Source organism: Bacteroides sp. CACC 737, assembly GCF_013874375.1.
Taxonomy (GTDB): Bacteria; Bacteroidota; Bacteroidia; order Bacteroidales; family Bacteroidaceae; genus Bacteroides; species Bacteroides uniformis.
In genome coordinates, this window is sequence record NZ_CP059408.1 from 1669865 (window position 1) to 1727535 (window position 57671).

A 57671-nucleotide genomic window follows, 5' to 3' on the forward strand; every position below is an offset into this window, starting at 1 on the left:
CCCTTGATACCTTTTGCGAACGCTTCGGCATTGTGTGCCGTAATTGGAGATATGACGCATGCAATTACAGCTATGACTACCGCAGCAGGCAGGAAGACTGCATAGACGGGCTAAACGGTTGGCGGTTGGCGGCCTATCTGATGAACAACCATTGGAACGACCTGTACACGCCAAAATATTTTTGGAAAGGGACGAAAGGACGAAAAAGCAGGATATTTGTAGATGCCTGTTGTCCCCTTACGGGCTATTATATAGATAACCGTATTCTTGCTCCGATTTATCAGTTCTTGAAATCCCCCACCGAAAATATCACGTTTGACAGCCTTATGAACGAATGTCTCGACAGTTTTTTCCGTGCTTGTCGGGATGATATGGAAAGCACCCGGACTTTGGAATACTTCACGGAAGAAAGCAACGCCAACGGTTGGGAATACCTTTCAGACGGAAAACTATTCAATTAATTATCAACATTTAAAACTTATCATTATGAAAACGAACAAGAAAGTACAGACGAACAGCGTACAGAAATCAGAGAAAGAAAATGCAGTAAAGGTGACCGCTTTGGCAATCATCCCGAAACCGATTACACTACTCACACCGCAGGACGTGCCCACGGCTACCGAAGTGACAGAAGCACCCGAAACGGCAACCGTTCCCACTGTTACGGAAGAAGCACCGCAGCAGGCCACGTTCAAGACACCGCTTGCAACGGCCACAGCCGAAACAGACCTTGACATCACCACCGTACACCCAAGTAGGGACAACCACCGCAAGACGTTCAATGACGCATCATTGCAGGAACTTGCGGAAAGCATTCGGGAAGTGGGAATCCTGCAGGCCATTGCAGTACGCCCACGCACGGAAGGCGGTTATGAAATCATATACGGTGAACGCCGTTACCGTGCCTCATTGCTTGCAGGAGCAAAGACCATAAAGGCAACCATATATAATAATGTGACGGACGATGAAGCGGAAGACATGTCGTTAAGCGAGAACTTGCAGCGTGAGCAGGTACACCCCACCGAAGAAGCAAAAGCGTTCAAGCGGTTGCTTGAAAAGGGCAGATATGACATGTATTCACTGACCGCCCGTTTCGGACGGAGCGAGAAATATATCTATACCCGATTGAAACTGAACGAACTCTATGCGCCTATCGGTGAACTGTTGGACAATGAAACAATCACCGTCAGCGTAGCCGAGGAGATAAGCACCTATGAGCCCGATATACAAAAGGACGTGTACGAGAAGCACCTCAAAGAGGGGAACGGTGAGGATTGGACGGGATATACATTGAACCTCTTCAAAAGGTACTTTGAAAAATACTATACCACCGACCTTGGGCAATACAAGTTCGACAAGACGGAATGCAAGACATGCGTACACAACGCAGCCAATTACAACCTTTTTGCCGAGCATAACGGGTGCGGACACTGCACCAACCGCAAATGTATGGAAGCCAAGAACGCAGCCCATGTGGCAAAAGAGACGGAGAAACTTTTGAAATCCGATCCGAAGCTGGTTGTCGCACGCCCCTACTACGGAAGCCGTAACGATATGGCACTACAGAAATTGGACAAGAAAGGGCATGAAATCAAGGAACTTGACTACAACGTATCGGCAAGGGAATTCCCCAAAGCACCCGAAGCACCGAAGAAAGAGCAGTTCACCCAAACGAAAGAGTACGAACAGGCGGTGCAGACATTTGAGCGCAGAAACGAGGAATATGCCCGAAAGCTGGAGGAACTTGACCGCATGAAGGAGGAAGGCAGGATAAAGACCTATGTAAAGGTAGGGCAGACAGAACCCGAACTCTGCTACGTGGAGATAAACAGGAAGGAAACCGCCCCCGTCACTATCGGGACATTGCAGGAAAGGGACAAGCGTTTCAAACAGCTTTCCATCGAAAAGACCGTTGCCGATACGAAAAAGATTGTCCGTGAGAACGACTATCCCGAAAGCCCGTTCACGCAGTACGAGGACGGTATGGTTTATTTCGCCATGCTTGCCCAACTTCAAAGGAGACATTTCCCGCTTTTCGGCATCAAGGACCAGCCTTTCGCATTGGACGAGAAACAGCGGATGAAAATCGTTGCCAAACTGACGGACGCACAAAAGACGGTAATCAAACGGGACTTCATCAGCCACTTCCTTTGTGAGAACGGCCACGGAGACAACAACGCATCCAAACTGTTGAGGGACTTCGCAAACATGCACTTCCCCGACCAGTACGGACTTGCCAGAGCCACCCACGAGGAAGAATATCAGAAACGGCATGAACGTTTGGAGGAAAGGATAAAGGAAATGAAGAAAGCGGAAAAGAAAGCAGCTAAGGAAGCGGAAAAACAGCAGGCAGCGGAAAAGACGGAGAAGAAAGTCACCGCCCCGAAAACGGAGAAGCCCGAAAGCGGAAAGGCAGCATAACCCCAAGCTGAAAACGTGAGGTTGTGTCAAAACGTTGGCACAACCTCTTTTATATTTTAAGTTCTGCTATATTTTCTTTTGGCTATGCTACTTTTTCCTCATGCATTTGGCAGCAAGTTGCTATATTCCAATTATATCGGGTTATAAATAGTCCCATAAACAAATATTTGGCAACTGTAATGAGCCCCTTTCCTTCTTTTATCAGTTTAGCGCACATTTTTTTGATATTAAAGGCTATAGCAAAGAAAGCAAAGTCCATTGTAACCTTGTCTTCTCCCACATGCCGGAATCTTCTGTATGCCATGTTGTATTTCATTTGTCCAAACACAGCTTCTGGTTCTATACACCTCCTGCCTCTATGCTTGATACCTTCTTCTGAGAGCAACCTTTCCCGTGCCTGCCGTTTGTATTGATTTAATCGGTGGTTGACTTCTATAATACGGTTCCCCCGAGCTTTAAAACAACTGCCACGCAAAGGGCAACCTTCGCATCTTTTTGCTTTATACCGGGCACTTTCGGTGATGTATCCGCTCGCTGTCTTGTCACGTTTGGTTCCTATACGGTTCATGTGCTGTCCCATAGGACAAACGTAATAATCCTCTTGGGCATTGTAATGGAGACTTTCGGCATGGAACGGGTTGGGAGTATAACGGGGACGCTGTTCTTTATGGAAGTAATTGTACTTGATGAAGGCTTCTATCCCATTCTCCTGCATGAACCGGTAATTTTCTTCCGAACCGTAACCGGAGTCTGCCACGCAGATATTCGGTAAACGGTTATAGCGGTACTGGAAAGAGTGGAAAAAAGGTATGAGGGTCAGTGTATCGGTAGGGTTGGGAAACAGACGGAAGTCTGTGATAAATTGGTTTTCAGTACCTATTTGCAGATTATATCCGGGTTTGGTCTGCCCGTTCTTCATGGCATCTTCTTTCATGCGCATGAATGTGGCACCAGGATCGGTCTTGGAATAGGAGTTACGTTCTCCAAGGGTATCAAGGTGATTGTCATATTCTATCAGCTTGTCACGATACCCTTCAAGTTCCCTGACCTGCTTCTTCTTTTTGCGCAGGGCTTTCTTTTCTTCCTTATCCTTTGTTGCAGGCTGGCGTTCCAGGGCTTCTTTAAGTTCATCCACTATGTCAGAGAGCCTGCAGGAAGTAAACTCCACGGATGTGTCTTTTATAGAGTTCTCCTGTGCAATGGTTTCATCCACCTGCTCCAAGAGAATACGGATTTTATCCATTAGTCTCGTACGGTTCCGTTCGACTGTCTTGCGCCAGACAAAAGTATATTTGTTGGCTTTGGATTCAATCTTGGTGCCGTCAATATACTCCACATCAAGGCTGATGAAACCTTTATCGGCAAGGACAAAAATCAACTGGGTAAATACATTATTTATTTCCTCCTTTACACGGTTACGAAAACGGTTGATCGTGATAAAATCCGGATGCTCATTACCGGCAAGCCAAATATAATGAATGTCACGAAGGAGGTGCTTCTCTATTTTACGGCAAGAATAGATATTATTCATGTAGGCGTAGATTATCACCTTAAGCATCATTTTAGGATGATAAGGACAACGGCCCGTTTCCTTATAAAGCTTCTTGAAACTCTCAAGATTGAGGTTGTCAATAACAGCATTCACGATGCGGACCGGGTCGTTCGCAGCTATGTTTTCATCAATTCTTTGTGGAAAAAGAACGGTTTGGTTGGGAATGTAAGGACGAAAATGTAACTTTGCCATAACGAAAAACTTTATGCCTAAAGATACGAAAACTTTGGGTAATAACAAAGCCCGGGCTTGAGAAAGTCTGGGCTTTGCGCATAAAAAAAGGCTGTGTCAGCATTTTGACACAACCTCATCTTTTTCACCGCCCCCCAAGAGAACAGAGGGCAGGGCCGGACGACCCCACCCACACCGCCACCGTAAAACCTTTAAAATACCGATATATGAAGTATATAAGAACAGCCCCGAATGTGGAGTATTCCACCGACAGGGATTTTTTCCTTGAAAATCAGATTGTCTGCATTGTAAGCAGGGAGGGCACGAAGTTTTGCAGCCTGATAGAGAACCGTCTGTTCATGCGTTCCCAAAGCCGCCATATCAGCAAGCGGATGCAGCTGCATATCATGTGTGAAATCCACAAGGACATCTGCCGCCTTCGCTATGGCGGCGAGTCGGTGGAATGACCTGCCACACCCCACACCTGAATACTTCCTCTTAAAGAATAAGATAATTCTTATAGTATTTTTCCACTAATACGATAATAATAGATTTATTGATAACCAGATGAATAGCTGTTTATCTTTTCAGTTATCCGTTCTGTAGTCTGTTTATCCGGTTAGCTATATAGTTATCTATCTATTCAGCTACATAGCTATTTAGCTATGTGGCTATGTACATATTCAAACGGCAGCCCACATATCCATATAATCATATATCCATTCGGCCGAATATTTGCCTGCCTATTCGGGTAACTATCTTAATAATTGCCTGAACAGCAATTCAAATACCAGACCATTTACTTATTCAAACGGATAACTGAATAACTGCCCGGCTATAAATAAACCTTAAAAGAGTATCCATAAAGTATTCCCTGGTTTCAAAGTCATTCATTGGCGGGTGTTGGCGGGAACCGCCATAATGTGCGGATAGAAAAAACTCTCTACCTTTGTTGCCGGGAGAACGCAGCCCGTTCTCGGCAGAGAACGTATGACAATCCTTCAGACCTTTAATCCGGCACAGCCGGATTTTAATATGCGCCAGCATATAGCGAGGTGTACTTTGAGGCCCTCACTTGAAGTTCAGGCCCTCAAAGTCTCGCCCGAAAGGTCTTTCGGGCGGGGCAAAGGTTCTCCCAAGTCGAACCTTTTAAAATATTCATGTCATGAAGAAAAGAATGCTGGTAAGAAACAAAGCAGGGCACAAAGTGCTCGCAGACCCACGGGTGCATCGCTACTCAGTGAGGTTGAACAGTGAGGAAAATGAAAAATTCATCACGATGTTTGAGCAATCGGGTATGAAGAACAAGGCCGAATTTATCTTTGCACGCATCTTCGGCTGAGAGTTCAAGGTAGTGAAGATTGATAAGGAAGCGCAGGAATACTATGCCCAACTCACAGCTTTCTATCAGCAATTCCGCAGGATAGGAAACAATTATAACCAATGTGTAAAGACTATCCACACTATTTACGGGGAGAAGAAATCGCTTGCGTTTCTCTATAAACTCGCCGAAGAAACACGTAAGCTGGAAGAAGTATGCAGGCAGGTTATTGAACTTACAAAACGGTACGAAAAGGAGTATCTTACTAAAAAGGAATAATGTCTATAGTGCCGAATATCATATCGGGCAGTTTCTCCTGCGGAGTGACTGCCTATAATAAAAAGGTGGATGACGGTACGGCAAAGGTCTTATGGTATCCCTAAATAGTGATCGATACTTCTGACAACGAACTGATTGAAGGTTACATATAGATTTTAGAACCTTATACAAGTCTTATGCCTGTTAATAAACAAAACGTTAATACACAAATATATATGAAAAATATCCTATGTAAATTTGGCTATATTTCAAACAATACCTATATTTGTATATGAGTTATTTGAAACTATGCAAAACAGTGTAACCAAAAGCAAGACTTTTGCTACCAAATCGTTACCTGCATCTTTTAAATGCTGTAATTAACTTCTGATTTATAGCAAATTACAACAAAATACTGTGTTTTATCATAGGGAACACTTTGTTTCCCTTAAAAGAACATTTCGTTTCATCATATAAAAACACTTTGTTTTCTGTAGCTAAAACAAAGTGTTCAGCACTGTGAACTAACGAATTATCCCTATCAGCTTCCCCAGAAGCCTATATCATAGTCTCGGCACAAAAAAAGTGGGATTCAGAGAAACCTCTGATCCCACTTCATCATAGTAAGCAACGGATAGTTATTTCTTATCTTTCATATATTCATCCGCTTTCTCCTTGGCACGTGCCACGCGCTTGGCTGTATCCGGATGAGAAGAGAACATCTTCTGGAACTTAGATTCCTTCGGTGCTTCCGCTGAAAGTTCAAGCAATTTGTTCAAAGCATTGTACATGGCATACGGATCGAGATTATTCTTGATGCAGAATTCAAAGCCATAATCATCCGCTTCTGTCTCCTGCTTCTGGGAGTATTGAGCACCTGCCAATGCCTCGGCCATGGCACCCAGTTCAGAATCACTCAATTTGGATACTGTAGAACTTGCCGCACCGGCAGCATTCTTCACAGCCGAACGGAGGTAAGCATTCTTCATCGCATCTTTGGAATCCGTATGGATGACGTGACCTATCTCATGACCAACAACTGCCATCACTTCATCATCCGTCATGATGTCCATCAGTCCGGCGCAGATGCGTACACTGCCATCACCACACGCAAAGGCATTCACATCTATTACCTCGTAAACACCGAAGTTCACCTTCAAGCCGTCCACTTCCTTGATATTTCCAGTCAGCTTCTCCAGACGCTTGCCGTAATCCGTATCGGGCTTTGTCAGCGGATTGTGTGTATCCATCCATTCCATATATTCCTTGCTCATCGCTGCAATGTCAGCATCGGACAATGAAATGGCCTTGACGGCATCTGTACCGGCTTGGACAACTTTGGTCACATTGATTTTCTTTCCACCAATTTTGAACTGCGCATAGGCAGTGGTGGTACAACTCATTCCGCATACTACAGCAGCAATGATGAAGAAGTTCTTTTTCATATACTTTACGATTTAATCTTAGCCCTATTCCGTTTCGTATTAAACAAAAAGCCGCCTAATCATTATTAAACGGCTTTCCTAATATCTGTTTGAATCAGTTTACTTGATAATATCCAGTGCCTTGAAGCATTTGGTCAACTTCTCTACAGCGTAATCCACTTGTTCTACGGTGTGGGTAGCCATCAACGCTACGCGCACCAGCGTATCTTGTGGGGCACACGCGGGCGGAATAACCGGGTTGATGAAGATACCTTCGTCAAAAGCCAGCTTCGTTACTATAAATGTCTTCTCTGTATCACGCACATAGAGAGGAATGATAGGAGATTCTGTCTCACCGATTTCGAAGCCTGCATCGCGGAACTTCTTCAAGGCATAGTTAGTGATGTCCCACAGACGTTGGATGCGTTCAGGTTCGGACTTGATGATGTGAAGCGCCTCGCGAGCTGCAGCCGTAGCAGCAGGTGTGCTACTTGCCTGGAATATATAGGAACGGGCATTGTGGCGCAGCCAATTGATTACCGCCTTGTCTCCGGCCACAAAACCGCCGATAGAAGCCAACGACTTGCTGAATGTACCCATAATCAGGTCTACATCTTCGGTAACACCGAAATGATCGCAAACGCCACGGCCTTGTTTTCCGAATACTCCCAAGCCGTGAGCTTCGTCCACGTAAATGCTGGCATTGTATTTCTTCTTCAGGCGGACAATCTCAGGCAGATTGGCCAAGTCACCTTCCATGGAAAATACTCCATCCACAACAATCAGCTTCACAGCATCCGGTTCGCATTTCTGGAGTTCTTTTTCCAAAGCCTCCATATCGTTATGCTTGTACTTCAACTGAGTGGCAAATGCAAGACGACGGCCATCTACAATGGAAGCGTGGTCACGGTCATCACAAATAATATAATCCCCACGGCCTACAACGGCAGGAATAATACCTTCGTTTACAGTAAATCCGGTAGAAAAACAGAGTGCTTCATCTTTTCCTACGAATTCAGCCAATTCCTTCTCTAGTTCAACATGTATATCGAGTGTTCCGTTCAGAAAGCGGGAACCTGCACAACCGGTGCCATATTTTTCTGTGGCAGCTATCGAGGCATCAATGATACGCTTGTCATATGTCAGTCCCATATATGCATTAGAGCCGAACATCAGAACCTTTTTACCATCCATCATTACCTCTGTATCCTGATGGCTGTTAATTGTGCGGAAATAAGGATATACGCCTTTTGCCATGAACTGTTGCGGCAGGTCGTATTTCGCAAATTTGTCTTGTAGTAAACCCATGAAATATCTTTTATATAATGAATATTTAATTCTATTAAATGCAAGTCTTAAAAAAACAGGGGGCAAAGATAGCAAAATATGTCGGTATATGTTCTATTTACATTAAAAAAACTACTTATACTTATTTTAAAAAGAATTATGTGGTTAATTTTTCAGATATTTATATTACTTTTGCCAGTTGGAAAACCTGCATAGCAACAACCTTTGCATGAACGAAAACAAGAAGAAAATAGCATTTATCATAAACCCCATATCCGGCACTCAAAGTAAGGAGCAGATACTGAAATGGCTCGATGAAAAGCTGGATAAGGAAAGGTATGCACAAGAAGTGATTTATACCGAACGGGCAGGCCATGCCGTAGAGATAGCGGCACAGAAAGCACAAGAAAACGCACATGCCGTCATCGCTATAGGAGGAGACGGTACCATCAATGAGATAGCCCGCTCACTGGTACATACAAAAACCGCTTTGGGCATCATTCCCTGCGGTTCCGGCAACGGACTTGCCCGCCACCTGCAGATTCCGATGGAGCCGAAAAAGGCCATCGACATCATCAATGACGGACTGATAGACATCATTGACTACGGAAAAATCAACGATGTGCCCTTCTTCTGTACCTGCGGCGTGGGATTCGACGCATTTGTAAGCCTGCAATTCTCCAAGGCGGGAAGGAGAGGGCCGCTCACTTATCTGGAAAAGACCCTGCTCGAAAGCCTAAAGTACCGTCCGGAAACCTATGAACTGGAAATGGACGGCAGTACCCTGCGATACAAAGCGTTCCTGATAGCCTGCGGAAACGCATCGCAGTATGGGAACAATGCGTATATTGCCCCACAAGCCACATTGAACGACGGACTGCTGGACGTCACCATACTTGAACCGTTCACCGTACTCGATGTACCGTCCCTCTCTTTCCAGCTCTTCAACAAGACCATCGACCAGAACAGCCGGATTAAGACGTTCCGCTGCCAAGCACTCCGCATTCACCGTTCTAAACCGGGAGTAGTCCACTTTGACGGCGACCCGATGATGATGGGAGAGAATGTAGATGTAAAGATTATGAAGAAAGGACTGCAGGTCATTGTCCCCCGGGATGCGGAAAAAGACACTTCGAACGTCTTGCAGCGAGCACAAGACTACATCAACGGACTGAAACAGATTAATGATGCTTTTGTGGAAGACATCGCCCATAAAAACAAAATGATACTGGATAAAGGCAAAAGGCAATTCAAGAAACTGACGAAAATGTGATGTTGTAAAAAGGCTGTATAAGGAGTTTCTGAAAATAACTTTCCCCTTTTGATGTGCCATATAATATGTTTTATGTATTTTTGCATGTTCAAAATAGTAAATAAGTAAAATCGTCAAACAGTAAATAAAAAGATGTATAGATCACACACCTGCGGAGAACTCCGTATCTCCGATGTTAACAAGCAAGTGACGCTGGCAGGTTGGGTACAGCGCAGCCGTAAGATGGGAGGCATGACTTTCATTGACCTCCGCGACCGTTACGGAATTACCCAATTAGTGTTCAACGAAGAGGTGAATGCCGAACTTTGCGAGCGTGCCAACCGCTTGGGCCGTGAATTCGTAATCCAGGTTAAAGGTACCGTCAACGAACGTTTCAGCAAAAACCAACATATCCCGACGGGAGATATTGAAATCATCGTATCGGAACTGGATGTTCTGAACTCATCGCTGACCCCTCCCTTCACCATCGAGGAAAATACGGACGGTGGCGACGATATCCGCATGAAGTACCGTTATCTGGACCTGCGCCGTGCCAACGTACGCAGCAATCTGGAGCTTCGTCATAAAATGACAATTGAAGTACGCAAATACCTGGACAGCCAGGGATTCATCGAAGTGGAAACTCCGATTCTGGTAGGCTCCACACCCGAAGGTGCACGCGATTTCGTCGTTCCTTCACGCATGAACCCGGGACAATTCTATGCCTTGCCTCAAAGCCCGCAGACACTGAAACAGTTGTTGATGGTTTCCGGTTTCGACCGTTACTTCCAGATAGCCAAATGCTTCCGTGACGAAGACCTGCGTGCCGACCGCCAGCCGGAATTCACACAGATTGACTGCGAAATGTCTTTTGTGGAGCAGGATGACGTCATCAACCTCTTCGAAGGCATGGCTAAATATCTGTTCAAGGAAATCCGTGGCGTAGAAATGAACGAGCCGTTCATGCGCATGCCATGGGCAGACGCCATGAAGTACTACGGCAGTGACAAGCCCGACCTCCGTTTCGGCATGAAGTTCGTGGAACTGATGGACATCATGAAGGGACACGGATTCCCGGTATTCGACAATGCAGCTTACATCGGCGGTATCTGCGCAGAAGGCGCTGCACACTATACACGCAAACAGCTGGATGCACTGACCGAATTCGTGAAAAGACCGCAAATCGGTGCCAAAGGTATGGTATACGCGCGTGTGGAGGCAGATGGTAACGTAAAATCAAGTGTCGACAAGTTCTATACGCAGGAAGTATTGCAGGAAATGAAGGCTGCTTTCAACGCCAAGCCGGGTGACCTGATTCTGATTCTGAGCGGTGACGATGCCATGAAGACCCGCAAGCAACTGAACGAGTTGCGCCTTGAAATGGGTAACCAACTGGGATTACGCGACAAGAACAAGTTCGTCTGCCTTTGGGTGGTTGACTTCCCGATGTTTGAGTGGAGCGATGAAGAAGGCCGCCTGATGGCTATGCACCACCCGTTCACTCATCCGAAAGACGAAGATATTCCTTTGCTGGATACAGACCCGGCAGCTGTCCGTGCAGATGCATACGATATGGTGTGCAACGGTATTGAAGTGGGTGGAGGTTCCATCCGTATCCACGATGCACAGTTGCAGGCCAAAATGTTCGAGATTCTCGGATTCACTCCGGAGAAGGCTCAGGAGCAGTTCGGCTTCCTGATGAATGCCTTCAAATACGGTGCACCTCCTCACGGTGGTCTGGCATACGGTCTGGACCGTTGGGTCAGCATCTTCGCAGGTCTCGACAGTATCCGCGACTGCATTGCATTCCCCAAAAACAACAGTGGACGCGATGTAATGCTGGATGCACCTTCAGTTATTGACCAGAAGCAGCTGGACGAACTGAATCTGATTGTTGAAGTGAAAGAGTAAAAGCAGGTACAGAGTAGGAGAGTGAAAGAGTCTGCACGCATTTTTCGTTTTGCGGTAATCGGCACGCTGAATGCCTTGATTATGGCTGTTACCGTTTGGGTAATGATGGACGAACTGGACATCAACTATATGCTCTCCAATGTAACCGCATATATACTTGCACAGATACACAACTTCATCTGGTGCAAGTACTGGATATTCCCTACAGAAAAAAAGAGCAACACTTGGCGACAAGTGCTGCTCTTTTCCATAGCTTTCGGAATGGCTTATGGAGCACAATTCCTTTTCCTCATCGGATTGGTAGAAGGACTGGACTGCAACGAGTACCTTGCCCAGTTCCTGGGATTATTCATCTACGGAAGTGTCAATTTCCTGATGAACAAACGGGTGACATTCCGTTAGTTCTCCCCCAGAAATCCCCGTCGTTATCAGTCAAGAAATCGTTTTGTCAATCCGGCATAGGCATCAATTCTGCGGTCGCGCAGGAAAGGCCACCAACGGCGTACATTCTCCGAACGTTCCAAGTCCACCTCTACAACAATATTTTCCGGTCGTTCGTTCCCTGCTTGGGCCAAGAATTCACCTTGCGGTCCGGCCACAAAACTATTTCCCCAAAACAAGATACCATTGGTCTGCATGGAAGGGTCCGGCTCGTGTCCCACGCGGTTCACTGAAACCACCGGCAAACCGTTGGCTACAGCATGTCCACGCTGGGAGATAATCCAAGCATTGAGCTGACGCGCCTTTTCATCATCCGTATCACTGCTTTCCCAACCGATAGCCGTAGGATATATCAGTATTTCAGCTCCCTTCAGTGCCATCAGACGTGCTGCTTCCGGATACCACTGGTCCCAGCATACCAATACCCCCAACTTACCCAAAGATGTCTGAATAGGTTCGAAGCCTATATCACCGGGAGTAAAATAGAATTTCTCATAATAGGCGGGATCATCAGGAATATGCATCTTCCGGTATTTCCCGGCAATGCTGCCGTCACGTTCAAAAACAACCGCTGTGTTATGATACAATCCGGGAGCGCGTTTCTCGAACAGAGAAGTGACCAGTACAATATCGTTGGCAGCAGCCAATTCGGAATAGAACCCCGTAGAAGGACCGGGAATCGGTTCTGCCAAGTCGAACAACTGCGTGTTTTCCGTCTGACAGAAATACAGAGAGTTATGCAGTTCCTGCAAAACGACCAATTGGGCTCCATGCGCCGCACATGCCTCTATGCTTTTGGCCAAATTCATTAAATTAGTCCTGAGGTCCTTGGTATTGGCCTGCTGGATAATACCTACTTTTATTTTCTTTGTCATCTTATTCTATAATTTATTGTTTTACTATGTAATCAACATTACTTCAACACCCCTACTGGATATTGCATGGTAACACAATGCAAAGAACCGTATTGCTTAATCAAAGCACAGCAATCTATCCCGATAATTTCATAACCGGGAAAAGCCTCCTGCAACACTTTCCCCGCACGGGCATCATTCTCCGGCTGGCGATAGGTGGGGTAAAGCACTGCATCATTCAGAATCAAGAAATTAGCGTAAGTGGCAGGAAGCCGTTCCCCTTCCTCTTCTATCTTATCGGCCATGGGCAGAGCCAGCAAACGGTAAGGTTCCCCCTTTAACGTACGGAAAGTCTTTAGTTGCTCCTCCATGCGATGCAGTTCTTCGTAATGCTCATCATCCGCATCCTTGCATTGCACATAGGCTATCGTGTCGGCAGGGCAGAAACGGGCCAGCGTGTCTATATGGCTGTCTGTATCGTCACCTGCCAAATAACCGTGATCCAGCCAAAGGACACGTTGCAAGTGAAAGACGGAACGAAGATATTCCTCAATTTCCACTCGGTTCATCTGCCCGTTACGGTTAGGAGAAAGCAGGCATTCAGAAGTGGTAAGCAGCGTACCCATACCGTCACTTTCGATAGAACCGCCTTCAAGGACAAACCCCAAGCGATTTACATACTTTCCTTTCATCACTTCCGCCTCCACAGCACGACGCGTAATCAAATTATCCTTATCGGATGCAAACTTCAATCCCCATCCGTTGAACTTAAAGTCGAGCAGAGATACACCGTCAGCATCCAATAGGGTGATGGCTCCATGGTCGCGTGCCCAAGTATCATTCGTTTCGCACTTCAGGAAACGGACATTTTCCATATTCACCCTGCCGAAAATCTGTTTCTTCACCTCATCCGGTTCCGGAGTTACAATCAGCAATGACTCCCTCGCGGCTATTTCGCGGGCAATGGCTACAAAACATTCCTGCACTTCGTCCAACATATAGGCCCAGTCTGTATCTGCATGGGGCCATGTAAGCTGTATGCCGCTTTGCAAAGCCCATTCGGCAGGCAAGTGGGGAGCACGTGTCTCTACCTGAAAAATCATATTCTTGCCAAAACGCACCTGACAGTCCTTCTCTGCGGCACCCCCCAACGGAAGTCCTACAAAATATCCCATATTATTTATCTTTTCTAATTCGTTACTTTTTAAGTTAGCAGAGAGAGGGAGAATAAACCTTAGGTTTAGAATTGCCAAACCTCTACTTCAGACTTCTAAACCTCTACTCTATGATTACAAACCTCTACTCGTCAATTATCACTTATCTTCCTTCGGTTTCCGGTCGAAGAACGGATTCTTGGAGGATGCACTCACCGGAATGGCAAAAACAGTCTTGCATCCTTTCAGCCAATCCAAACGCTGGGCGGCAAGTCCGGCAGAAAACATGACACGGGTATCCACCCTCAAATCGGCAGCCATGGCACAAGCCGAGCCTATGGCTATCCCTACATCCACCGTATTCAAGGCACAAGGCACTCCCTCCGGACGGCCGGCACAAGTGGGAAAACCGCAGTGTCCGCAATTCAAACCTTGCGCCTGCTCGCGCGTACCTATTATAATTACACATTCAGCCTGCAAAATGTTGTCCGCATCACGGAGAAAGAACTTCATACCATGCTCTTCAACCATAGCGACCATCTTTTCAGACAGCTTCTTAATGTCTTCACCCGTAACCAGCGCAGCTTCAATCACATCAATACCTTTTCCTTTCGGTGCCGTGCGCGCAGCAGTCAGCATTTGCCTTGCCACATCAAGCACATGTTCGTGGCGGCAATCCCGTTCATTCTGTATCATAGTCTTTCTTTCCTGAATTAATTAGTGCGTCAAAGATAGCACAAATATTTTTTTGCACTATCTTTGCGATACAGAAAGATTAAAGGAACACCATGCTGCAAATAGAAAATGCCAGTATCGCCTACGGCAACGATATACTTTTCTCGGGTTTCAACCTGCAATTGGAAAGGGGAGAGATAGCCAGTATCTCCGGCCCTTCGGGATGCGGAAAGTCGTCACTGCTGAATGCCATACTCGGGTTTATCCCGTTAAAAGAAGGACGTATCGTATTAGACGGCATTCCGCTGGATAAAGGAAACGTCGACGTTGTCCGTAAGCAGACTGCATGGATTCCACAAGAACTGGCATTGCCGCTGGAGTGGGTAAAGGACATGGTACAGTTGCCCTTCGGTCTAAAGGCAAACCGGGGCACGCCTTTTTCTGAAACCCGCTTATTTGCATGTTTCGAGGATTTGGGTCTGGAGCGGGAGTTATATTACAAACGGGTAAACGAAATATCCGGAGGCCAACGCCAACGGATGATGATAGCCGTAGCCTCAATGATTGGCAAGCCACTGACCATTGTCGATGAGCCGACTTCCGCTCTCGACTCCGGTTCCGCGGAAAAAGTACTTTCTTTCTTCCGCAGGCAGACAGAAAAGGGAAATACCATACTGACCGTATCCCATGACAAAAGATTTGCCGACGGATGCGACCGACATATAATCATGAAATAACATACACACTATTGGGAACCATAGATATATCATACCTCAGCCTGGGCATCGGATTATTGCTATTATTAATACCGTTGTTTTACATATGGAAGTTCAAGACCGGACTGTTGCGCGCTACTGTGATAGGTACGGCACGCATGATTGTCCAGTTGTTCTTCATCGGCATATACTTGAACTACCTCTTCTTATGGGATAACCCGTGGATAAACTTTCTATGGGTAATTGTCATGATATTCGTAGCATCGCAGACGGCATTGGCACGAACGCAATTGAAGAGGAAGATTCTGTTCCTGCCCATATCCGCAGGTTTCTTATGCAGTGTAGTATGTGTAGGCTTGTACTTTATCGGAATAGTACTGAGAGTGGAAAACGTATTCAGCGCCCGGTATTTCATCCCTATTTTCGGCATACTGATGGGCAACATGCTATCCAGTAACGTCATAGCCCTCAATACCTATTATAGCGGATTGAAACGAGAACAACAGCTTTACCGATATCTTCTCGGCAATGGTGCTACAAGAGCAGAAGCACAGGCACCTTTCATCCGCCAAGCCATCATCAAATCCTTCAGTCCGCTGATTGCCAATATATCCGTGATGGGGCTGGTTGCTTTTCCGGGAACCATGATTGGCCAGATATTGGGTGGCAGCAGCCCGAATGTAGCCATCAAATATCAGATGATGATTATGGTCATCACCTTTACCGCCTCCATGCTGTCACTGATGATTACAATCTCTCTGGCTTCCTGCAAGTCGTTCGACGCCTACGGCAAGCTACTGCCGGTGATGGTGGAGAAGAAGGGAAAAAAGGAGCAAAAATAACCACATCATACCCGCAAAGAGTTCAATTGCATATAAATATACAGTCTACAAGACTTTTTTAAACTGGAATTCTTTTTAATCCACTGCTTTTTACTATATTTGCAACCAAATTTTCTGTTCACAATGAAAATTAAGGAATTAGTAAGCGCCCTTGAACGGTTCGCGCCTCTGCCATTGCAAGACGGATTTGATAATGCCGGCCTGCAAATCGGATTGACAGATGCGGAAGCAACAGGGGCTTTGTTGTGTCTTGACGTTACTGAAGCCGTACTGGATGAAGCCATTGCATTGGGATATAATGTGGTTATATCACATCACCCTCTCATTTTCAAAGGGTATAAGTCCATCACGGGCAGGGATTATGTGGAACGTTGTATCTTGAAAGCCATCAAGAATGACATCGTTGTTTATGCTGCGCACACTAACCTTGATAATGCGCCGGGAGGAGTGAACTTCAAGATTGCCGAGAAAATCGGTTTGAAGAATGTCCGTATTCTGGAAGCCAAAGAAAATGCGCTGGTGAAGCTGACCGCATTTGTACCGACCGCCCAAGCGGAAGACGTGAGAAAAGCCTTGTTCGACGCCGGATGCGGCAATATCGGCAACTATGATTCGTGCAGTTATAATCTGGAAGGCGAGGGGACATTCCGAGCCCGAAAAGGCGCCAATCCATACTGTGGAGCGATAGGGGAGCTGCATACCGAGCGTGAAGTACGTATTGAGACAATCATACCCGCCTACAAAAAAGCGGAGGCTGTCAAGGCACTGCTTGCGGCACACCCGTATGAAGAACCGGCCTATGATATTTATCCCTTGCAAAACTCATGGGTACAAGCCGGAGCTGGTGTCATTGGCGAACTGGAAGTACCGGAGACAGAACTTGAATTCCTGAAACGGATAAAGAAAACCTTCGAAGTAGGGTGTCTCAGACATAACAAACTCCTCGGACGGGAAATACAGACTGTTGCATTATGTGGCGGCGCCGGCGCTTTCCTAATGCCGCTTGCCATCCGCAACCGTGCAGATGTCTTTATCACCGGCGAGATAAAATACCATGACTATTTCGGACATGATACCGATATATTATTGGCTGAAATAGGGCATTATGAAAGTGAGCAATATACGAAAGAAATATTTTATACAATAATCCGGGATTTGTTTCCTCATTTTGAGGTCCAGATGACCAAGGTAAATACAAACCCCATAAAATACATGTAAGTAAAATGGCTAAAGAAGCAAAAAAAGATCCTCAGGAATTAACCGTAGAACAGAAGTTGAAAGCTTTGTTCCAATTGCAGACAATGCTGTCCAAAATCGATGAAATCAAGACGTTGAGAGGTGAACTTCCACTGGAAGTACAAGACTTGGAAGACGAAATAGCCGGTCTGAGTACCCGTATAGACAGAATCAAGGCAGAAGTATCCGAGTTGAAATCCTCCATCGCAGGAAAGAAAGTTGAAATTGAAACCGCAAAGGCTTCTGTAGCTAAATATAAAGACCAGCAGGACAACGTACGCAACAACCGCGAATATGACTTCTTGAGCAAGGAAATCGAATTCCAGACATTGGAAATCGAACTCTGCGAAAAGCGTATCAAGGAATTTGCCGCACAAGAGGAAGAAAAATCTCAGGAAGTAGCAGAAAGCACTGCTGCGCTGGAAGAAAGACAAAAAGACCTCGACGTAAAGAAGAGCGAACTGGACGAAATCATCTCCGAGACTAAGCAAGAGGAAGAGAAGCTGAGAGACAAGGCCAAAGAACTGGAAACAAAGATTGAACCCCGTCTGCTTCAGTCCTTCAAACGTATCCGTAAGAATTCACGCAATGGACTGGGTATCGTATACGTACAGCGTGATGCTTGCGGTGGTTGCTTCAACAAGATTCCGCCTCAGAGACAATTGGACATCCGCTCACGCAAGAAAATCATCGTTTGCGAATATTGCGGCCGTATCATGATTGACCCCGAATTGGCAGGCATAACTCCCGAACAGAAAGTGGAAGTTGTAAAGGAAAAGCCAGTAAGAGCCAAAAGAAAAATCGTACATATCGGCTCAGATAATTAAAAATAGAACATTTTTATATATAAAACGGCAATAGTCAAGACCTCTATTGCCGTTTTTTTGTTAAATAAGCTCATAAAGCTCTATAGTTAAAGAAAAAAGGTGTAGTTTTGCTCATCAAAAAATTAATAGAATTAAATAAAAAAGCATGAGACTAAACAAATTATTCATACTTTATTCACTTTTAGGAATATTGATGGCATCGTGCATAAAAGATGAAGCACCGAATGCTGAAGCTGATATAACAGGTATTTCTTTTGAAGATAATATTCTGGCAAGTACACATTTCAACTTGAACCCATCTTATGATGATAATCTACAAGCATATCCTATATCGGTAAAAGTAAAAGAAGGGACTCCTTTGAATAGACTATCCCCACTTTTTGAGTTGACACCGGGTGCTACCATTAGTCCGGAAAGTGGGAGTGAACATGATTTCTCCAACGGAAAAAGAGTGAAATATACTGTAACTTCCGAGAACAAGGCTTGGCAGCGAGTATATTCCATTGGTGTACGCGAGCAATCAATATCAGACATCCCAAACGAATTCCATTTTGAAGATGTAAGACTTATCAAAGGTCTTCTATCAGTAGATGAAAAAAAATACTATTATCAGGAATTTTATGAGGAACAAGATGGATTGGAACTGACATGGGCCAGTGGAAATGAAGGATTCAACTGGGCAGCCAGCAAATCACTGACTGAAGATTATCCCACTGTGCAATATGCCGAAGGTAAAGAAGGAAAGTGCGTTAAATTAGAGACTCGGCTCACCGGTTCACTAGGAGCATTGGTAAAAATGCCGATAGCTGCAGGCAACTTATTTATTGGTGAGTTCGATATGACAAATGCGTTATCCAAACCATTGGAAGCTACACGTTTTGGTATTCCTTTCTGCTACAAACCTGCCCGCTTGAAAGGTTGGTACAAGTATAAGACCGGTGAACGGTTTTATGAAAACGGCAAATACACTGATCGTAAAGACATGATGAACATTTACGCCATTTTTTATGAAGGAAAAAATTATGATGAGCAAGGAAACGCCACTGAAATCACGTTAGATGGTAATTTGCCAAACCAAGATTACGAACATTCAAATATGGTGGCTTTGGCTTTAATGCCTAATCCGCACGAAACTGATAAATGGGAATATTTTGATATACCTTTTGATTATCAAAGGTATGGCAAAACGATTGACAATGCCAAATTAGCAAAGGGAGAATATAAAATCAGTATCATTTTCGCTTCCAGTAAAGACGGTGCAACTTTTGAAGGTGCTCCCGGAAGTACGCTCTTAGTGGACGAAGTAGAACTGACTTACGAATAAAAAACATATAGAATCGGACTACAACATGATAAAGAAAATAGTAGCATTCATCGCATTGGTAGGTTGCATGCAAACTGCCTTATACGCGCAGGAGAATCAGAACCGTACACTTATAAACGCTGCTCTTCACGGATGGGAATATGAGATAAGGGCCGGTGTCAGCATCGGTGGTACTTCTCCGCTTCCATTGCCCGTAGAAATACGGAGCATTGATGCTTACAATCCTACCTTAGCCCTTATGCTGGAAGGAAATACCATCAAGTGGTTGGGAAAAACAAAGAAATGGGGGGTAATAACCGGTGTAAGACTGGAAACCAAAAATATGATTACCAAAGCGACAGTAAAGAACTATGGCATGGAAATCATAGGAAATGACGGTAACCGCTTGAAAGGCAATTGGACGGGAGGAGTGAAAACCAAAGTACGCAATGCCTACATTACCGTCCCCGTGCTTGGAGCATATAAAATCAACTCACGATTGCGTGCCAAAGCAGGTGTATATGTGTCATACTTGATGGATGAGGAATTCTCCGGATACGTATACGAAGGCTATCTGCGTGAAGGTAATCCTACCGGTAAGAGAGTGAACTTCTCCGACGGTGCCATTGCCACTTACGACTTTTCGGATGACTTGCGCAAGTTTGCCTGGGGCGTGCAAGCTGGTGTAGACTGGCGTGCCTTCAAACATCTGAGTGTATTTGCCGACCTTACATGGGGATTGAATGATATTTTCAAGAAAGATTTCAATACCATTACCTTTGCCATGTATCCCATCTACTTGAATGTAGGATTCGGGTATGCTTTCTGATAACACTCAGTACACCTGATAAGATACTCATAAACAAATAAAGGTTTAGGTTGTTATCAATCCCATAAAAAGATAACCACCTAAACCTTTATTTATGAATATAAAAGCTTGGAGCACTGCGTTGCTCATATTATGCCTATGTCCTGCGGCTATAGCACAGAAAGCCAACCGCTATCTTGAGAAGCCACTCCCACAAGGCTGGGGAAGGGACGTCTCCCATGCCATTCCCGGAGATGACAATCTGTTCAGCGAACAGATACCACCCATTGACGACAAGTGGTGGAAAGCATTCGATGACCCGATGCTGGATTCACTGATTACGGTAGCCTCCACTCAAAACTATTCCGTACTTTCTGCCATGGACCGTATGGATATGGCCAAAGCCAACCTGCGGATAGAACGCGGCGGCTTTTTCCCTTCCATCTCATTGGACGGAGGATGGGCGCGGCAGCAAAGCAGCGGCAATGTCAACGCACTTCCGCAATCCATTACCGGTGCATACAGCGCCTCGCTCAACGCCAGTTGGGAGCTGGACGTATTCGGAAGTATCCGCCAACGGGTAAAGGCGCAGCGGGAAACCTTCATGGCAAGCAAGGAGGAATACACCTCCGTCATGGTATCCCTCTGTGCCCAGATAGCTTCCGCCTACATCGGACTCCGCGAACTGCAGCAAGAACTAAGTGTAGTGACCCACAATTGCCATACCCAGGCAGCCGTACTCAACATCACCGAAGTACGCTACAAAACCGGACTGGTATCCAAGCTGGATGTCTCGCAAGCCAAATCCGTGTTTTACAGTACCAAAGCCTCCATCCCGCAACTGGAGGCAGGCATCAACCAATACATCACAACGCTCGCAATCTTACTCGGTACTTATCCCCAACATATCCGCCCCATACTGGAAAAACCGGGTAAACTGCCCGACTACATGGAACCTATAGGCATCGGCATTCCTGCCGACCTGCTGCTTCGCCGCCCCGATATACGGCAAGCCGAACGCCAAGTCAACGCACAAGCGGCAATGCTTGGCGCATCCCAAAGAGACTGGCTGCCGCAAGTGTTCCTGAAAGGTTCCATCGGCTATTCCTCCCATGACTTGAAGGACTTGACTAAACGGAACAGTATGACATTTGAAATTGCTCCAAGCATCAGCTGGACCTTATTCAGCGGTACCAAACTGGTGAACGCCACCCGTCTGGCACGTGCCCAGCTCGATGAATCCATTCACCAGTTCAACCAGACAGTGCTTACCGCCGTGCAGGAAACGGATAATGCCATGAACTCCTACCGCAACTCCATCCAACAGATTGTTGCCATGCGCGAAGTATGCAACCAGGGAGAAGAAACTCTGAAACTCTCCCTCGATTTGTACAAACAAGGGCTTACTCCCTTCCAGAACGTACTGGACGCACTACGCTCACTCCTGACATACGAAAATCAACTGGTGCAGGCACAAGGCAGCTCCTTGCTGCATCTGATAGCCTTATACCAGGCATTGGGAGGCGGATATGAAATGAATCAGAAATAAGAATATAAACTAAACCGAACCGTATATGAAAAATCAAATGTACATCACCCTGCTCATCCTCCCATTGCTGGCAACGGGATGCGGGGGAAAGAAAGAAACGGCACAAACGATGCCCGTTCCCGAGATAAGCGTGGCCCGTCCGACAGTGCAGAACATTACGCTGACGAAAGAATATCCGGGCTACCTGACTTCTGAAAAGACCGTAGACCTGGTAGGCAGGGTCAGCGGAACCTTACAAACCATCGCTTACGCTCCCGGCAGCCGGGTACGCCAGGGACAAGTACTTTTTGTCATCGAACCGACAGTCTATCAAGACAATGTGCGGCAGGCAGAAGCAGAACTCAACACTGCCCGCGCCAACCTGGAATACGCCCAAAACAACTACACACGTATGCAGGAAGCCGTGAAAAGCGATGCTGTAAGCCGTATACAAGTGCTACAAGCACAATCCAACGTGGCAACTTCGCAGGCTGCAGTGAGCAATGCGGAAGCAGCCCTGAACACAGCACGCACCAATCTGAGCTACTGCACCGTCCGTGCTCCCTTCGACGGCACCGTAAGCCGTAACCTGGTGGATGCCGGAGGCTATGTAGGCGGCAGCGTGCAGCCCGTCACATTGGCAACCATCTACAAAGACGACCATTTGTACACCTACTTCAATGTGGCAGACAACCAATGGCTCTCCATGCTGATGCAGCAGGGAGACAGTATCCCCCGGCAAGTGAGTGTCAGCCTGGGTAAAGACGGACTCCTCACTTATCCCGCACAGCTGGACTATCTTTCGCCCAACGTAGACTTGAACACCGGAACTTTGAACATCCGCGCCCGTCTCGACAACCCTAAAGGACTGTTGAAAAGCGGCCTCTACGTCAGCATCACCTTGCCCTACGGAGAGCAACAGCAGGCCATCCTGCTGCCGGATGCCTCCATCGGCACCGACCAGTTGGGGAAATACATATACGTAGTCAACGATTCGAATATAGTGCGCTACCGCCATATAGAAACCGGACAACTGATAGGGGACAGCCTGCGCCAGATAAGGGCAGGCATCACTCCCCGGGAGCGCTACGTCACCAAAGCACTGATGAAGGTAAGGGATGGAATGAAAATACATCCTATTGACAACTAATATGAATTGATTAATACCAAAGCCTATGTTTTCAAAATTCTTCATAGACCGTCCTATCTTTGCTACCGTATTGGCGCTGCTCATCGTCGTAGCAGGACTGGTCACACTGGGCATCCTGCCCATTGCCCAATATCCGGACATCACACCACCCACCGTGCAAGTCAGTGCCGTATATCCCGGAGCCAATGCGCAGACGGTGGCACAAACCGTCGGCATCCCCATCGAGCAGCAAGTCAACGGAGTGGACGGAATGCTTTACATGTCCTCCAACTCCAGCTCATCGGGCGCTTACTCTCTTACCATTACTTTTGCCGTAGGCACAGACATTGATATGGCTACCGTGCAGGTCCAGAACCGGGTAAGCGTGGCCCAGTCGTCACTACCTACTCCCGTTGTGGTGCAAGGCGTCACTGTACAGAAACAGTCATCGAACATCGTGATGTTCCTCACGATGACGTCGGACAGCAAAGACTACGACGGACTTTACCTCAGCAACTATGCCAAGCTGAATCTCGTAGACCAGTTAACACGCGTGCCCGGTGTAGGCGCCGTCAATGTGATGGGAGCAGGGGACTACTCCATGCGTATCTGGCTCGACCCTGCCGCCATGCGCATCCGCTATCTTTCGCCGGCCGATGTATACCAAGCTATCCAATCACAGAATGTGGAGGTCAGCGCAGGTAACGTAGGGCAACCCATCGGCACAGACAATAAAAATGCCTATCAATACAGCCTGACCGTAAAAGGGCGCCTTACCTCACCCGAAGAGTTCGGCAACATTATCCTGCGTACCGAAACCGGAGGGAAGATACTCCGTCTGCGCGACGTGGCGCATATCGACCTGGGCTCGGCCTCTTACAGCGTAGTATCCCAACTGGACGGGAAACCCACCGCTGCCATCGCTATCTATCAGCAACCTGGCAGCAACTCGCTGGACGTTTCCAAAGGAGTAAAGGCAAAAATGCAGGAACTCTCGCAAAATTTCCCTGCAGGCATACAATACAATGTAACCCTGGACACTACGGATGTCATTCATGCTTCCATAGACGAAGTGATGGTGACGTTCCTTGAAACAACCCTGCTGGTAGTTCTCGTCATCTTCCTGTTCCTGCAGAACTGGCGGGCGGTCGTCATTCCCTGCATCACTATTCCGGTATCACTCATCGGCACACTGGCCGTCATGTCCTTGTTCGGCTTCTCCATCAATACGCTGACACTATTCGGACTGATACTTGCCGTGGCCATCGTGGTGGATGATGCCATTGTGGTGGTGGAGAACTCCACGCGTCTGCTGGACACGGGGCGCTACACCTCCCGCCAGGCTGTGACCGAAGCGATGGGAGAGATTACCGGACCTATTGTCGGGGTAGTGCTGGTGCTGCTTGCCGTATTTATCCCGACAACGCTCGTCAGTGGCATTTCGGGGCAACTGTACAAACAGTTCGCCCTGACCATTGCAGCCAGCACCGTACTAAGCGGATTCAACTCACTGACCCTTACTCCGGCGCTCTGTGCCTTGATGCTGCAACCTACCCGGCCTTCCAAGAATCCCTTGTATCGAGGATTCAATCGTCTGTACGACAAGACACAAGGAGTCTACGACCGGATAGTGGAGTATCTGCTCCGGCGTCCCGGCGCTTCCATCGTTTCGTATGCGGTGTTCACACTGATTGCCGTCCTGCTGTTTGTCAAATGGCCGTCCACGTTTGTTCCGGAAGAAGATGACGGCTATTTCCTCGCAGTCGTACAACTTCCCCCTGCATCGAGTCTGGAGCGTACCCAAGCCGTAGGGAAACAAATAAATAAGATTCTCGATTCTTACCCCGAAGTAAAGGACTACATCGGCATATCCGGCTTCTCCGTGATGGGAGGAGGGGAACAGAGCAATGCGGCCACCTACTTCATCGTACTGCAGAACTGGAATGAACGCAAGGGAAAGGAACATACGGCTGAAGCCGTAGTGCAACGCTTCAATATGGAAGTGTATGGCATCCAGGAAGCAGAGATATTTGCCATGGTTCCGCCTGCCATCCCCGGGCTGGGAGCCACCGGAGGCCTGCAACTCCAATTGGAAGACCGCCACAACCTCGGTGCCACCGAGATGCAACGTGCCGTAGAGACCTTGATGGAGCACTACCACAATTATCCGGCATTGGCATCGGTCAGCAGCCAGTACCAAGCCAATGTCCCGCAATATTTCCTGAATATCGACCGCGACAAGGTGCAACTGATGGGCATTCCGCTGAACAGCGTATTCACTGCCCTGGGCTACTATATGGGAGAGGCCTACGTCAATGATTATGTGCAGTTCGGCCACATCTACCAAGTGAAGCTGGGAGCAGGTGACCATGCCCAGCGTGTCATCGACGATGTCCTGAAACTGAGCGTTCCCAATGCATCGGGCGAAATGGTACCTTTCTCCTCCTTCACCCGAGTGGAAGAACAGCTTGGCATGGACCAGATAAACCGCTACAACATGTACTCCACAGCAGCCGTGACTTGCAATGTGGCTCCGGGCAGCAGTTCGGGAGAGGGTATCCGGCAAATGGAAAGTCTAATCAAGGAGCATCTTGGAGACGAGTTCGGATATGAATGGACTTCGGTGGCCTATCAGGAGACACAGGCGGGAACCACTACAACCGTCGTATTCGTCATGGCACTGTTGGTTGCCTTCCTTGTGCTTGCCGCACAATACGAAAGCTGGACCAGTCCGGTAGCTGCCGTAATGGGACTTCCGGTGGCGCTGCTCGGTGCCATGCTGGGATGCTATGTCATGGGAACTCCGGTCAGCATCTACACACAAATCGGTATCATCCTACTGGTTGCCTTGTCTGCCAAAAACGGTATTCTGATTGTGGAGTTTGCACGTGACTTCCGTGCACAAGGCAATTCAATCCGTGATGCGGCATTTCAGGCAGGGCATATCCGTCTGCGGCCTATTCTGATGACATCGCTTGCATTTGTATTCGGGGTTATGCCGCTGCTTTTTGCAACCGGAGCAGGGGCGGGAAGCCGTGTAGCACTGGGAGCTGCCGTAGTATTTGGTATGGCGCTGAACACATTGCTCGCCACAGTCTATATCCCGAATTTCTACGAATTGATGCAGAAGTTGCAGGAGAAGTTCAGTAAGAAACAATAGGGAGGATGAGCTACAAGTTATGGATTATGGGTTATAAGCTATCACACTTATAACCCATAATCCATAACTCATTTTAGCAACTTGCTGCTAAAAGTTGTATCTTTGCGTGCGAATTGCCTCTTAAAGAAATTGAAGTTATGAAAGCATATTTCATCGCCATACTTACCTTATTCACTTGTATAGCTACCGTCGTCCGGACGCAGCAAATGTCTGAACTTGAAAACCGGATTGACAGTCTTCTCAATGGCAAGAAAGCCACCGTTGGTATAGCCGTATGGACAGACAAAGGAGACATGCTCCGGTATAACGACCATGTACACTTCCCCTTGCTCAGTGTATTCAAATTCCATGTGGCACTGGCCGTACTGGACAAGATGGATAAGCAAAGCATCAGCCTGGACAGCATTGTTTCCATAAAGGCATCCCAAATGCTGCCCAATACCTACAGCCCCCTGCGGAAGAAGTTTCCCGACCAGGATTTCACGATTACGCTTAGGGAGCTGATGCAATACAGCATTTCCCAAAGCGACAACAATGCCTGCGACATCTTGATAGAATATGCAGGAGGTATCAAACATATCAATGACTATATCCGCCGGTTGGGTATAGACTCCTTCAACCTCTCGGAAACAGAAGACGACATGCACTCCAGCTTCGAGGCTGTATACCGCAACTGGAGTACTCCTTCCGCTATGGCCCAGCTACTGAGAACGGCCGATGAAAAAGAGTTGTTCTCCAACAAGGAACTGAAAGACTTCTTGTGGCAGACCATGATAGATACTGAAACCGGCGCCAACAAATTGAAAGGTATGTTGCCAGCCCAAACCGTGGTAGGACACAAGACCGGTTCTTCCGACCGCAATGCCGACGGTATGAAAACTGCAGATAATGATGCCGGGCTCGTTATTCTTCCCGACGGTCGGAAATACTACATTGCCACCTTCATCATGGACTCATACGAGACGGATGAGGACAATGCAGACATCATCGCCCGCATATCACGCATGGTATATGATGCGATGAGATGAGAAAGGCAAGAAGGCTATCGGTAGCTCCTCCTATAAATCTTGATACTCAGGTATATCCTGCAGAAAAGTATAGCTGTTATGCTCGTAATCTATGCGGCAACAATAATGCTGAAGCCCGTTGCTGACAATCAGATAATCCACTTTCAGCACCATGTTGTAGCGGGTAATCTGGTCGAAAACCTTTTGGGTGATTTCTATTTCGGGCGCCTTGTATTCCACAATCATCCGGGCGGTGAGGTCACGCCGATAAAGCACCGTATCACAGCGTTTCTTTGTACCATTCAGCTGTACCTGCACTTCATTTGCCATAAGCGCCTGAGGATACCCCTTGTGAGCAAGAAGAAAGTGGACGAAGTGCTGCCGCACCCATTCTTCGGGCGTCAAAGCAACATAACGACGACGGATTACATCGAAAATAACATTTTTTCCATTCCTTGCGGCAATTTTAGCATCGAATGCTGGTAGGTTTAACGATAACATTTACTACATTTGTAAGTTAAATAATGGTTCCCGTCTTTCGGGAACACAAATTTAATGAAATCTTATGAAAACAAAAGAAGAAATCGTAGCCAATTGGCTGCCCCGTTACACAAAGCGTAACCTGGAGGATTTTGGAGAGTACATTCTGTTAACCAACTTCAACAAGTATGTAGAGATTTTCGCAAAAAAGTTCAATGTTCCCATTCTCGGTAAAGATGCCAATATGACATCTGCCAGCGCAGAAGGAATGACCATCATTAATTTCGGTATGGGAAGCCCTAATGCCGCCATTATCATGGACTTGCTGAGCGCCATCAAGCCCAAGGCATGTCTGTTCCTAGGCAAGTGTGGCGGCATAGACAAGAAAAATAGAATAGGGGACCTCATCCTCCCCATAGCCGCCATCCGCGGCGAAGGTACTTCCAACGACTACTTCCCGCCCGAAGTCCCGTCACTCCCGGCATTTATGCTGCAACGCGCCGTTTCTTCCGCCATCCGCGACTATGCCCGCGACTACTGGACCGGTACCGTATACACCACCAACCGCCGCATTTGGGAACATGACGAGGGGTTCAAGGAATATCTGAAGAAAACCCGTGCCATGGCTGTCGATATGGAAACGGCAACCTTATTCAGTTGTGGTTTTGCCAATCATATTCCTACGGGAGCCCTTCTGCTGGTTTCGGACCAACCGATGATTCCGGAAGGTGTAAAAACCGACAAGAGCGACAACATGGTTACCCAGAACTATGTAAATGAGCATGTTGAAATCGGAATTGCATCCCTGCGCATGATTATTGATGAGAAGAAAACCGTAAAACACTTGAAGTTCGACTGGTAATCCTCTTTACGGGACATACCCTCGTAACACATACTTTATATGGCAAAACAAGAAACGACCTGTGATGATATTCTAAAAGAGTTGAGAGCCAAACAATACCGCCCCGTCTACTATCTCATGGGCGAGGAATCGTATTACATAGACCTCATCTCCGACTATATTGTAGACAATGTTCTCACTGACACCGAAAAGGAATTTAACCTGACCGTAGTCTACGGTGCAGATGTGGATATAGCCACTGTCATCAATGCGGCCAAGCGCTATCCGATGATGTCCGAACGCCAGGTCGTAGTCGTAAAGGAAGCGCAGGCCATCCGCAACATGGAAGAGCTTTCATACTACCTGCAAAAGCCGTTGAACTCCACCATTCTTGTTCTATGCCACAAACATGGGGTGCTGGACAGAAGAAAAAAGCTGGTGGCCGAAATAGAGAAGGTGGGGGTTCTATTTGAATCCAAGAAGGTAAAGGATGCCCAGTTACCGGCATTCATCACCTCATACATGAAGCGCAAAGGTGTAGATTTGGATCCCAAAGCTACCTCCATGCTTGCCGATTTCGTAGGTACGGACCTCAGCCGCCTTACGGGAGAACTGGAAAAACTGATTATAACTCTTCCAAAAGGTCAGACACGCGTCACCCCCGAACAGATAGAACGCAACATCGGAATCAGCAAAGATTATAATAACTTTGAACTTCGCAGTGCCATCGTAGAAAAAGACATACTAAAGGCCAATAAAATAATAAAATATTTTGAAGAAAATCCGAAAACGAATCCTATCCAGATGACTTTATCTTTACTTTTCGGCTTCTTCTCCAACTTAATGTTGGCTTACTATGCGCCCGAAAAGACGGAGCAGGGTATTGCCAGTTTCATAGGATTAAAGACTCCCTGGCAGTCGCGCGAATACTTAAGTGCCATGCGTCGTTACAGCGGAGTAAAGACCATGCAGATAATCGGGGAGATTCGATATGCAGATGCCAAATCCAAAGGAGTAGGAAATTCCTCCCTAAGCGATGGAGATATCCTCCGGGAATTGGTCTTTAAGATTCTACATTAACTTCCATACAGTATACTTTTCCATAAAAGGGAAAAAGCATAAAACAGACTGATTTGATATCATTATGTCATTTTTAGGGGGATTTATCCCCCTTTTTTCTATTTTACTCCTTAGCATAGACTATAAAATAGAAGATAATACTCATATTTACAGCAAATTACGTCCATTTATAAGCTCTGAGAATCGCGTTTTTATAACGAATCGACCAATTATACAGAAATAAAGCAAGGATTTAAGTCTTGAAGACTAGAAAATAAATAAAGCATCTTATTCTCTTATTTATGTCACATTTTTTCTCCTTTAGTAAAAAAGAAGAGATGGAGCAATTCAGCTTTAAATCGTCATATAAGAAATCTGCTACACTTTTCAAGAGTACAATAGTTGTAATACACAACTAGGATAATTGACTATTGTGAATTCAACACATTACATATATATCTATATGACGAGTGTATTATAACACATGTAATATTACATCTAAAAAAACAAATGTAATAAGCGACATTCAACATCGTAAACTATTAGTTTACAAAAATGATAGAGTAGGGGTTAACCCATGTAGTTACAAGCAATAAATAGATGTATATAAATTATATACAATGATTAATCAAATTATTAGATTATATTTTATATAAAATAAACGACAAACAAATGTAATATAGTATTTATTATCAGAAATCACCAATATAACACACTAATAATTAGATAAATATACCATTTTATTAAACTTAAAATAAATACCTATTTTACCCATGATTTGTATTATAGCATTTGTAATGATGAATATTGTAATAATAACATTTCATTTGTAAATCATAAAATATCACATTTTTAATTTGCTTTTGTGATGTCATTTTTTTACTTTTGTAATCCAATAAATAGCATGTACAATTGTAATAACACATAAACCATGAGTATAAAAGATAGGTTCAAAATGGTTATGGACCGGGAGAAACTGACAGCAGGAGCTTTTGCCGAGAGTATTGGCGTGGCCCAAGCCACCATTTCCCACATCTTGGGTCCGCGTAACAAATATCCAAGTACGGAAGTTATTCTCCGATTACATCAACGCTACAATGATATAAACTTGGAGTGGCTGCTTACCGGAAAAGGTAATATGAGTAATAATCCGGATTCACCCGAAAACGATGGATTCGACTATCCTTTATTCGCTGAGAATCCGGAAAACCTGACCAAAGGGCCGGATGAAACTGAAAATCGCAAGGAAATTGCATTAGAAACATCTCTAAAAGCACCTAAAGAGATTGTAAGACAAGAGATTATCTACAAAGAAAGACCTCCCAGAAAAATCACTGAAATAAGAATTTTCTTTGATGACAATACCTACGAGACTTTCAAACCGGAAAATTAAGGAATGAGAATGGAAATAGACTAACGCCCCGGCATAAAAAAGAAACGGGTTCGTTTTATTCTGCACTCGGTTTACACTATCTTTGCACCCGAAAGAAAAACATCCCTCTTTATAGATATGAAAAAGTATATTTTAGATCTGACAGTGACAGAGAACCTCCGCTTGCATGCCAACTATGTGTTGTTGAAGCTGACTTCTCCGTCCCCACTTCCGGAAATGCTTCCGGGACAATTTGCAGAGATTCGTGTGGACGGTTCGCCTGCCACTTTTTTGCGCCGCCCCATCTCCATCAATTATGTAGATAGACAACGGAACGAAGTATGGTTCTTAATCCAACTCGTAGGTGACGGAACCAAGCGATTAGGCGAAGCAAAAGCAGGCGACATAATCAATGTAGTGCTTCCGCTGGGAAACTGCTTCACAATGCCTGAAAAGCCCTCAGACAAGCTCTTATTGGTAGGTGGAGGTGTAGGTACAGCTCCTATGTTATATTTAGGCGAACAGCTCGCCAAGAGAGGCTGCAAGCCAACCTTCCTGCTGGGTGCCAGAAGTGACAAAGATTTGCTTCAATTGGAACAGTTTGCCGCCTATGGCGAGGTGTATACCACCACCGAAGATGGCAGCCACGGAGAGAAGGGATACGTAACGCAACACTCCATATTAAATAAGGTGTGCTTTGAGCAGATATATACTTGCGGCCCCAAACCGATGATGATGGCAGTAGCAAAGTATGCCAAAAGTAAAGGCATCAGTTGCGAAGTATCTCTGGAGAATATGATGGCGTGTGGCATAGGCGCTTGTCTATGCTGTGTGGAAAATACCACGGAAGGCCATTTGTGTGTATGTAAAGAAGGTCCGGTTTTTAATATAAACAAACTATTATGGCAGATTTAAATGTAAATATCGGTGAATTACAAATGAATAATCCGGTGATGACTGCGTCCGGAACATTCGGATATGGTGAAGAATTCGCCGATTTCATCGAACTATCGCGAATAGGTGGTATAATTGTAAAGGGAACTACCCTTCACAAACGTGAAGGCAATCCATATCCGCGCATGGCAGAGACTCCTTCGGGAATGTTAAACGCTGTGGGACTGCAAAATAAGGGTGTACATTACTTTGTTGAACACATCTATCCCCGCATCAAGGACATTCAGACCAACATGATTGTAAATGTTTCGGGTTCTGCCATCGAAGACTATGCCGAAACAGCCGCAATCATTAATGAACTTGACAAAATTCCTGCCATAGAGTTGAACATCTCTTGCCCCAATGTGAAGCAAGGAGGAATGGCATTCGGTGTTACCGCCAAAGGAGCAGAAGAAGTGGTGAAAGCCGTGCGCTCAGTTTACAAAAAGACACTTATCGTAAAGCTCTCACCGAACGTTACCGACATCACCGAAATAGCCCGCGCAGCCGAAAATGGCGGTGCAGACAGCGTTTCCCTTATCAATACCCTGCTAGGAATGGCTATAGACGCGGAACGCAGGCGTCCGATACTCTCCACTGTAACCGGTGGTATGTCTGGTGCAGCTGTGAAACCCATTGCCTTACGTATGGTATGGCAAGTGGCCAAGGCGGTAAAAATCCCCGTCATAGGCTTGGGAGGTATCATGAACTGGAAAGATGCTGTGGAATTCATGCTTGCAGGTGCCTCCGCCATCCAGATTGGTACGGCAAACTTCATTGATCCGGCGGTTACGGTGAAAGTGGTAGAAGGAATAAATGACTATCTCGACAGACACGGTTATCAGTCTGTAAAGGACATTATCGGTGCACTTGAGGTATAAAGAATAACAAGAGATTGCCATTCGCAATATATATTCACAAAAAAGGACATTCATTGACGAATGTCCTTTTTCTTTTTATTTACATCAGTAAACTTACTCTCCCAACAAATCTGGGCGCAGTCTACGGGTTCTTTCTAATGACTGTTGCAGCTCCCATTCCTTAATCTTGGCCTCGTGTCCAGAAAGTAAAATATCCGGAACCTTCCATCCATTGTAATCAGCGGGACGCGTATAGACCGGTGCAGCCAGCAGATTGTCCTGAAAGGAATCTGAAAGTGCAGACTGCTCATCGGAAATCACTCCCGGAATGATACGGACGATGGCATCTGCCATGACAGCAGCCGCCAGTTCTCCGCCAGTCAACACATAGTCACCGATACTGATTTCCTTGGTGATGAGATGCTCGCGAATCCGGTAATCTATCCCTTTGAAATGCCCGCAGAGAATGATGAGATTCTGGGCAAGGGAAAGAGTATTTGCCATCGGCTGATTGAACTGCTCACCATCGGGGGTGGTAAAGATAACCTCGTCGTAATCCCGCTCAGCCTTCAAAGCGTTGATACACCGCTCTATCGGCTCTATTTTCATGACCATTCCGGCAAAGCCACCAAACGGATAATCGTCTACACGACGGTACTTATCTTCCGTATAATCACGAAGATTATGGATATGTATCTCTGCAAGCCCTTTATTTTGAGCACGTTTCATGATGGAGCAGTTGAAGAATCCCTCAATCATCTCCGGTAAAACTGTGATAATGTCAATGCGCATATAACTTTATTTTAGCTATTTCAAGCTGCAAAAGTACAAATATTCGGGGAGAAACCCGTATTTTTGCGTTCAAACAATCCGAAAACCCTATGACTGTAAAAGAAAAAATAGACCAGCTCCGTGCGGAATTACACCAGCACAACTACAATTATTATGTGCTGAATGCTCCTGAAATATCCGACAAGGAGTTTGACGACCTGATGCGCGAGCTACAAGATTTAGAGAAAGAACATCCTGAATACCAAGATGATAATTCGCCCACGATGCGTGTAGGAAGTGATTTAAATAAGAACTTCACACAAGTGGCACACAAATATCCCATGCTTTCATTGGGAAACACCTATTCCGAAAACGAAGTGACCGACTTTTACGAACGGGTAAAAAAAGCGTTGAACGAGGAGTTTGAAATCTGCTGCGAGCTGAAGTATGACGGTACTTCCATCTCGCTGACTTACGAGGATGGCAAACTGGTGCGTGCCGTCACCCGTGGCGACGGCGAAAAGGGCGATGATGTGACGGACAATGTAAAGACAATCCGGACGATTCCGCTGGTCCTCCACGGGAATTATCCTAAGTCATTCGAAATCAGAGGGGAAATCCTGATGCCCTGGGTGATTTTCGAAGAACTGAACCGGGAAAAGGAAGCACGTGAGGAACCGCTTTTCGCCAATCCGCGCAACGCTGCTTCCGGTACCTTGAAGTTGCAGAATTCCGCCATCGTAGCATCCAGAAAGCTGGATGCTTATCTCTACTATCTATTGGGAGAAGAATTGCCCTGCGACGGCCATTACGAAAACCTGCAAGCTGCCGCCAGCTGGGGATTTAAAACATCAGAGCACGCCAGAAAAGCCCACAGCCTGGAGGAAGTCTTCGAGTACATCAATTATTGGAACACGGAGCGTAAGAACCTTCCGGTGGCTACTGATGGTATTGTACTAAAAGTCAACAGCTTGAGGCAGCAGAAGAATTTAGGATTCACAGCCAAGTCTCCCCGATGGGCCATCGCATATAAATTCCAGGCAGAACGGGCACTAACACGATTGAACAAGGTTACCTACCAGGTAGGACGCACCGGTGCAGTGACTCCGGTCGCCAACCTGGACCCCGTACAACTATCCGGCACCATTGTGAAACGTGCCTCCCTGCACAATGCAGATATTATCGAGGGGTTGGATCTGCATATAGGCGACATGGTGTATGTGGAAAAAGGCGGTGAAATCATCCCCAAAATAACCGGTGTCGATAAGGATGCCCGCAGTATGCTTATCGGTGAAAAAGTGAAATTCATCACCCATTGTCCCGAATGCGGCAGCAAACTGATACGTTTTGAAGGAGAAGCAGCCCACTATTGCCCCAATGAAACCGCTTGCCCTCCGCAGATTAAAGGGAAGATAGAGCATTTCATCAGCCGCAAAGCCATGAATATAGACGGACTGGGACCTGAAACTGTAGATATGTTCTACCGATTGGGACTGATAAAAGATACTGCAGATTTATACCGGCTCAAAACCGACGACATCAAGAACCTGGAACGGATGGGCGAAAAATCGGCAGAAAACATAGTCAACGGTATTGCGGCAAGTAAAGAAGTGCCATTCGAAAGAGTGCTCTTTGCACTGGGCATACGCTTCGTGGGAGAAACGGTTGCCAAGAAAATAGCCAAGTCCTTTATGGACATCGAAGAGCTGGAAAACGCAGACCTCGAAAAGCTGAAAAACATCGATGAAATCGGTGAAAAAATAGCGCAGAGCATTATAACTTACTTCTCCAATCCTACCAACAGAGAGCTGGTGGAACGGCTGAAATCGAACGGTCTGCAACTCCACCGGACAGAAGAAGACCTCAGCGGATACACCGACAAACTGGCGGGCCAGTCCATCGTCATCAGCGGCGTATTCACCCACCACTCACGGGACGAATACAAAGAGATGATTGAAAAGAACGGTGGAAAAAACGTCGGAAGTATCTCCTCCAAAACCAGCTTTATCCTGGCCGGAGAAAATATGGGACCTGCCAAACTGGAGAAAGCGCAGAAACTGGGAGTAAAGATTATGAGCGAAGATGAGTTTTTGGCATTGCTATCCTAACAAATTTCCACAAAAAGCTTTTTTATGGCTTATATTTGTAGGGTAAATCGAAAAAATTCGTACTTTTGCGAGTCATTTAATTAGAGATTACTTTATAATACTCATGATACAGACAAGATTGAAAGGAATGGGGGTAGCGCTGATTACTCCATTTAAAGAGGATGAAAGCGTTGATTACGATGCGTTGATGCGTTTGGTAGACTATCAACTTCAAAACAATACCGACTTTTTATGTGTGCTCGGCACCACAGCAGAAACTCCGACTCTGACTGAAGAAGAGAAAAAGAAAATCAAGAAAATGGTCATCGAGCGAGTGAACGGAAGAATTCCTATCCTGCTGGGCGTAGGTGGAAACAACACCCGGGCCATAGTGGAAACACTGAAAAATGACGATTTCACCGGAGTAGATGCCATTCTATCCGTCGTTCCATATTACAACAAGCCATCGCAAGAAGGTATATATCAGCATTATAAGGCCATTTCTGAAGCAACGGATTTACCGATTGTGCTTTATAATGTCCCCGGTCGTACCGGCGTGAACATGAAGGCGGAAACAACCCTGCGCATTGCACGTGATTTCAAGAATGTGATAGCCGTCAAAGAAGCTTCGGGCGACATCACGCAGATGGACGACATCATCAAAAACAAACCGGCCAATTTCGACGTTATTTCGGGCGATGACGGCATCACCTTCCCTCTGATTACTTTGGGGGCCGTCGGCATCATCTCGGTCATTGGAAACGCGTTCCCGCGTGAGTTCAGCCGTATGGTACGTCTGGCACTGCAAGGGGACTATGCCAATGCATTGACCATTCACCACAAATTTGCCGAATTATTCAAGCTTCTGTTTGTAGACGGCAACCCTGCCGGAGTAAAAGCCATGCTGAACGCAATGGGAATGATTGAGAACAAGCTCCGCCTGCCATTGGTACCGACCAGAATCACCACCTTCGAAGCCATGCGCAAGATTCTGGATGAATTGAACATCAAATGCTAAGGTCTTATACCGCCCCTATAGGATATTAATTTCCAGTATACAACATATTAATATCAGCTATGCAAGGAGTTAATTTTGTGGAAACACGGAATTAACTCCTTCTTTTTTTCCTATGTGACTATATTTATCAGTACAATAATCCCAAAACAGTCTACTGATTACGTTATAAAGCAAAAAGACATCTGGTTAAATCGAGAAAAAGACGTCTCTAGCTCAATCAAGACAAGACTATTATTTCAGCTAATCTATTAGTTCACAATACTGAACACTTTGTTTCAGCAGAGAAAAACACTTTGTTTTTATATGATGGAACAAAGTGTTCTGTCAAGGGAAACAAAGTGTTCTCCATAATGAAACAAAGTGTTTAGTTAAGGGAAACAGTTTGTTTTACTTAGCAAAACACGCGCCAGTGCCATACAAGGGGAGATAGCTGTAAAAACAAAGGATCTCCGCAAGTTTTCTTGCGGAGATCCTTTGTGATCGCGACAGGATTCAAACCTGTAACCGGCTGATCCGTAGTCAGCTACTCTATTCAGTTGAGCTACGCGACCCTTAAAAAAAATTATGAAAACTTGTGACCGCGACAGGATTCAAACCTGTAACCGGCTGATCCGTAGTCAGCTACTCTATTCAGTTGAGCTACGCGGCCTCTTTGTTTAACGGGTGCAAAGATACGTACTTTTTCCGAATTAGCAAACAATATACAAACTTTTTTTGAAGAAATTTATTCGACAAAGCGATAATTAAACAACTGCCAGCCGATTGTCATCCCCACATTCCACTCCCTTCTCGGTGAGCTATAATGATTTACATAAGCAGAGATGGCTCCGAAGGGCAAATGACAAATAACAGAAACTTCTCCCATATACTCAAAGCGGGAGAATGCTTTTCCATAATACGCTTTATTCAATGCATTCTTTTTTATCGGAAAAATCGGCGTAAAGCCATAAAATTCTGTCCGAAACTGGAACATATCATTCAAAACATATATCGGTTTGATGCCGGCAGCCACATATTGGTTGGCACGAAAAGCTTCATTGTACATCAGTTTACTATGTGGAGTCGGTGCAAATTCTCCTGCCTGCATCATAGTTGCCGTATAATTCTCAGAAAAATTTTTCGACGAATACAGTGCTTCTGCCATCCATCCCAAGGTGAACTTCGGTCCCATTGTGTGATATGCCTCCTTCATATAAGAAATTTGCAACCATGATTGCCGTTCTTGCGGGGAAGGACTGTACCCTTCTTGCGGATTCCCAGGTTCAAATCTTTCCCTCCCGGTAAAGACCTGGGCTATCAGCTTCTCCAAATAACCTTTTGTCGCGTATTGCCGCGTATTTAGGGTACTCCCATAGAAACCGATGGAACCTCCCAAAAGTTTGTATGTACTTCTGTCCGAACGGTCCTTATCGAAATCTATTACGCTGGATTGAAAATAGTTATCTTCCAGTTGGCCATACCCCAGACTGAACTCCGCACGCTTATTAGCCAGAAACGGCAAGGCAACCATCAACTTCACAAAGCGCTCATCTTTTGAATTGAATGAAGGCTTGTCATTCTTGGAAAACAACTTATCCTTCTTGTAGTAATCGAAGGTACTGATTGAAGCAATAAAACGAAAGGATGTAGGTATGCGGGTAGGCAAATCAATCTTACCCATCAACTGTGCATTATTATAAATCTTACCCAACTGACCGTCAAAAGTTATTTCCTTGGAATAATAATTCAAGTTCTGATATCCTACCCCCAAATAGATTTGGTTTGAGCTCGTAGTAGAGACACTGCCCCCCAGACGCACGGAAAAATTATCCTCCATCTTCACCTTCAAATGCAGCTGATATAAATCGGCTTCCGAATCATACACTGCGTGAGGAACTATTTCCGAAATCATATTATCTGCCAGCAAACGAAAATACCCGCGCTTCAAGTCTTCATAAGTAAAAACTTCATGCTCCTCATCATGGAATTCTTTTTTGATGTAGGCTTGCTGTTGGGCATTCGCCCCTTCAATAATAATATCCCGGAAACGGAATTGAGGTAGGTTACTCCGGAAAACAAGGCGCCTCAAACGCACATTATCAGCATTCACCCTACGGTGAACACGGCTTTTGATGGAATCCATCATATTAAGAGTACGGTTGTAGCCTATATCGTGCAATTCCTGCAGACGGTCAAAATCCAGCAGGTTGACATCATCGTACTTGAAGGTCATGACTATACCCAATGAGTCCGGAATGGAATAATCGGTCTTCTGCATAATCATATTCTCCAATTGGCTCATCAGGTCATTCTCCTTCGGCTTACCGGGATTTGCCGCCACCACACTGCCAATAATGACATCCGGATGAAAATCTTCCCGCATCACATCCGTAGGGAAATTATTATAAATACCGCCATCATAAGCAAGTGTACTGTCTATTTCTATCGGTTTAAAGACAAATGGAAAGCTCATGGAAGCACGTACCGCATCCCCCAAATCCCCTTTACCCAATACCAATGGCTTTTTATTGTACACATCGGATGCTATACAGCGAAAGGGGACAAACAGTTTGTTGAAATTACCGCCACATGCAGCCGTAGCGCGTGCAAACAATTCCACAAATACCAGATTCATCTGTATGGGGTTGACCATGCTTGTGGGAAGTATCTGAGGCTTTATATGCAGCGAGTCTCTAAAAGCGAAACGGATATTGAAAAATTCCGGTGAAGGACGATTCTTTTTAAAATAATACTCGTATTTGGGCTCCACTTTACCCGAATACCAACGCTTAAAGTCGGGAGAGCGCAAGAGCGCCTCCATATCGTCCGGAGAATACCCCATAGCATACAGCGAACCGATGATAGCTCCCATAGAGGTTCCGGTTATATAATCAATGGGGATATTATTCTCTTCCAAAGCCCGGATAATGCCAATATGAGTCATGCCTTTTGCTCCACCGCCACTCAATACAAGCCCCACTTTCTGAGCTTGTAAAACAAAGGTACATAGAAGAAACGACAAAAACAATAAAACTCTTTTCATAACTATGCGATTCCGAGTAAGATAAATGTTCATTGCCCCAAATATAAACAATAGTTTCTAAAAATGCCGTATTCAACGGAGAAAATCACTTTATAATTGGTGAAAATGAATAAAAAAGGGTATTGCGACTCTGAAGAATCACAATACCCTTGCATATATTAAATGCAAATTTAAAGGGACTTATTTTATCAGGTCAATGCTTCTCTTGACAAAGTTGTTCAAAGCTTCACCTTTCAACATACCATTCTGCAACAGTGCCAAATCTATCAGCTGACGGACAACCTTATTCTTGGCTGCATAATCGGCAAAGACACCTTCTTTCTGCGTTTTCAGTTCATTCCACTTCTTATCCAGCTCACTTACCTTATCTTTTTCGGCAGTCGGTATATCCTCATCTTTCTTTCCTTCCTGCTTCTTTTTCAACTCATTACGTTGCTTGTTCACTTCATCCATCTCTGCCTGAACTGGAGCAACGGCAGCAGCACATTCCTTGTCCTCATCTGCCAGCACTTCCTTCACCAGCTTATGGTCTGAATTCAATACTAGGTTAAACATATCCGGCATTTCGCCATAGAAGCTCATTCCAGCCTGAATATTGGCCATTTCCTTCATACGGCGCATGTACTCGCTCTGAGTTATCATGATAGGAGTGGCGTTTTCGCCCAAAGCCTGCGCCGTGATGTTGAACTCCGTCTTATCCATCTTGGGCAACTGGCTCTTGAAGATGGAAGAAAGAACTTCCTGCTTACCGGCTTCCAACGCTTCATTCTTCTTGTCTTCCTTGACAATCAGATTATCAATAATATCGCTGTCTACACGAGTGAAGCGAACCTTTTCGAACTTCTGTTCCAACATGCTCACCACCGCAATGTCCAGCTGTCCATCCATCAACAGCACATTGTATCCTTTATTCGTAGCGGCCTCTATGTAGCTGTATTGTTCATCTTTATTGTTGGCATACAGATAAATCAGATTTCCATCCTTATCCGTCTGGTTATCTTTAATCAACGTCTTATACTCTTCGAAAGTATAATATTTGCTGTCTGTATCGGTGAAAAGGGCAAAATCCTTGGCTCTATCATAGAAATCTTCCTGCGTAAGCATTCCGTAGTTGATGAAGATTTTCAAGTCATTCCACTTTTCCTCAAACTGTTTACGGTCATTCTTGAAGATAGACTGCAAACGGTCTGACACCTTCTTCGTGATATATGTAGAAATCTTCTTCACGTTGGCATCGCTCTGCAGATAAGAACGGGAAACGTTCAATGGAATGTCCGGTGAATCGAGCACACCATGCAGCAGGGTCAAGAAATCAGGAACAATACCTTCCACCGAATCCGTTACATATACCTGGTTACAGTAGAGCTGAATCTTATTCTTGTTCAACTCAATGTTGCTTTTCACTTTAGGGAAGTACAGAATACCGGTAAGGTGGAACGGATAATCCACATTCAGATGAATCCAGAATAAAGGTTCGTCGGACATAGGATAAAGGTCACGGTAGAACTTCTTATAATCTTCATCTTTCAATTCGCTGGGTTTCAGCGTCCACAACGGGTTGGAATCATTGATGATATTATCCTCGGCAGTTTCAACCTGCTTGCCGTCTTTCCATTCTTTCTTCTTGCCGAATGCAACCGGAATAGGGAGGAAACTGCAATACTTCTTCAACAAAGAGGAGATGCGTGCTTCTTCAAGGAATTCCTTGCAGTCATCGTCTATGTAAAGAACGATATCCGTACCACGTTCTGCCTTATCAGTGTCTTCAATCGTAAACTCCGGACTGCCATCGCATGTCCACTTTACAGCCTGGGTGCCTTCCCGATAGGATTTAGTGATGATTTCGACTTTCTTGGCAACCATAAAAGCCGAATAGAAACCCAATCCGAAATGGCCGATGATGGCGTTGGCATCGTTTTTATATTTCTCAAGGAAGTCATTGGCGCCAGAGAAAGCTATCTGGTTAATATACTTGTCTATTTCTTCAGCCGTAAGACCTATACCATGGTCGGACACCGTAATGGTATCTTTTCCCAGCGAAACATGTACGGTTAAATCGCCAACTTCACCCTTGAACTCACCGATAGAGGAGAGCGTTCTCAGCTTCTGTGTAGCATCAACCGCATTAGAAACCAACTCACGGAGAAAAATTTCATGATCACTATACAAGAACTTTTTAATGACGGGGAAGATATTCTCAGTAGTTACCCCAATATTACCTTTTTGCATACTACATTTATATTTTTTAGATTTATATTTTTAATTATTCCGGCAGATATAGCACAAAAAAAATGCCAGCCCATAAGGACTGACATTTTGACGGTTTTTATAAAGAACAGCTTATGCCTTCTTGATGCTCAACTCGTCTTTTTCTTTGTCTACTGATACGTTTACCGTATCACCCGGCTGTAACTCCGCCGCCACTATCAGCTCAGAAAGTCCATCCTCCAAGTGGTTCTGAATAGCACGCTTCAATGGACGCGCACCAAACTGTACATCGTACCCTTTCGAAGCAAGGAATGTCTTTGCATCATCCTCCACAACCAGCTTGTAACCAATTGCTTCAACCCGTTCGTACAAGCCTTTCAGCTCAATGTCCACAATCTTTGTGATGGCCTCCAAGGAGAGCTGGTCGAAAGTAATGATTTCATCCAAACGATTCAAGAATTCGGGAGCAAAGGTCTTGTTCAGAGCCTTTTGTATCACGCTGCGCGAATGTTCATTGCCATCCGTGCGGTTTTGCGCCGTAAAACCTACGCCACGGCCAAATTCCTTCAACTGTCGCGTACCGATATTGGAGGTCATAATGATAACCGTATTCTTGAAATCAATGGTTCTGCCATAATTGTCAGTCAAACGACCTTCATCCAGTACCTGAAGCAAGATGTTGAACACATCCGGATGAGCTTTCTCAATCTCATCCAGCAAGACAATGGAATACGGCTTGCGACGAACCTTTTCGGTCAACTGGCCGCCTTCCTCATAGCCCACATATCCCGGAGCGGCACCAATCATACGAGATACGGTGTATTTCTCCATATACTCGCTCATATCGATACGTATCAAGGCATCGGCAGAGCCAAACATATATTTTGCCAATTGCTTTGCCAAATGCGTCTTACCCACACCAGTAGGGCCAAGGAACATAAAGGTTCCGATGGGATGGTTCGGGTCTTTCAACCCTACACGGCTACGCAAGATTGCTTTGGTAAGTTTCTCTATCGCAGCATCTTGAGCTATCACCTTCGCCTGTAGTTCTTCCTTCATTCCGGCCAGTTTAAGTCCTTCTGCCTGCGCCATGCGCTGTACGGGTACACCGGACATCATCGAAATAACATTGGCTATTTCCTCTTCGCCTACCGTTTGGCGGTCATCCTTCAAACGGGCTTCCCACTCGACCTTCATCTCCTCCAAGCGGACAGAAAGTTCCTTCTCACGGTCACGGTAGCTAGCAGCCAGCTCAAAATTCTGTGATTTTACAGCTTCAGCCTTCAAGCCACGTGCCTCTTCAATCAGCTTTTCCTGCTCCTCAATTTCTTTCGGAACATTAATATTCGTCAAATGCACACGCGACCCCGCCTCGTCCAAAGCATCAATAGCTTTATCCGGGAAGTTGCGGTCGGTTATATAGCGTGCTGACAACTTGACACATGCTTCCAAGGCTTCATCCGTGTAGCTCACGTTATGATGGTCTTCATACTTCTCCTTGATATTCTTCAATATCTGAAGCGTTTCTTCAGCTGTGGTAGGCTCTACAATCACCTTTTGGAAACGACGTTCCAAAGCACCGTCTTTCTCAATATTCTTTCTGTATTCATCGAGAGTGGTAGCTCCAATACACTGGATTTCACCACGCGCTAAAGCCGGTTTCAGCATATTGGCAGCATCCATGGAACCGGCAGCAGCACCGGCACCTACAATCGTATGGATTTCATCGATGAAAAGGATGACATTCGGATTTTTCTGCAACTCGTTGATAATAGAGCGGATACGTTCCTCAAACTGACCACGATATTTTGTTCCCGCCACCACAGAGGCCATATCAAGCATCACCACGCGCTTTTCAAACAAAATGCGCGAAACTTTCTTTTGCACAATACGCAATGCCAAACCCTCTACAATGGCAGATTTTCCGACTCCTGGTTCACCGATAAGCACCGGATTGTTCTTCTTGCGGCGGCTCAAGATTTGCGCCAGACGTTCAATCTCGCGTTCGCGACCCACAACCGGGTCCAGCTTGCCTTCTTCGGCAGCCCGGGTCATGTCTACGCCGAAATTGTCCAGCACGGGGGTATCATTGGACGGCTTTCTAGATGCAGTCTGTGCAGCCGAAGCCGAACCAGCCCCTCCAGTACGGGAGGAGCGAGACATACTCATGTCTTCTTCATCCTCTTCATCATCCTCAGCGAATCCCATTCCCGCATTCGGATTGGTCGATTTCATCGAAAGCTGTTCAAATACAGCCTGATAATCCACCCGGTGTTCTTCCAAAACAGTTGCAGCAAGATTGTCTCCGTCTTTCAAGATAGCCAGCAATACATGTTCCGTATCGGCAGTTGCACTTTTCAGCAAACGCGCTTCAAGCATACACATCTTCAATATCTTAGCCGTCATCGGGGACAAGGGCACTTCAGCGTCCGGCAAGAGAGTATCGTCCTCGGCATCTTTCAGGAAACCCTCCAGGCGACTTTTTACTCGTTTTAAATCTATATCAAGTTTCAACAATATTTCAATAGCTTTTCCTCCGCCATCACGCAACATGCCGAGCAGAAGGTGTTCCGGACCAATATAACGATTTCTCAATCGATTGGCTTCTTCCTTGCTATAAGTAATTATGTCTGAAACTCTTTGTGAAAATTGATTGTTCATATTTTATAATTCTCCTCAATTAAAAAGGTTATCCACGACAAAGATACGCATTTATTAATTCAACGTATCATATTTAACTGATTTAATAGTATACAAATCCCGTGCCACAAATTTCAAATCTGTTTTTCCATTTTATACCTTATATATTAATGGCAACTTGGGGAGGAAAGGAGGGAGTACTTCTATATTTATGCCGCAGGCAACAAAGTTTATGGAGGAAAACTTTTGTATATCGTAAAAAAGCAGTACTTTAGCGTGGTTTTTCACGAACCCGAAAATGTATAATTAATAATCTTTTTAAATGCTTGAACAAGACAGAATTATAAAGATTAACATCGAGGAGGAAATGAAGTCATCGTACATTGACTACTCTATGTCGGTCATTGTCTCACGTGCCCTTCCGGATGTTAGAGATGGTTTTAAACCCGTTCACCGAAGAATTCTTTTCGGAATGATGGGATTGGGAAATACCTCCGACAAACCTTATAAAAAATCAGCCAGAGTTGTAGGTGAAGTATTAGGTAAATATCACCCTCATGGCGACTCGTCCGTTTACGGAGCTCTTGTACGTATGGCTCAGCCTTGGGCAATGCGTTACATGTTGGTAGACGGACAAGGTAACTACGGTTCAGTAGACGGTGACAGCGCTGCTGCCATGCGTTATACCGAGTGTCGTTTGCGAAAAATTGGTGAAGACATGATGACAGACCTTGAAAAAGAGACTGTTGACATGCAGAACAATTTCGATGACTCTCTGCAAGAGCCTACCGTCATGCCGGCCCGTATTCCAAATCTTTTGGTAAATGGTGCATCTGGTATTGCTGTAGGTATGGCTACCAATATGCCGACTCATAATCTATCTGAGGTTATTGACGCTTGTATTGCATACATCGAAAATAATGACATCGATATAGAAGAGTTGATGACGTATGTTAAAGCTCCCGACTTCCCGACCGGAGGCTATATATACGGTATGAACGGTGTTCGCGAAGCCTATCTCACAGGACGCGGACGTGTCATAATGCGTGCTAGAGCCGAAATTGAGACTGGTTCGACGCACGATAAAATCGTTGTGACAGAAATTCCTTATGGCGTCAACAAAGCTGAATTGATTAAGAATATAGCCGATTTGGCCAACGAAAAGAAAATTGAAGGTATTGCCAATGCTAATGACGAATCCGACCGTGAAGGTATGCGTATCGTTATTGATGTAAAACGTGATGCAAATGCCAGCGTTGTACTCAACAAGCTCTACAAGATGACAATGCTGCAGACATCTTTTGGTGTGAACAATGTTGCATTGGTACATGGCCGTCCACGTCTGTTGAATCTAAAAGATTTGATAAAATACTTCGTTGAGCACAGACACGACGTAGTCATCCGCCGTACTCAGTACGATTTGCGCAAGGCCAAAGAACGTGCACATATTCTGGAAGGATTAATCATTGCATCTGATAATATCGACGAAGTAATTAAGATTATCCGTGCTGCTAAAACACCGAATGATGCGATATCTGGTTTGATGGAGCGATTCCAACTCAGTGAAATTCAGTCACGTGCTATTGTTGAAATGCGTTTGCGCCAGCTCACAGGCCTGATGCAAGACCAACTGCACGCCGAATATGAGGAAATTCAGAAGCAGATTGCTTATTTGGAAGAGATTCTTGTCAATGACGAACTCTGCCGCAAAGTCATTAAAGATGAACTGATTGAAGTAAAAGAGAAGTATGGTGACGAACGTCGCTCAGAAATCGTCTACTCATCAGAAGAATTCAATCCGGAAGACTTCTATGCAGATGATGAAATGATTATCACCATCTCACACATGGGATACATCAAGCGTACACCGCTGAGCGAATTCCGTGCGCAAAACCGTGGTGGGGTAGGCTCCAAAGGTACCGAAACCCGCGATGCAGACTTTGTAGAGCATATTTATCCTGCAACCATGCATAATACCATGATGTTCTTTACACAGAAAGGTAAATGTTACTGGCTGAAGGTATACGAAATCCCTGAAGGTACTAAGAATTCGAAAGGTCGCGCCATCCAGAATTTGTTGAATATCGACTCTGACGATGCTGTAAACGCCTATTTGCGCGTGAAGAACCTGAACGACCAAGAGTTTATCAACAGCCATTATGTATTGTTCTGTACCAAAAATGGTGTCATTAAGAAAACATTGCTTGAGCAGTATTCACGCCCTCGCCAAAATGGTGTAAATGCTATCACTATCCGTGAAGACGACCGTGTAATCGAAGTGCGTATGACAAACGGCGACAATGAAATCATCATTGCCAACCGTAACGGACGTGCCATTCGTTTCCATGAAAGTGCTGTGCGTGTTATGGGACGTACTGCCACCGGTGTACGTGGCATGACATTGGATGAGGACGGTCAAGACGAAGTAGTAGGTATGATATGCATCAAAGATCCTGAGGCGGAAACAATTATGGTTGTATCGGAACAAGGATATGGCAAACGTTCGGATATTGAAGATTATCGCAAAACCAATCGTGGAGGTAAAGGTGTGAAAACAATGAATATCACCGATAAAACGGGTAAATTAGTAACGATCAAGTCTGTTACAGATGAAAATGACTTGATGATTATTAATAAATCCGGTATTACCATCCGTCTGAAAGTTGCCGATGTTCGTATCATGGGACGTGCTACACAAGGTGTACGCCTAATCAACCTTGAGAAACGTAATGACGAAATTGGCTCTGTATGTAAAGTCACTTCAGAAAATGAAGAGGAACTTATAGAGGAGGGGGAAGAAAATACCCTTGAAAGCCCTCAGAACGAGGTAAACAGTGAAAATGAAGAATAGACATAATATTAATTTAAATTTTCTACAATCATGAAAAGAGTATTATTTTCAATGGTTTTACTACTTGCCGCAAGTTTTACTTTCGCCCAAGAAAAGAACGTAAAAGAGGCTAAAAGTATTGCTAACGGAGTAAATCCTGACTTTGCCAAAGCAGAGGAACTGATAAATCAAGCTTTAACTAATCCCGAAACAAAGGACAATGCCGAAACGTGGGATGTAGCAGGTCTTATCCAAAGAAAAAGAAGTGAGAAAGAAATGGAAAATGCCTATCTGAGAAAACCTTATGACACTCTTCAGGTATATAATAGTGCATTAAACATGTGTAAATTCTACTTCAAATGTGACGAATTAGCACAAATTCCCAATGAAAAGGGCAAAATCAAGAATAAATATAGAAAATCTAATTCTGCTACAATTTTAGCAGAACGCGGTAATCTGATCAATGGCGGCATCCAATTCTTTAATTTGGCCTCACAAAAAGAAGGCGATGCAGCCAAGGAAGACAATAAAAAAGCGTTGAATTTCTTTGCAACCTACATTGATATTGCTATCAACCCGATGTTTGAAAAGGAAAATCTGTTACAAACAGATACTGTATTACCTCAAATAGCATATTATGCAAGTTTAGCAGCTGCTAAGATGGAAGATTATCCTAGTATTTTGAAGTATGCTCCTTATGCACAAGACGATAAAGAAGTTGGGAAATACGCTATGGAATTTATCTCTACTGCATTGAAAGCCGAAGGTGATACTGTTAAATGGATTGCTTCTTTGAAAGAAGGTATCCAGAAATATCCTGAACATTCATTCTTCTTCGGTCATTTGATTGATTATTATAGCAATAACAACAAATATGACGAGGCTATGCAGTTTGCTGATGATATGTTGGCTAAAGATCCTAACAATACATTCTATTTGTATGTAAAAGGCTACCTTTATCACAATATGAAGGACTATGATAAAGCTATTGAATTCTATAAGAAAACTATAGAAGTAGATCCTAATTATGCAGAAGCATACTCTAATTTAGGTTTAATTTACTGCTTACAAGCACAAGATTTCTCAGAAAAAGCAACTACAGATATTAATGATCCTAAGTATAAAGAAGACCAAGCTACTCTGAAGACTTTCTATGAAAAGGCAAAACCTTATTATGAAAAGGCAAGAGAACTGAAACCTGATCAAAAAGATTTATGGTTAAATGGTCTATATAGAGTGTATTATAATTTGCAGATGGGCCCTGAATTCGAAGAAATTGAAAAGTTGATGTAATACTTTCTTTCAGAATAATAAAAGCCTAATTAATAATTTAATTAGGCTTTTATTATTCTGAAAGAAAGTAAAGAATATTATTTCTTAAGTGAGAGAGAAGAAGAACTAAAATTAGATTAAATCATCCCGGCATTATATTAAACATAATCCTGATATTGATCAAACCATATATATCCAATTCAACACCTACGTATTCGGTCTTCCGTAAATTACCAACAATGGTGTATCAGAATGGAAAATCATCTTTCTGGCAATACCAGGATTAAATAAGCGCGAAAATATATTTCTTTTATAAGAAGTTAATGTCATAATATCAATATGATTACTCTTGATATAACTGTCTAAACTACTAAGCAGATTATCATTCTTTACCACATCATAGTGTATTTCCAATTGTGGATATTGTTTTTGAAAATATTCCTTAATACCAGCCAGTTTTATTTCATTCCATGTATTCTGAACATCAGAAAGATGTATCAGAGACACTGAAAACTTAAATGATTTCAGATTATTTATTAGCGAATCAAAAGCTATTAAATCACGTTGATCAAAATTAGTAATAAATGCAATACGCTTAGCCTCAGAAAATTGCTTGAATGGAGTATTTTCAGGAATGGCCAATACCGGTACACGGCTACGTTCAATCACTTCAGCTGTTACACTGCCAATCAAATCAATATCCTTCTGATTTCTACCACGAGTTCCCATTATGATAATGCGTGGCCGATATTCCTTGGTATAGCGGAGTACCTCTTCTTCAGGAATACCTTCACGCAAAACACAAGTATATTTAATATCTGGAAACTCGCCGGAAGCTACCTTCTCTTTTACTTTATCAGATAATTCATTCAAATCAGCATGAACTTTTTGTAAGATACTCCTTACATTCTCCTCATCACTTAGCTGATAGTTAAATACATCTCCGTATGGCAAAGAAGTTGCATATATAGGAGTAAAATAAACATGTAGCAAAACAACTTCTGCACCTATATTCTGAGCGAAATTGAAACCGAACTCGCAAGTCTTCAAAGAATAATTGGAAAAATCCACTGGAATTAGCACTTTATTACTAATCTTCTCCAGTTTAGGTGACTTCCCCCCCACTACCTCTTCAGATAACCATGCAGAACTTTCAGTAATTTTCAGAGCATGGGGTAAGTCACTCTCCTTAATACGCACACGTACACCAGAAGAAACAACTGGTTGTATCTGGTTTACATTGTGGATATAAGTCTCAATACCTTCATTTTCAAGAACATTCTTCAATATTTGAGCTTTCGCGTACGTTAAGATTGCCAAAGTAACTAATTTATCTTCCATATATCATTGATTTTGAGATTAAAACAAATAAGAAATCCCAATTGTTGTCAGCAATTGGGATTCTTCTAACTTTCTCTTCTTAAGCTCGAACAGCTTCTTCAGTCTTACCTGCCATTTCATCTAAAATTTTTAAAGCTCGCTCTAAAACAGTAGTATCATCAATCATAACCAATCCACCATCTGGTCCAGGTTCCAAGTGAATCCCAACACTTTTCCCCTCCTTAAAATTGTGTCCACCGAAAAAATTTCTTACAGTGTCAACATTCAGTCCAAGTTCATCGGCTATTCTATGCATACTACCACTAGGCAATGAGTCTTTAATCTTACGTAATTCATTAAATGTTATTGTTCTCATATTCATAAATTTAATGGTTAATACTCTGTATTTTTTATTATCACGCTATAAACTTAAGGAAAAAAAAGGATAAAACAAACTATTTCTTTATCTTTTTTCAAAAAGAATATTGCCTCTCCAAAAAATAATCATTTTTTAAGTATACACATTACTGTCCCATTAAAATCTAAAAGAGTTCTTTGAAATATTTGAAATTTAGTTAGTTACAGCTATTCTCCGAGCGAACGGACTTGAATTTGTAGCTTTGCATCAGATTAATCCGATGGCATATGTTCCAAGACAAATACGTTTTCGCTCAATTGGCTTCATTTCTGAATCGAAGTAAGTTTAACCGCATAGTCACCAAGTATGATGGCGATAAATATGTGAAGCACTTCACCTGCTGGAATCAACTACTTGCTTTGATATTTGGCCAACTTTCTAATCGTGAAAGTCTGCGAGATTTGATAGTTGCTCTTGAAGCTCATCATTCCAAATGTTATCATTTAGGAATGGGTAAAAATGTATCAAAGTCATCGCTGGCAAGAGCAAATCAAGATAGAGACTATCACATCTTTGAAGAATATGTTTACTACCTAGTTAGCGAAGCACGACAAAAGTGTGCTAATCATATTTTCAAACTTGGCGGTAACGTTTATGCTTTCGATTCGACAACTATTGACCTGTGCCTTTCAGTCTTTTGGTGGGCAAAATTCCGCAAAAAGAAAGGTGGTACTAAAGTGCATACATTATATGATGTGGAAACACAGATTCCTGCATTCTTTCATATCACGGAAGCATCCGTACACGATTCTAAAGTCATGATTGAAATTCCTTATGAACCAAGCTCTTATTACATCTTTGACCGCGGTTATAGCAACTTCAAAATGCTGTATAAAATTCATCAAATTGAAGCCTACTTTGTTGTCAGAGCAAAAAAGAATCTCGGGTACAAATCCATCCAATGGAAACGTAGGCTGCCTAAGAATGTGCTTTCAGACGCGAGTGTACTTCTGACAGGATTCTATCCTAAACAATATTACCAGAGCCACTTAGGCTGGTTAAATATTGGGATGAAGAACAAGAACGAGAATTTATATTCATAACCAATGCGATGCATATATCTGCGCTTCAAGTTGCTGAACTTTATAAAAATCGCTGGCAGGTAGAGCTGTTTTTCAAATGGCTCAAGCAGCACCTTAAAATCAAAAGATTTTGGGGAACTACAGAGAATGCTGTTCGAATACAGATATATGCTGCTATATGCGCTTACTGTTTGGTGGCAATCATTCAACACGATATGCAACTGGACAGAAGTACATATGAAGTGTTACAAATACTGAGCATCTCATTGACTGATAAGACTTATCTGAGAGACCTCTTTAATAAAACTAAATTTCAAAATGACAAAGAACGATTCGGACCAAATGGGCCAAGTTTGTTTAATTTTTAATTCGTCCCAATTTTAATGGGACACTAATGAAGTATACAGAATTATAAATACGAAGAAAAAGCTCCTAAAAACATACAGAAACAGCTCGTATAAAGCAGAATTATCGGGCTTATACGAGCTGTTTTTAGAATATAGGGAAAATTTAAATACCTTCTATGGCGGAAGCTGGAACCCACCCTACTTTACCGTCTTCCAAACGAATTTCTTTCCATTCACGCATAGAGTTGTCTTTCATTTCAACTTTACGTCCCTCATGAAGAATGAACAGACTTGTACCACTTTCACTGGGAGTACTACGCACTGTGACACTAGGTGCTAACACTATAGCTTCACTACGTTCCATCAGTTCGCCTTTCTGCTGAGCAGCAAACACATTACTCAATATAACAAGAGCCAGGAATACTATTCCTGCAATAAATCCCACTTTCTTCCCCATAATCTGTTTTGAAAAGAAAAAGAGATAGAATGAAACGAGTAATAGTACAAAGAACACAATCCCCAACTTAGCCCATGCATCTACGCTAAGACAATTAATCAACGATTTAGTCCAAGATACAAAGAAAACCTCAGGAACTGGGATTACCTTATCGATTGTCTTAGAACGTGCTATTTCCAAATTTGCACGAATATCAGCATTACCAGGTTCCAACAACAAGGCACGCTCATAATTCAATATAGCTTTTGCTATATCATCTGCCTTATAATAACTGTTGCCAAGATTATAATAGACCTCTGCAGCCTCTCCCTTCTTTAACAGATTCTCATATATTTGAATGGCAGAAGCATAATCATTCCGTATATAGGCGCTGTCACCTTCAGCCTTTGTCACATTGCTTTCTTGTCTTGCAGCAGAGAATTCCGCATGTGAACCGACGGATGTAGAGTCACTACCAGTCTGTAATGTATCTACAGATGCAGGATTCTGCCCATAGGCAGTAATTGCCATCACTAGACTAAGAGTAAAAAACAATATTCTATTCATTACCATTTCCTCCTGATTAATGTTTTATCGAGTTTTCCATTTTGCTGATAACTTCCAAAGAAGCTGAATATACCTTATCCATAGCCTGGTTATCATCACCCGGAGCAAAGCGGGCAAACTCACAGTTGTTCAATGCATCGAGGAATTCCTTTATCAACGCATCATTCACACCATAATTACGAAGTTCCTCTTCGATATTATCCTTAGACAAACGGGATACCGGAATGTTCAGTTTATCACTGATATACCCCCAAAGAGCCTTCAAAACCTCATCATAAAATGCGTCTTTCTTATTCTCGGCCAATAATTTACCAGCTTGTTTCATACGTTTCACCGCCACTTTATTGGCTTTCTTAGTACGCATCTTTGCTACATTTGCATTGGCTGCTATTTGCTTACGATAGATGATAAAGAATGTAATGAATGCAATACCCGGTATCAAATAAAGCAACCAATACGTCAACGAACCGAAGAAGAAATCACCTTTGGGAGACAAAGTGACATTATTCTGCTTGATAAAACGAATATCCTCGTTTAATACTTTCAAGTCTTCCTTGCTTGTAAAGTTTGCAATGGTCTGAGCTGCATTACCTGCTCCCTTTTCCACATGCAATTCATACTCTTCCGTAGTCAGCGTTTTATACGAACGGGAATTAATATCAAAATAACTGAACTTTACGGCAGGAATCTTATAAGTTCCCGCATTACGGGGAATTGCCAGATACTCAATGACCTTACTACCGGAGAGGCCCGAATTTGTCAGACGGAATTTATTGTCCACCTTCGGATCATATACCTCAAAATCCTCGGGGAATTTGACTTCCGGATTAGAAAGCAACTTCAGATTGCCGGTACCAGAGATGACAAGTTTGACAGTAACGGCATCATTGGTCTTGACATTTGTACTATTGATAGAAGAAGTTATATTGAACTCTCCCACTCCTCCAGAAAAATCAGCTGGCTTACCTACTGGCAAGGGTTTTACGTCAATCGTCAATTGCGGAGTCAAAATTGTCTTTTTAACTTCTACGTAATTGCTTCCTCCATTGAAAAATGCCTCGAACGGATCAGCAACTTGTGTAGCCTTTGCAATGGAAGCGTCAAAGCGTGCAGCATCAATCGTCAACTTACCGGCTTGTTGTGGGAACAACACAAACTGACGATAGATTGTAGACTGATAATTTCTACCTTTATAATGCTCCAATCCCCATCTTCTGTCATTAGGAAGTTCCACTTCCTGAGAATGGAATCCTTTGAAGTCGGGCAACTTCACATTGTCAAACATACGCAAGTCCACCAAGGTATATATCTTATATGTCAATAGGAATGCTTCTTGTTCATACACCGTCGTCTTACTGGCAGTAGCTGTAATAAACAAATCACTATTCGATACAGATGTCCCGGAAGAAGCGCGGCTGGCAGTGCCACTGCTCTGTCCGCCACCATTTCCTGAGGATGCTCCATTGGTAGCCTGATCTGCCGGAAGAACCCTTACTCGTACAGAATTAGAAACCATTTGGTTACCATCAGCAGTGATAGTGGCTCCTGGAATGGTAAAATCACCTTCTGCAGTCGCCATTAAAATATAAGTGAATGTAATACTGCTGGTTGAAGTCGTCTGCCCATTAATCATCTGCACGCTACTCTGTTGCGAGCGGCTGGGCCCCATCAACACATCAAATCCCTTCATAGAAGGAGCACGAAAATCCCTTACCTTTTGTGTAGTCACCGTATACGACAGTCTGAACTGGTCTCCTACCGCCACAGCGTCAGGAGCAGACGCAGTAAACGATACCTTGCCATCGGCAAAGGCATTCATACTGGCTGCAATCAGTGCTATCCATAAGAAAACTATTTTTCTCATATATTATTCCTATTATGTTTGTTACCAATCTTTTTCCAGACGACCTCCTTGAAGTACCTGCTGCTTTTTCACTTTATCCTGCACATCCTTCTCGTCTTGCATGACAGAGTTCAACAGCTGTTCGGCATTTTCCTTAGACATCTCATTATCTTTCTTTTCCGGCTGAGAAGGTTGTTGTTGTTGCTGGTCTTGATTCTGTTGCTGGTCTTTCTGCTGATCCTGCTGTTTATCCTGCTCCTTCTGTTGGTCCTGTTTATCCTGATCTTGATTCTGATCCTGGTTCTGCTGCTGGTCTTGCAACTGTTTCTGTGCCAAAGCAAGGTTATAGCGCGTTTCATCATCTTTCGGATTATTGCGTAACGACTCCTTATAGGCTTCTACCGCCTTTGCATAATCCTTCTGAGAATGAAAGATGACTCCCATATTATGATAAATCTGTGCCAAGTTCGATTTGTCCTTTTCTATCTTGGTAGCTCCCACATATTGCTCCATCGCTTCCTGCAGCTTGTTCTGCTGGGTCAATGTATTTCCCAAGTTGAACATGGAAACCGTTGACTTCGGGTTTACCTCCAAAGCCTTCCGATAGTTCACTTCTGCATCCACATATACGCTATCCTTAAAAAAACGGTTTCCCTTACGGATATAATCGCGTTCCGCCTTCTGTGCAGAAGCTGAAGCTGCCACTAACAGCAGCAAAACTATTCCAATATATTTTTTCTGTAACATACGCATCATTTCTTATTAGAGAATAAATGAATGTTGCGGAACAGAGGATTCTTGCGCTCCAATATCAACATCTCAGCCAGTAACAACAGCAGAATAATCCATGCCACTGCCTGAAACTGTTCATTGAATTCCGTGTACACCTGTGTTTCCACATCTGCCTTTGCCATCTTATTGATTTCCTGACTAATCGCTTTCTGTGCACCATTGGTATTGTCTACGCGCACATAAATACCATTTCCCGCCTGAGCAATTTCCTGACACATCTGCTCATTCAAGCGAGTAACGATTACATTACCTTCACGGTCACGACGATAATCATTAGTACCCTCTATTGGAATGGGGGCACCCTCGGGCATACCTACCCCTAATACATTGACCTGGATACCTTTCTCTGCAGCAACCTTAGCAGCTTCTACGGCACCACCTTCATGGTTTTCACCGTCGGTGATGACAATAACAGTACGTCCCACCCCTTCTTGAGGTGTAAAACTCCGGGCAGCCAGATTTATTGCAGCTCCAATTGCCGTACCCTGCTTGGAAATCAGCGAAGGGTCGATGGACTCCAAAAACATCTTGGCGGAAATATAATCACTCGTAATAGGCAACTGGGTAAATGCGTCACCCGCAAAAACAATCATACCGACCTTGTCATTCTGCATCTTATCTACCAACTGTGCCACCAGCCGTTTTGCCTTCTGCAAGCGGCTTGGCTGTACGTCTTGTGCCAGCATGGAATTGGATATATCCAACGCAATCATCACTTCCACTCCCTGACGTTTTACCGTCTCCAGTTTGGAACCAAACTGCGGACGTGCCAACAGTACCGTGAACAACCCGATAGCCGCAAAAACCAACCAAAACTTCACATCCGGACGGTATTTGGAAACATCCGGCATTAGCTGTGCCATCAGTATAGGGTCACCAAACTTACGAATGGCTTTCCTCCTCCGATAATTGGAGTACAAGTAGAAGGCCGCCAATAAAGGCAGCAACAGCAACAAGTACAAATATGCAGGTTCTTCAAATCGAAACATCTTTTTATTTACAATTTAGCAATTTACAATTTACAATTTGGCTACGCAATGACTGATACACTAAAAGACATTCTCCTTTTTACGGTATCTTCTTCAATATAGAGTTGCGTAACAGTACCTCCAGTAATACGCACAAGAAAGCAGCCAACGCAAACCAGCGGTACTCTTCCTGGCGCTTGCTGTATTCTTTTACATTCAATTTTGTTTTCTCCAGCTTGTCTATCTCCTCATACACTTCCTTCAACTTCGAGTTGCTGGTGGCACGGAAATAGTTACCTTCCGTTGTTCCAGCAATCTGTGTCAAAGTCTTTTCATCAATTTCGACGGGCATATTGACATATTGCACTGTTCCACCTACCGGATAAGGATAAGGAGCCATACCATTGGTTCCTACCCCAATAGTATAAACGCGAATGCCAAAGCTCTTGGCTATTTCAGCAGCTGTCAAAGGAGAAATATCACCTTTATTATTGACACCGTCCGTCAGCAGAATAATGACTTTCGACTTTGCCTTGCTATCCTTCAAACGGGTAACGGCATTGGCAATCCCCATACCGATTGCCGTTCCGTCTTCAATCAGCCCGCACTTCATATCTTTAAGCAAGTTCAACAATACGGCATGGTCTACTGTCAATGGACATTGCGTAAAGCTTTCTCCAGCAAACAAAGTTATACCTATATTATCATTCGGACGTCCGTTAATAAACTCTGCCGCTACATCCTTCGCCGCTTCCAACCGGTTAGGTTTCAGGTCTTCGGCCAGCATACTGGTAGAAACGTCCATGGCAAGCATGATATCAATACCCTCAATCTCACTGTTCTGCCAGCTATCGGTGGTTTGCGGACGTGCCAAAACAAGAATAATCAGTATCAAGGCAATTATCCGCAATACAAACGGTACATGCAGCAAGTAGTTCTTATAGCTTTTAGGGGTATGGGCATACACACGGGCATCCGAAATCTGAAGCGTAGCTTCACTATTCTTCCGCTTCATAATATACCATACTATATAAGGTATAAGCAACAGCAGCAAAAATAAATATTCAATATTGGCAAAAACCATATTTATGTACGATTTAACGATTTACAATTCAGCTTCGCTCCAAACATCCCTCATTTTTCACTCATGTATATCCGATTGAAGTCACTTTTTCAGTATTAAGCAAAATAATTATACAACTCCAATCCAATATATATCAAGGAACTGACAAGGGCTACAGCCAACACTACAATACCCGCTCCCAGCAAAATCTTGGTACGCAAAGAA

44 protein-coding genes, 2 tRNA genes and 2 pseudogenes (2 of these 48 running past the window's edge) are annotated in these 57671 nt (G+C 44.3%); 27 read left to right on the plus strand and 21 right to left on the minus strand.

The genetic code is table 11. The annotated features are described in order from the left end of the window. Both H1A11_RS07245 and H1A11_RS07250 read left to right on the plus strand, forming a co-directional pair. Positions 1 to 461 carry the 3' portion of a hypothetical protein gene (locus H1A11_RS07245; RefSeq protein WP_181757957.1) on the plus strand. It extends 130 nt beyond the left edge of the window, so 461 of the gene's 591 nt are visible here — the last part of the coding sequence; its start codon lies off the left edge, out of view; its stop codon occupies positions 459 to 461. 25 nt (positions 462 to 486) lie between these two features. Next, entirely contained in the window at positions 487 to 2421 is a 1935-nt protein-coding gene (locus H1A11_RS07250) for a ParB/RepB/Spo0J family partition protein (RefSeq protein WP_181757958.1), read from the plus strand. Positions 2422 to 2503: 82 nt separating this feature from the next. Here H1A11_RS07250 and H1A11_RS07255 read toward each other — a convergent pair whose 3' ends face one another. After that, positions 2504 to 4165: an IS1182 family transposase gene (locus H1A11_RS07255; RefSeq protein ID WP_061411457.1), complete on the minus strand. Its 1662-nt coding sequence runs from the start codon at positions 4163 to 4165 to the stop codon at positions 2504 to 2506. Between the two features lie 206 nt (positions 4166 to 4371). Between H1A11_RS07255 and H1A11_RS07260 the strand changes: the two genes are divergently transcribed. Together H1A11_RS07260 and mobA are read left to right on the plus strand one after the other, a co-directional pair. Next, positions 4372 to 4611 carry a hypothetical protein gene (locus H1A11_RS07260; protein ID WP_181757959.1) on the plus strand — a complete coding sequence of 80 codons (240 nt, stop codon included), beginning with the start codon at positions 4372 to 4374 and terminating at the stop codon, positions 4609 to 4611. A gap of 710 nt (positions 4612 to 5321) precedes the next feature. Further along, positions 5322 to 5744: pseudogene (mobA, locus tag H1A11_RS19080) on the plus strand (conjugal transfer protein MobA). Between the two features lie 617 nt (positions 5745 to 6361). Here the strand turns inward: mobA and H1A11_RS07275 are convergent. Both H1A11_RS07275 and H1A11_RS07280 read right to left on the minus strand, forming a co-directional pair. Then, on the minus strand, positions 6362 to 7168 hold the full coding sequence (locus H1A11_RS07275) for a M48 family metallopeptidase (protein WP_022402411.1): 807 nt from the start codon (positions 7166 to 7168) through the stop codon (positions 6362 to 6364). Positions 7169 to 7267: 99 nt separating this feature from the next. After that, positions 7268 to 8455, minus strand: coding sequence for an aminotransferase class I/II-fold pyridoxal phosphate-dependent enzyme (locus H1A11_RS07280; RefSeq protein WP_022402410.1), 1188 nt, complete (start codon positions 8453 to 8455; stop codon positions 7268 to 7270). Between the two features lie 208 nt (positions 8456 to 8663). Between H1A11_RS07280 and H1A11_RS07285 the strand changes: the two genes are divergently transcribed. The 3 genes from H1A11_RS07285 (at position 8664) to H1A11_RS07295 (ending at position 11999) form a co-directional block, all read left to right on the plus strand. Continuing rightward, entirely contained in the window at positions 8664 to 9707 is a 1044-nt protein-coding gene (locus tag H1A11_RS07285; protein WP_117599712.1) for a diacylglycerol kinase family protein, read from the plus strand. Between the two features lie 132 nt (positions 9708 to 9839). Then, positions 9840 to 11597 carry an aspartate--tRNA ligase gene (aspS, locus tag H1A11_RS07290; protein ID WP_117599713.1) on the plus strand — a complete coding sequence of 586 codons (1758 nt, stop codon included), beginning with the start codon at positions 9840 to 9842 and terminating at the stop codon, positions 11595 to 11597. Between the two features lie 21 nt (positions 11598 to 11618). Next, positions 11619 to 11999, plus strand: coding sequence for a GtrA family protein (locus H1A11_RS07295; RefSeq protein WP_005827823.1), 381 nt, complete (start codon positions 11619 to 11621; stop codon positions 11997 to 11999). Positions 12000 to 12025: 26 nt separating this feature from the next. Here H1A11_RS07295 and H1A11_RS07300 read toward each other — a convergent pair whose 3' ends face one another. The 3 genes from H1A11_RS07300 to H1A11_RS07310 all read right to left on the minus strand — a co-directional run bounded on the left by H1A11_RS07300 (position 12026) and on the right by H1A11_RS07310 (position 14742). Then, positions 12026 to 12913 carry a carbon-nitrogen hydrolase gene (locus tag H1A11_RS07300; protein ID WP_117599714.1) on the minus strand — a complete coding sequence of 296 codons (888 nt, stop codon included), beginning with the start codon at positions 12911 to 12913 and terminating at the stop codon, positions 12026 to 12028. A 38-nt stretch (positions 12914 to 12951) separates the two neighbouring features. Beyond that, positions 12952 to 14067 (minus strand): agmatine deiminase family protein, encoded by a 1116-nt coding sequence (locus tag H1A11_RS07305; RefSeq protein ID WP_181757961.1) that lies wholly within the window; start codon positions 14065 to 14067, stop codon positions 12952 to 12954. 138 nt (positions 14068 to 14205) lie between these two features. After that, on the minus strand, positions 14206 to 14742 hold the full coding sequence (locus tag H1A11_RS07310) for a ferredoxin domain-containing protein (RefSeq protein WP_117599716.1): 537 nt from the start codon (positions 14740 to 14742) through the stop codon (positions 14206 to 14208). 92 nt (positions 14743 to 14834) lie between these two features. Here H1A11_RS07310 and H1A11_RS07315 point away from each other — a divergent pair, with 92 nt between their 5' ends. From H1A11_RS07315 to H1A11_RS07360, 10 genes are all read left to right on the plus strand, one after another. Next, positions 14835 to 15458: an ATP-binding cassette domain-containing protein gene (locus H1A11_RS07315; protein WP_117599717.1), complete on the plus strand. Its 624-nt coding sequence runs from the start codon at positions 14835 to 14837 to the stop codon at positions 15456 to 15458. A gap of 11 nt (positions 15459 to 15469) precedes the next feature. Further along, on the plus strand, positions 15470 to 16279 hold the full coding sequence (locus H1A11_RS07320) for an ABC transporter permease (RefSeq protein WP_117599751.1): 810 nt from the start codon (positions 15470 to 15472) through the stop codon (positions 16277 to 16279). Between the two features lie 123 nt (positions 16280 to 16402). Next, the gene (locus H1A11_RS07325; RefSeq protein ID WP_117599718.1) at positions 16403 to 17497 is read left to right on the plus strand and encodes a Nif3-like dinuclear metal center hexameric protein; all 1095 of its coding nucleotides are present in this window, start codon (positions 16403 to 16405) and stop codon (positions 17495 to 17497) included. Between the two features lie 5 nt (positions 17498 to 17502). Next, positions 17503 to 18342, plus strand: a complete 840-nt coding sequence (locus H1A11_RS07330) for a zinc ribbon domain-containing protein (protein WP_025836049.1) — start codon at positions 17503 to 17505, stop codon at positions 18340 to 18342. 145 nt (positions 18343 to 18487) lie between these two features. Next, positions 18488 to 19666, plus strand: coding sequence for a PCMD domain-containing protein (locus H1A11_RS07335; RefSeq protein ID WP_117599719.1), 1179 nt, complete (start codon positions 18488 to 18490; stop codon positions 19664 to 19666). Positions 19667 to 19691: 25 nt separating this feature from the next. Beyond that, positions 19692 to 20474 (plus strand): porin family protein, encoded by a 783-nt coding sequence (locus H1A11_RS07340; protein ID WP_117599720.1) that lies wholly within the window; start codon positions 19692 to 19694, stop codon positions 20472 to 20474. A gap of 94 nt (positions 20475 to 20568) precedes the next feature. Beyond that, complete coding sequence (locus H1A11_RS07345) at positions 20569 to 22002, plus strand: efflux transporter outer membrane subunit (RefSeq protein WP_117599721.1); 1434 nt, start codon at positions 20569 to 20571, stop codon at positions 22000 to 22002. Positions 22003 to 22027: 25 nt separating this feature from the next. Beyond that, complete coding sequence (locus H1A11_RS07350) at positions 22028 to 23131, plus strand: efflux RND transporter periplasmic adaptor subunit (RefSeq protein ID WP_117599722.1); 1104 nt, start codon at positions 22028 to 22030, stop codon at positions 23129 to 23131. A gap of 25 nt (positions 23132 to 23156) precedes the next feature. Continuing rightward, positions 23157 to 26270, plus strand: a complete 3114-nt coding sequence (locus H1A11_RS07355) for an efflux RND transporter permease subunit (RefSeq protein ID WP_117599723.1) — start codon at positions 23157 to 23159, stop codon at positions 26268 to 26270. 137 nt (positions 26271 to 26407) lie between these two features. Continuing rightward, positions 26408 to 27298 (plus strand): CblA family class A beta-lactamase, encoded by an 891-nt coding sequence (locus H1A11_RS07360; RefSeq protein WP_117964564.1) that lies wholly within the window; start codon positions 26408 to 26410, stop codon positions 27296 to 27298. Between the two features lie 30 nt (positions 27299 to 27328). On the opposite strand, the gene H1A11_RS07365 is transcribed toward H1A11_RS07360, so the two are convergent. Further along, positions 27329 to 27778, minus strand: coding sequence for a type I restriction enzyme HsdR N-terminal domain-containing protein (locus H1A11_RS07365; protein ID WP_117601662.1), 450 nt, complete (start codon positions 27776 to 27778; stop codon positions 27329 to 27331). A gap of 64 nt (positions 27779 to 27842) precedes the next feature. On the opposite strand from H1A11_RS07365, the gene H1A11_RS07370 reads away from it, so the two are divergent. The 5 genes from H1A11_RS07370 to H1A11_RS07390 all read left to right on the plus strand — a co-directional run bounded on the left by H1A11_RS07370 (position 27843) and on the right by H1A11_RS07390 (position 32843). Then, the gene (locus tag H1A11_RS07370; RefSeq protein WP_174646825.1) at positions 27843 to 28619 is read left to right on the plus strand and encodes an AMP nucleosidase; all 777 of its coding nucleotides are present in this window, start codon (positions 27843 to 27845) and stop codon (positions 28617 to 28619) included. 39 nt (positions 28620 to 28658) lie between these two features. Continuing rightward, positions 28659 to 29678, plus strand: a complete 1020-nt coding sequence (gene holA / locus H1A11_RS07375) for a DNA polymerase III subunit delta (protein WP_117601664.1) — start codon at positions 28659 to 28661, stop codon at positions 29676 to 29678. 910 nt (positions 29679 to 30588) lie between these two features. Continuing rightward, complete coding sequence (locus tag H1A11_RS07380) at positions 30589 to 31050, plus strand: helix-turn-helix domain-containing protein (RefSeq protein ID WP_117601665.1); 462 nt, start codon at positions 30589 to 30591, stop codon at positions 31048 to 31050. A 117-nt stretch (positions 31051 to 31167) separates the two neighbouring features. Further along, positions 31168 to 31944: a dihydroorotate dehydrogenase electron transfer subunit gene (locus tag H1A11_RS07385; RefSeq protein ID WP_117601666.1), complete on the plus strand. Its 777-nt coding sequence runs from the start codon at positions 31168 to 31170 to the stop codon at positions 31942 to 31944. Next, on the plus strand, positions 31932 to 32843 hold the full coding sequence (locus H1A11_RS07390; RefSeq protein WP_117601667.1) for a dihydroorotate dehydrogenase: 912 nt from the start codon (positions 31932 to 31934) through the stop codon (positions 32841 to 32843). Before H1A11_RS07385 ends, H1A11_RS07390 begins: the two co-directional genes overlap by 13 nt. A 93-nt stretch (positions 32844 to 32936) precedes the next feature. Here H1A11_RS07390 and trmD read toward each other — a convergent pair whose 3' ends face one another. Further along, a complete protein-coding gene (trmD, locus tag H1A11_RS07395) occupies positions 32937 to 33614 on the minus strand; it encodes a tRNA (guanosine(37)-N1)-methyltransferase TrmD (protein WP_005837186.1) in 678 nt (225 codons plus the stop codon). Positions 33615 to 33703: 89 nt separating this feature from the next. Here trmD and ligA point away from each other — a divergent pair, with 89 nt between their 5' ends. Next, entirely contained in the window at positions 33704 to 35701 is a 1998-nt protein-coding gene (gene ligA, locus H1A11_RS07400; RefSeq protein ID WP_174646826.1) for an NAD-dependent DNA ligase LigA, read from the plus strand. 103 nt (positions 35702 to 35804) lie between these two features. Beyond that, the gene (gene dapA / locus H1A11_RS07405) at positions 35805 to 36698 is read left to right on the plus strand and encodes a 4-hydroxy-tetrahydrodipicolinate synthase (protein WP_087332404.1); all 894 of its coding nucleotides are present in this window, start codon (positions 35805 to 35807) and stop codon (positions 36696 to 36698) included. A gap of 477 nt (positions 36699 to 37175) precedes the next feature. Here dapA and H1A11_RS07410 read toward each other — a convergent pair. The 5 genes from H1A11_RS07410 to H1A11_RS07430 all read right to left on the minus strand — a co-directional run bounded on the left by H1A11_RS07410 (position 37176) and on the right by H1A11_RS07430 (position 44589). Continuing rightward, positions 37176 to 37249 (minus strand) — tRNA-Arg (locus H1A11_RS07410). Between the two features lie 24 nt (positions 37250 to 37273). Continuing rightward, positions 37274 to 37347 (minus strand) — tRNA-Arg (locus H1A11_RS07415). 75 nt (positions 37348 to 37422) lie between these two features. Beyond that, positions 37423 to 39720, minus strand: a complete 2298-nt coding sequence (locus H1A11_RS07420) for a patatin-like phospholipase family protein (RefSeq protein WP_117601669.1) — start codon at positions 39718 to 39720, stop codon at positions 37423 to 37425. A 180-nt stretch (positions 39721 to 39900) separates the two neighbouring features. Continuing rightward, positions 39901 to 41949: a molecular chaperone HtpG gene (gene htpG, locus H1A11_RS07425; RefSeq protein ID WP_138345456.1), complete on the minus strand. Its 2049-nt coding sequence runs from the start codon at positions 41947 to 41949 to the stop codon at positions 39901 to 39903. Positions 41950 to 42060: 111 nt separating this feature from the next. After that, positions 42061 to 44589, minus strand: coding sequence for an ATP-dependent Clp protease ATP-binding subunit (locus H1A11_RS07430; protein WP_138345458.1), 2529 nt, complete (start codon positions 44587 to 44589; stop codon positions 42061 to 42063). A 301-nt stretch (positions 44590 to 44890) separates the two neighbouring features. Between H1A11_RS07430 and gyrA the strand changes: the two genes are divergently transcribed. Together gyrA and H1A11_RS07440 are read left to right on the plus strand one after the other, a co-directional pair. Next, the gene (gene gyrA / locus H1A11_RS07435; RefSeq protein WP_117964560.1) at positions 44891 to 47419 is read left to right on the plus strand and encodes a DNA gyrase subunit A; all 2529 of its coding nucleotides are present in this window, start codon (positions 44891 to 44893) and stop codon (positions 47417 to 47419) included. A gap of 30 nt (positions 47420 to 47449) precedes the next feature. Further along, positions 47450 to 48691 carry a M48 family metallopeptidase gene (locus H1A11_RS07440; RefSeq protein ID WP_181757962.1) on the plus strand — a complete coding sequence of 414 codons (1242 nt, stop codon included), beginning with the start codon at positions 47450 to 47452 and terminating at the stop codon, positions 48689 to 48691. A gap of 186 nt (positions 48692 to 48877) precedes the next feature. Here H1A11_RS07440 and H1A11_RS07445 read toward each other — a convergent pair whose 3' ends face one another. Both H1A11_RS07445 and H1A11_RS07450 read right to left on the minus strand, forming a co-directional pair. After that, entirely contained in the window at positions 48878 to 50011 is a 1134-nt protein-coding gene (locus H1A11_RS07445; RefSeq protein WP_181757963.1) for a universal stress protein, read from the minus strand. 79 nt (positions 50012 to 50090) lie between these two features. Continuing rightward, positions 50091 to 50366: a DNA-binding protein gene (locus H1A11_RS07450; protein WP_085929906.1), complete on the minus strand. Its 276-nt coding sequence runs from the start codon at positions 50364 to 50366 to the stop codon at positions 50091 to 50093. 269 nt (positions 50367 to 50635) lie between these two features. On the opposite strand from H1A11_RS07450, the pseudogene H1A11_RS07460 reads away from it, so the two are divergent. Beyond that, positions 50636 to 51798, plus strand: a pseudogene (locus H1A11_RS07460) (IS4 family transposase). A 142-nt stretch (positions 51799 to 51940) separates the two neighbouring features. Here the strand turns inward: H1A11_RS07460 and H1A11_RS07465 are convergent. The 6 genes from H1A11_RS07465 to H1A11_RS07490 all read right to left on the minus strand — a co-directional run. Next, on the minus strand, positions 51941 to 52786 hold the full coding sequence (locus tag H1A11_RS07465) for a tetratricopeptide repeat protein (RefSeq protein WP_181757964.1): 846 nt from the start codon (positions 52784 to 52786) through the stop codon (positions 51941 to 51943). Positions 52787 to 52796: 10 nt separating this feature from the next. Continuing rightward, on the minus strand, positions 52797 to 54644 hold the full coding sequence (locus H1A11_RS07470; RefSeq protein ID WP_117600863.1) for a BatD family protein: 1848 nt from the start codon (positions 54642 to 54644) through the stop codon (positions 52797 to 52799). A 21-nt stretch (positions 54645 to 54665) separates the two neighbouring features. Further along, the gene (locus H1A11_RS07475; protein WP_117600864.1) at positions 54666 to 55379 is read right to left on the minus strand and encodes a tetratricopeptide repeat protein; all 714 of its coding nucleotides are present in this window, start codon (positions 55377 to 55379) and stop codon (positions 54666 to 54668) included. Next, positions 55376 to 56404, minus strand: a complete 1029-nt coding sequence (locus tag H1A11_RS07480) for a VWA domain-containing protein (protein WP_117600865.1) — start codon at positions 56402 to 56404, stop codon at positions 55376 to 55378. Before H1A11_RS07480 ends, H1A11_RS07475 begins: the two co-directional genes overlap by 4 nt. 79 nt (positions 56405 to 56483) lie before the next feature. Then, positions 56484 to 57467, minus strand: coding sequence for a VWA domain-containing protein (locus tag H1A11_RS07485; protein WP_005827750.1), 984 nt, complete (start codon positions 57465 to 57467; stop codon positions 56484 to 56486). Between the two features lie 95 nt (positions 57468 to 57562). Beyond that, positions 57563 to 57671, minus strand: partial view of a hypothetical protein gene (locus tag H1A11_RS07490; protein ID WP_181757965.1) — the final stretch only. Its footprint extends 971 nt past the window's final position; 109 of the gene's 1080 nt are visible here — the last part of the coding sequence; its start codon lies off the right edge, out of view — the gene reads right to left on this strand; its stop codon occupies positions 57563 to 57565.

Excerpts from the sequence above, each read along its gene's own strand:
- H1A11_RS07260 (WP_181757959.1), top strand. The coding sequence starts at position 4,372 with ATGAAGTATATAAGAACAGCCCCGAATGTGGAGTATTCCACCGACAGG.
- dapA (WP_087332404.1), top strand. The coding sequence starts at position 35,805 with ATGATACAGACAAGATTGAAAGGAATGGGGGTAGCGCTGATTACTCCA.
- holA (WP_117601664.1), top strand. The coding sequence starts at position 28,659 with ATGGCAAAACAAGAAACGACCTGTGATGATATTCTAAAAGAGTTGAGA.
- htpG (WP_138345456.1), bottom strand. The coding sequence starts at position 41,949 with ATGCAAAAAGGTAATATTGGGGTAACTACTGAGAATATCTTCCCCGTC.
- H1A11_RS07350 (WP_117599722.1), top strand. The coding sequence starts at position 22,028 with ATGAAAAATCAAATGTACATCACCCTGCTCATCCTCCCATTGCTGGCA.
- H1A11_RS07355 (WP_117599723.1), top strand. The coding sequence starts at position 23,157 with ATGTTTTCAAAATTCTTCATAGACCGTCCTATCTTTGCTACCGTATTG.
- H1A11_RS07335 (WP_117599719.1), top strand. The coding sequence starts at position 18,488 with ATGAGACTAAACAAATTATTCATACTTTATTCACTTTTAGGAATATTG.
- H1A11_RS07385 (WP_117601666.1), top strand. The coding sequence starts at position 31,168 with ATGAAAAAGTATATTTTAGATCTGACAGTGACAGAGAACCTCCGCTTG.
- H1A11_RS07285 (WP_117599712.1), top strand. The coding sequence starts at position 8,664 with ATGAACGAAAACAAGAAGAAAATAGCATTTATCATAAACCCCATATCC.
- H1A11_RS07450 (WP_085929906.1), bottom strand. The coding sequence starts at position 50,366 with ATGAGAACAATAACATTTAATGAATTACGTAAGATTAAAGACTCATTG.
- H1A11_RS07305 (WP_181757961.1), bottom strand. The coding sequence starts at position 14,067 with ATGGGATATTTTGTAGGACTTCCGTTGGGGGGTGCCGCAGAGAAGGAC.
- H1A11_RS07325 (WP_117599718.1), top strand. The coding sequence starts at position 16,403 with ATGAAAATTAAGGAATTAGTAAGCGCCCTTGAACGGTTCGCGCCTCTG.
- H1A11_RS07370 (WP_174646825.1), top strand. The coding sequence starts at position 27,843 with ATGAAAACAAAAGAAGAAATCGTAGCCAATTGGCTGCCCCGTTACACA.
- H1A11_RS07315 (WP_117599717.1), top strand. The coding sequence starts at position 14,835 with ATGCTGCAAATAGAAAATGCCAGTATCGCCTACGGCAACGATATACTT.
- H1A11_RS07365 (WP_117601662.1), bottom strand. The coding sequence starts at position 27,778 with ATGTTATCGTTAAACCTACCAGCATTCGATGCTAAAATTGCCGCAAGG.
- gyrA (WP_117964560.1), top strand. The coding sequence starts at position 44,891 with ATGCTTGAACAAGACAGAATTATAAAGATTAACATCGAGGAGGAAATG.
- H1A11_RS07430 (WP_138345458.1), bottom strand. The coding sequence starts at position 44,589 with ATGAACAATCAATTTTCACAAAGAGTTTCAGACATAATTACTTATAGC.
- H1A11_RS07485 (WP_005827750.1), bottom strand. The coding sequence starts at position 57,467 with ATGGTTTTTGCCAATATTGAATATTTATTTTTGCTGCTGTTGCTTATA.
- H1A11_RS07445 (WP_181757963.1), bottom strand. The coding sequence starts at position 50,011 with ATGGAAGATAAATTAGTTACTTTGGCAATCTTAACGTACGCGAAAGCT.
- H1A11_RS07340 (WP_117599720.1), top strand. The coding sequence starts at position 19,692 with ATGATAAAGAAAATAGTAGCATTCATCGCATTGGTAGGTTGCATGCAA.
- aspS (WP_117599713.1), top strand. The coding sequence starts at position 9,840 with ATGTATAGATCACACACCTGCGGAGAACTCCGTATCTCCGATGTTAAC.
- H1A11_RS07480 (WP_117600865.1), bottom strand. The coding sequence starts at position 56,404 with ATGTTTCGATTTGAAGAACCTGCATATTTGTACTTGTTGCTGTTGCTG.
- H1A11_RS07390 (WP_117601667.1), top strand. The coding sequence starts at position 31,932 with ATGGCAGATTTAAATGTAAATATCGGTGAATTACAAATGAATAATCCG.
- H1A11_RS07420 (WP_117601669.1), bottom strand. The coding sequence starts at position 39,720 with ATGAAAAGAGTTTTATTGTTTTTGTCGTTTCTTCTATGTACCTTTGTT.
- H1A11_RS07380 (WP_117601665.1), top strand. The coding sequence starts at position 30,589 with ATGAGTATAAAAGATAGGTTCAAAATGGTTATGGACCGGGAGAAACTG.
- ligA (WP_174646826.1), top strand. The coding sequence starts at position 33,704 with ATGACTGTAAAAGAAAAAATAGACCAGCTCCGTGCGGAATTACACCAG.
- H1A11_RS07255 (WP_061411457.1), bottom strand. The coding sequence starts at position 4,165 with ATGGCAAAGTTACATTTTCGTCCTTACATTCCCAACCAAACCGTTCTT.
- H1A11_RS07330 (WP_025836049.1), top strand. The coding sequence starts at position 17,503 with ATGGCTAAAGAAGCAAAAAAAGATCCTCAGGAATTAACCGTAGAACAG.
- H1A11_RS07440 (WP_181757962.1), top strand. The coding sequence starts at position 47,450 with ATGAAAAGAGTATTATTTTCAATGGTTTTACTACTTGCCGCAAGTTTT.
- H1A11_RS07310 (WP_117599716.1), bottom strand. The coding sequence starts at position 14,742 with ATGATACAGAATGAACGGGATTGCCGCCACGAACATGTGCTTGATGTG.
- trmD (WP_005837186.1), bottom strand. The coding sequence starts at position 33,614 with ATGCGCATTGACATTATCACAGTTTTACCGGAGATGATTGAGGGATTC.
- H1A11_RS07345 (WP_117599721.1), top strand. The coding sequence starts at position 20,569 with ATGAATATAAAAGCTTGGAGCACTGCGTTGCTCATATTATGCCTATGT.
- H1A11_RS07250 (WP_181757958.1), top strand. The coding sequence starts at position 487 with ATGAAAACGAACAAGAAAGTACAGACGAACAGCGTACAGAAATCAGAG.
- H1A11_RS07465 (WP_181757964.1), bottom strand. The coding sequence starts at position 52,786 with ATGGTAATGAATAGAATATTGTTTTTTACTCTTAGTCTAGTGATGGCA.
- H1A11_RS07280 (WP_022402410.1), bottom strand. The coding sequence starts at position 8,455 with ATGGGTTTACTACAAGACAAATTTGCGAAATACGACCTGCCGCAACAG.
- H1A11_RS07360 (WP_117964564.1), top strand. The coding sequence starts at position 26,408 with ATGAAAGCATATTTCATCGCCATACTTACCTTATTCACTTGTATAGCT.
- H1A11_RS07300 (WP_117599714.1), bottom strand. The coding sequence starts at position 12,913 with ATGACAAAGAAAATAAAAGTAGGTATTATCCAGCAGGCCAATACCAAG.
- H1A11_RS07275 (WP_022402411.1), bottom strand. The coding sequence starts at position 7,168 with ATGAAAAAGAACTTCTTCATCATTGCTGCTGTAGTATGCGGAATGAGT.
- H1A11_RS07470 (WP_117600863.1), bottom strand. The coding sequence starts at position 54,644 with ATGAGAAAAATAGTTTTCTTATGGATAGCACTGATTGCAGCCAGTATG.
- H1A11_RS07475 (WP_117600864.1), bottom strand. The coding sequence starts at position 55,379 with ATGATGCGTATGTTACAGAAAAAATATATTGGAATAGTTTTGCTGCTG.